The 56535-nt window shown below is 40.3% G+C and carries 69 protein-coding genes, 1 rRNA gene, 1 pseudogene and 2 other annotated features (1 of these 73 only partly in view); of the genes and pseudogenes, 3 read left to right on the forward strand and 68 right to left on the reverse strand.

All coding sequences use genetic code 11. The annotated features are described in order from the left end of the window. Positions 1-202: ribosomal RNA gene (locus LQ203_RS22860) — 16S ribosomal RNA — on the reverse strand; the annotation flags it as partial. Positions 203-480: 278 nt separating this feature from the next. Next, positions 481-717 (reverse strand): hypothetical protein, encoded by a 237-nt coding sequence (locus LQ203_RS22865; RefSeq protein ID WP_230161664.1) that lies wholly within the window; start codon positions 715-717, stop codon positions 481-483. 132 nt (positions 718-849) lie between these two features. Here LQ203_RS22865 and pdaB point away from each other — a divergent pair, with 132 nt between their 5' ends. Then, complete coding sequence (gene pdaB / locus LQ203_RS22870) at positions 850-1602, forward strand: polysaccharide deacetylase family sporulation protein PdaB (RefSeq protein WP_230161666.1); 753 nt, start codon at positions 850-852, stop codon at positions 1600-1602. Between the two features lie 117 nt (positions 1603-1719). Here the strand turns inward: pdaB and LQ203_RS22875 are convergent, their stop codons facing one another. After that, positions 1720-2403 carry a KinB-signaling pathway activation protein gene (locus LQ203_RS22875; protein ID WP_230161668.1) on the reverse strand — a complete coding sequence of 228 codons (684 nt, stop codon included), beginning with the start codon at positions 2401-2403 and terminating at the stop codon, positions 1720-1722. Between the two features lie 137 nt (positions 2404-2540). Here LQ203_RS22875 and gerD point away from each other — a divergent pair, with 137 nt between their 5' ends. Then, positions 2541-3119, forward strand: coding sequence for a spore germination lipoprotein GerD (gene gerD / locus LQ203_RS22880; protein ID WP_230161670.1), 579 nt, complete (start codon positions 2541-2543; stop codon positions 3117-3119). Positions 3120-3154: 35 nt separating this feature from the next. Here the strand turns inward: gerD and LQ203_RS22885 are convergent, their stop codons facing one another. The 3 genes from LQ203_RS22885 to LQ203_RS22895 all read right to left on the reverse strand — a co-directional run bounded on the left by LQ203_RS22885 (position 3155) and on the right by LQ203_RS22895 (position 5582). Then, positions 3155-4213 (reverse strand): Mrp/NBP35 family ATP-binding protein, encoded by a 1059-nt coding sequence (locus LQ203_RS22885; RefSeq protein ID WP_230161672.1) that lies wholly within the window; start codon positions 4211-4213, stop codon positions 3155-3157. Positions 4214-4356: 143 nt separating this feature from the next. After that, positions 4357-5073 carry an N-acetylmuramoyl-L-alanine amidase CwlD gene (cwlD, locus tag LQ203_RS22890; RefSeq protein ID WP_230161675.1) on the reverse strand — a complete coding sequence of 239 codons (717 nt, stop codon included), beginning with the start codon at positions 5071-5073 and terminating at the stop codon, positions 4357-4359. Positions 5074-5156: 83 nt separating this feature from the next. After that, on the reverse strand, positions 5157-5582 hold the full coding sequence (locus LQ203_RS22895; RefSeq protein WP_230161677.1) for a DUF2521 family protein: 426 nt from the start codon (positions 5580-5582) through the stop codon (positions 5157-5159). Between the two features lie 1141 nt (positions 5583-6723). On the opposite strand from LQ203_RS22895, the gene LQ203_RS22900 reads away from it, so the two are divergent. Further along, a complete protein-coding gene (locus LQ203_RS22900) occupies positions 6724-8259 on the forward strand; it encodes a glycosyltransferase family 2 protein (RefSeq protein ID WP_230161679.1) in 1536 nt (511 codons plus the stop codon). A gap of 609 nt (positions 8260-8868) precedes the next feature. On the opposite strand, the gene LQ203_RS22905 is transcribed toward LQ203_RS22900, so the two are convergent. The 62 genes and pseudogenes from LQ203_RS22905 to LQ203_RS23210 all read right to left on the reverse strand — a co-directional run. Next, positions 8869-10371 carry a malate:quinone oxidoreductase gene (locus tag LQ203_RS22905; protein WP_230161681.1) on the reverse strand — a complete coding sequence of 501 codons (1503 nt, stop codon included), beginning with the start codon at positions 10369-10371 and terminating at the stop codon, positions 8869-8871. An 874-nt stretch (positions 10372-11245) separates the two neighbouring features. Beyond that, positions 11246-11638, reverse strand: coding sequence for a 30S ribosomal protein S9 (gene rpsI, locus LQ203_RS22910; protein WP_034304957.1), 393 nt, complete (start codon positions 11636-11638; stop codon positions 11246-11248). A gap of 20 nt (positions 11639-11658) precedes the next feature. After that, the gene (gene rplM, locus LQ203_RS22915) at positions 11659-12096 is read right to left on the reverse strand and encodes a 50S ribosomal protein L13 (RefSeq protein WP_034304960.1); all 438 of its coding nucleotides are present in this window, start codon (positions 12094-12096) and stop codon (positions 11659-11661) included. Positions 12097-12362: 266 nt separating this feature from the next. Further along, positions 12363-13103, reverse strand: a complete 741-nt coding sequence (gene truA, locus LQ203_RS22920; protein WP_230161683.1) for a tRNA pseudouridine(38-40) synthase TruA — start codon at positions 13101-13103, stop codon at positions 12363-12365. A gap of 15 nt (positions 13104-13118) precedes the next feature. Continuing rightward, a complete protein-coding gene (locus LQ203_RS22925; RefSeq protein WP_230161685.1) occupies positions 13119-13916 on the reverse strand; it encodes an energy-coupling factor transporter transmembrane protein EcfT in 798 nt (265 codons plus the stop codon). Further along, positions 13916-14782 carry an energy-coupling factor ABC transporter ATP-binding protein gene (locus LQ203_RS22930; protein WP_230161688.1) on the reverse strand — a complete coding sequence of 289 codons (867 nt, stop codon included), beginning with the start codon at positions 14780-14782 and terminating at the stop codon, positions 13916-13918. Before LQ203_RS22930 ends, LQ203_RS22925 begins: the two co-directional genes overlap by 1 nt. After that, positions 14758-15597, reverse strand: coding sequence for an energy-coupling factor ABC transporter ATP-binding protein (locus tag LQ203_RS22935; RefSeq protein WP_230161690.1), 840 nt, complete (start codon positions 15595-15597; stop codon positions 14758-14760). The genes LQ203_RS22930 and LQ203_RS22935 overlap by 25 nt, the downstream gene beginning before the upstream one ends. A 375-nt stretch (positions 15598-15972) precedes the next feature. Next, complete coding sequence (gene rplQ, locus LQ203_RS22940; RefSeq protein WP_061440393.1) at positions 15973-16335, reverse strand: 50S ribosomal protein L17; 363 nt, start codon at positions 16333-16335, stop codon at positions 15973-15975. An 86-nt stretch (positions 16336-16421) separates the two neighbouring features. Next, positions 16422-17366 (reverse strand): DNA-directed RNA polymerase subunit alpha, encoded by a 945-nt coding sequence (locus LQ203_RS22945; protein ID WP_053349049.1) that lies wholly within the window; start codon positions 17364-17366, stop codon positions 16422-16424. Between the two features lie 176 nt (positions 17367-17542). Then, positions 17543-17932: a 30S ribosomal protein S11 gene (rpsK, locus tag LQ203_RS22950; RefSeq protein WP_028390438.1), complete on the reverse strand. Its 390-nt coding sequence runs from the start codon at positions 17930-17932 to the stop codon at positions 17543-17545. Positions 17933-17954: 22 nt separating this feature from the next. Next, positions 17955-18320 (reverse strand): 30S ribosomal protein S13, encoded by a 366-nt coding sequence (gene rpsM, locus LQ203_RS22955; protein ID WP_053349050.1) that lies wholly within the window; start codon positions 18318-18320, stop codon positions 17955-17957. A 22-nt stretch (positions 18321-18342) separates the two neighbouring features. Next, a complete protein-coding gene (gene rpmJ, locus LQ203_RS22960; RefSeq protein ID WP_003156543.1) occupies positions 18343-18456 on the reverse strand; it encodes a 50S ribosomal protein L36 in 114 nt (37 codons plus the stop codon). A 40-nt stretch (positions 18457-18496) separates the two neighbouring features. Then, a complete protein-coding gene (gene infA, locus LQ203_RS22965; protein WP_028390440.1) occupies positions 18497-18715 on the reverse strand; it encodes a translation initiation factor IF-1 in 219 nt (72 codons plus the stop codon). A 42-nt stretch (positions 18716-18757) separates the two neighbouring features. Further along, a pseudogene (locus LQ203_RS22970) lies at positions 18758-19208 on the reverse strand (M24 family metallopeptidase); the annotation flags it as partial. Between the two features lie 71 nt (positions 19209-19279). Next, positions 19280-19933 carry an adenylate kinase gene (locus tag LQ203_RS22975; RefSeq protein WP_230161692.1) on the reverse strand — a complete coding sequence of 218 codons (654 nt, stop codon included), beginning with the start codon at positions 19931-19933 and terminating at the stop codon, positions 19280-19282. A gap of 58 nt (positions 19934-19991) precedes the next feature. Further along, positions 19992-21287 (reverse strand): preprotein translocase subunit SecY, encoded by a 1296-nt coding sequence (gene secY / locus LQ203_RS22980; protein WP_230161694.1) that lies wholly within the window; start codon positions 21285-21287, stop codon positions 19992-19994. Beyond that, a complete protein-coding gene (gene rplO / locus LQ203_RS22985) occupies positions 21287-21727 on the reverse strand; it encodes a 50S ribosomal protein L15 (RefSeq protein ID WP_034304982.1) in 441 nt (146 codons plus the stop codon). Before rplO ends, secY begins: the two co-directional genes overlap by 1 nt. A 32-nt stretch (positions 21728-21759) precedes the next feature. After that, a complete protein-coding gene (gene rpmD / locus LQ203_RS22990) occupies positions 21760-21942 on the reverse strand; it encodes a 50S ribosomal protein L30 (protein WP_076372857.1) in 183 nt (60 codons plus the stop codon). A gap of 16 nt (positions 21943-21958) precedes the next feature. Next, positions 21959-22459, reverse strand: coding sequence for a 30S ribosomal protein S5 (rpsE, locus tag LQ203_RS22995; protein WP_034304987.1), 501 nt, complete (start codon positions 22457-22459; stop codon positions 21959-21961). A gap of 22 nt (positions 22460-22481) precedes the next feature. After that, positions 22482-22844, reverse strand: coding sequence for a 50S ribosomal protein L18 (gene rplR, locus LQ203_RS23000; RefSeq protein ID WP_053349055.1), 363 nt, complete (start codon positions 22842-22844; stop codon positions 22482-22484). A 32-nt stretch (positions 22845-22876) separates the two neighbouring features. Beyond that, the gene (rplF, locus tag LQ203_RS23005) at positions 22877-23413 is read right to left on the reverse strand and encodes a 50S ribosomal protein L6 (protein ID WP_230161696.1); all 537 of its coding nucleotides are present in this window, start codon (positions 23411-23413) and stop codon (positions 22877-22879) included. A gap of 30 nt (positions 23414-23443) precedes the next feature. Further along, positions 23444-23842, reverse strand: coding sequence for a 30S ribosomal protein S8 (gene rpsH, locus LQ203_RS23010; protein WP_061440388.1), 399 nt, complete (start codon positions 23840-23842; stop codon positions 23444-23446). A gap of 30 nt (positions 23843-23872) precedes the next feature. Further along, positions 23873-24058, reverse strand: a complete 186-nt coding sequence (locus LQ203_RS23015; protein WP_034304998.1) for a type Z 30S ribosomal protein S14 — start codon at positions 24056-24058, stop codon at positions 23873-23875. Positions 24059-24083: 25 nt separating this feature from the next. Beyond that, complete coding sequence (gene rplE, locus LQ203_RS23020) at positions 24084-24623, reverse strand: 50S ribosomal protein L5 (RefSeq protein ID WP_034305000.1); 540 nt, start codon at positions 24621-24623, stop codon at positions 24084-24086. Between the two features lie 29 nt (positions 24624-24652). After that, positions 24653-24964: a 50S ribosomal protein L24 gene (gene rplX, locus LQ203_RS23025; protein ID WP_230161698.1), complete on the reverse strand. Its 312-nt coding sequence runs from the start codon at positions 24962-24964 to the stop codon at positions 24653-24655. Positions 24965-25007: 43 nt separating this feature from the next. Next, on the reverse strand, positions 25008-25376 hold the full coding sequence (gene rplN, locus LQ203_RS23030) for a 50S ribosomal protein L14 (RefSeq protein WP_034305005.1): 369 nt from the start codon (positions 25374-25376) through the stop codon (positions 25008-25010). Between the two features lie 40 nt (positions 25377-25416). Further along, positions 25417-25680 carry a 30S ribosomal protein S17 gene (rpsQ, locus tag LQ203_RS23035; protein ID WP_230161700.1) on the reverse strand — a complete coding sequence of 88 codons (264 nt, stop codon included), beginning with the start codon at positions 25678-25680 and terminating at the stop codon, positions 25417-25419. Between the two features lie 18 nt (positions 25681-25698). Next, a complete protein-coding gene (gene rpmC, locus LQ203_RS23040; RefSeq protein ID WP_034305010.1) occupies positions 25699-25902 on the reverse strand; it encodes a 50S ribosomal protein L29 in 204 nt (67 codons plus the stop codon). After that, positions 25892-26326, reverse strand: coding sequence for a 50S ribosomal protein L16 (gene rplP / locus LQ203_RS23045; RefSeq protein WP_230161703.1), 435 nt, complete (start codon positions 26324-26326; stop codon positions 25892-25894). Before rplP ends, rpmC begins: the two co-directional genes overlap by 11 nt. A 1-nt stretch (position 26327) precedes the next feature. Continuing rightward, on the reverse strand, positions 26328-26984 hold the full coding sequence (rpsC, locus tag LQ203_RS23050) for a 30S ribosomal protein S3 (RefSeq protein WP_230161705.1): 657 nt from the start codon (positions 26982-26984) through the stop codon (positions 26328-26330). Positions 26985-26987: 3 nt separating this feature from the next. Further along, entirely contained in the window at positions 26988-27329 is a 342-nt protein-coding gene (rplV, locus tag LQ203_RS23055) for a 50S ribosomal protein L22 (RefSeq protein WP_061440384.1), read from the reverse strand. Positions 27330-27346: 17 nt separating this feature from the next. Further along, positions 27347-27625, reverse strand: coding sequence for a 30S ribosomal protein S19 (rpsS, locus tag LQ203_RS23060; protein ID WP_034305018.1), 279 nt, complete (start codon positions 27623-27625; stop codon positions 27347-27349). 60 nt (positions 27626-27685) lie between these two features. Further along, a complete protein-coding gene (rplB, locus tag LQ203_RS23065; protein ID WP_057915218.1) occupies positions 27686-28516 on the reverse strand; it encodes a 50S ribosomal protein L2 in 831 nt (276 codons plus the stop codon). A 26-nt stretch (positions 28517-28542) separates the two neighbouring features. Next, positions 28543-28827, reverse strand: a complete 285-nt coding sequence (rplW, locus tag LQ203_RS23070) for a 50S ribosomal protein L23 (protein WP_034305023.1) — start codon at positions 28825-28827, stop codon at positions 28543-28545. Continuing rightward, positions 28827-29450 (reverse strand): 50S ribosomal protein L4, encoded by a 624-nt coding sequence (rplD, locus tag LQ203_RS23075; RefSeq protein ID WP_230161708.1) that lies wholly within the window; start codon positions 29448-29450, stop codon positions 28827-28829. Before rplD ends, rplW begins: the two co-directional genes overlap by 1 nt. Before the next feature lie 25 nt (positions 29451-29475). After that, a complete protein-coding gene (rplC, locus tag LQ203_RS23080; protein WP_076372869.1) occupies positions 29476-30105 on the reverse strand; it encodes a 50S ribosomal protein L3 in 630 nt (209 codons plus the stop codon). A gap of 40 nt (positions 30106-30145) precedes the next feature. After that, positions 30146-30454 carry a 30S ribosomal protein S10 gene (gene rpsJ, locus LQ203_RS23085; RefSeq protein WP_019244375.1) on the reverse strand — a complete coding sequence of 103 codons (309 nt, stop codon included), beginning with the start codon at positions 30452-30454 and terminating at the stop codon, positions 30146-30148. Between the two features lie 424 nt (positions 30455-30878). Further along, positions 30879-32066 carry an elongation factor Tu gene (tuf, locus tag LQ203_RS23090; protein WP_230161710.1) on the reverse strand — a complete coding sequence of 396 codons (1188 nt, stop codon included), beginning with the start codon at positions 32064-32066 and terminating at the stop codon, positions 30879-30881. 121 nt (positions 32067-32187) lie between these two features. Further along, positions 32188-34266 (reverse strand): elongation factor G, encoded by a 2079-nt coding sequence (fusA, locus tag LQ203_RS23095; protein ID WP_230161712.1) that lies wholly within the window; start codon positions 34264-34266, stop codon positions 32188-32190. 44 nt (positions 34267-34310) lie between these two features. Continuing rightward, positions 34311-34781, reverse strand: a complete 471-nt coding sequence (gene rpsG / locus LQ203_RS23100) for a 30S ribosomal protein S7 (RefSeq protein WP_230161714.1) — start codon at positions 34779-34781, stop codon at positions 34311-34313. Between the two features lie 41 nt (positions 34782-34822). Next, the gene (gene rpsL / locus LQ203_RS23105) at positions 34823-35245 is read right to left on the reverse strand and encodes a 30S ribosomal protein S12 (protein ID WP_230161718.1); all 423 of its coding nucleotides are present in this window, start codon (positions 35243-35245) and stop codon (positions 34823-34825) included. A 104-nt stretch (positions 35246-35349) separates the two neighbouring features. After that, positions 35350-35598, reverse strand: a complete 249-nt coding sequence (locus tag LQ203_RS23110) for a 50S ribosomal protein L7ae-like protein (RefSeq protein WP_034305040.1) — start codon at positions 35596-35598, stop codon at positions 35350-35352. Positions 35599-35892: 294 nt separating this feature from the next. After that, positions 35893-39492, reverse strand: a complete 3600-nt coding sequence (gene rpoC / locus LQ203_RS23115; RefSeq protein ID WP_230161720.1) for a DNA-directed RNA polymerase subunit beta' — start codon at positions 39490-39492, stop codon at positions 35893-35895. 184 nt (positions 39493-39676) lie between these two features. Further along, positions 39677-43246 (reverse strand): DNA-directed RNA polymerase subunit beta, encoded by a 3570-nt coding sequence (gene rpoB, locus LQ203_RS23120; protein ID WP_230161722.1) that lies wholly within the window; start codon positions 43244-43246, stop codon positions 39677-39679. A gap of 237 nt (positions 43247-43483) precedes the next feature. Further along, positions 43484-44089: a class I SAM-dependent methyltransferase gene (locus tag LQ203_RS23125; protein ID WP_230161763.1), complete on the reverse strand. Its 606-nt coding sequence runs from the start codon at positions 44087-44089 to the stop codon at positions 43484-43486. Positions 44090-44278: 189 nt separating this feature from the next. Next, positions 44279-44638, reverse strand: a complete 360-nt coding sequence (gene rplL / locus LQ203_RS23130) for a 50S ribosomal protein L7/L12 (RefSeq protein ID WP_230161724.1) — start codon at positions 44636-44638, stop codon at positions 44279-44281. A 65-nt stretch (positions 44639-44703) separates the two neighbouring features. Beyond that, a complete protein-coding gene (rplJ, locus tag LQ203_RS23135) occupies positions 44704-45204 on the reverse strand; it encodes a 50S ribosomal protein L10 (RefSeq protein ID WP_230161726.1) in 501 nt (166 codons plus the stop codon). A 39-nt stretch (positions 45205-45243) separates the two neighbouring features. Further along, positions 45244-45394 (reverse strand) — a sequence feature (ribosomal protein L10 leader region). A 46-nt stretch (positions 45395-45440) separates the two neighbouring features. Further along, complete coding sequence (gene rplA / locus LQ203_RS23140) at positions 45441-46136, reverse strand: 50S ribosomal protein L1 (RefSeq protein ID WP_230161727.1); 696 nt, start codon at positions 46134-46136, stop codon at positions 45441-45443. Positions 46137-46243: 107 nt separating this feature from the next. Beyond that, positions 46244-46669, reverse strand: coding sequence for a 50S ribosomal protein L11 (gene rplK / locus LQ203_RS23145; protein ID WP_053349074.1), 426 nt, complete (start codon positions 46667-46669; stop codon positions 46244-46246). 174 nt (positions 46670-46843) lie between these two features. Continuing rightward, positions 46844-47377: a transcription termination/antitermination protein NusG gene (nusG, locus tag LQ203_RS23150; RefSeq protein WP_230161730.1), complete on the reverse strand. Its 534-nt coding sequence runs from the start codon at positions 47375-47377 to the stop codon at positions 46844-46846. Between the two features lie 258 nt (positions 47378-47635). After that, the gene (secE, locus tag LQ203_RS23155; RefSeq protein ID WP_214751063.1) at positions 47636-47818 is read right to left on the reverse strand and encodes a preprotein translocase subunit SecE; all 183 of its coding nucleotides are present in this window, start codon (positions 47816-47818) and stop codon (positions 47636-47638) included. 52 nt (positions 47819-47870) lie between these two features. Beyond that, positions 47871-48020: a 50S ribosomal protein L33 gene (gene rpmG / locus LQ203_RS23160; protein WP_230161732.1), complete on the reverse strand. Its 150-nt coding sequence runs from the start codon at positions 48018-48020 to the stop codon at positions 47871-47873. Between the two features lie 207 nt (positions 48021-48227). Then, the gene (sigH, locus tag LQ203_RS23165; protein ID WP_230161765.1) at positions 48228-48860 is read right to left on the reverse strand and encodes an RNA polymerase sporulation sigma factor SigH; all 633 of its coding nucleotides are present in this window, start codon (positions 48858-48860) and stop codon (positions 48228-48230) included. Between the two features lie 85 nt (positions 48861-48945). Next, a complete protein-coding gene (locus LQ203_RS23170; RefSeq protein WP_230161734.1) occupies positions 48946-49455 on the reverse strand; it encodes an NYN domain-containing protein in 510 nt (169 codons plus the stop codon). A gap of 4 nt (positions 49456-49459) precedes the next feature. Continuing rightward, complete coding sequence (gene rlmB / locus LQ203_RS23175) at positions 49460-50203, reverse strand: 23S rRNA (guanosine(2251)-2'-O)-methyltransferase RlmB (protein ID WP_230161736.1); 744 nt, start codon at positions 50201-50203, stop codon at positions 49460-49462. After that, a complete protein-coding gene (locus LQ203_RS23180; protein WP_230161738.1) occupies positions 50200-50622 on the reverse strand; it encodes a ribonuclease III domain-containing protein in 423 nt (140 codons plus the stop codon). Before LQ203_RS23180 ends, rlmB begins: the two co-directional genes overlap by 4 nt. Positions 50623-50625: 3 nt before the next feature. Next, positions 50626-52023 carry a cysteine--tRNA ligase gene (cysS, locus tag LQ203_RS23185; RefSeq protein WP_230161740.1) on the reverse strand — a complete coding sequence of 466 codons (1398 nt, stop codon included), beginning with the start codon at positions 52021-52023 and terminating at the stop codon, positions 50626-50628. Between the two features lies 1 nt (position 52024). After that, the gene (gene cysE, locus LQ203_RS23190) at positions 52025-52675 is read right to left on the reverse strand and encodes a serine O-acetyltransferase (protein ID WP_230161742.1); all 651 of its coding nucleotides are present in this window, start codon (positions 52673-52675) and stop codon (positions 52025-52027) included. Positions 52676-52758: 83 nt separating this feature from the next. Next, positions 52759-53006, reverse strand: a binding site (T-box leader). A 42-nt stretch (positions 53007-53048) separates the two neighbouring features. Continuing rightward, entirely contained in the window at positions 53049-54506 is a 1458-nt protein-coding gene (gene gltX / locus LQ203_RS23195) for a glutamate--tRNA ligase (protein WP_230161744.1), read from the reverse strand. 90 nt (positions 54507-54596) lie between these two features. Further along, positions 54597-55076, reverse strand: a complete 480-nt coding sequence (gene ispF, locus LQ203_RS23200) for a 2-C-methyl-D-erythritol 2,4-cyclodiphosphate synthase (protein WP_230161746.1) — start codon at positions 55074-55076, stop codon at positions 54597-54599. A 14-nt stretch (positions 55077-55090) separates the two neighbouring features. Continuing rightward, positions 55091-55777, reverse strand: coding sequence for a 2-C-methyl-D-erythritol 4-phosphate cytidylyltransferase (gene ispD, locus LQ203_RS23205; RefSeq protein ID WP_230161748.1), 687 nt, complete (start codon positions 55775-55777; stop codon positions 55091-55093). A 36-nt stretch (positions 55778-55813) separates the two neighbouring features. Beyond that, positions 55814-56535: the 3' portion of a PIN/TRAM domain-containing protein gene (locus tag LQ203_RS23210; RefSeq protein ID WP_230161750.1), read on the reverse strand. It continues 376 nt past the right edge of the window; only the last 722 of its 1098 coding nucleotides appear in the window; the start codon falls outside the window, past its right edge; the stop codon is at positions 55814-55816.

Below are 56535 nucleotides of genomic sequence, written 5' to 3' on the forward strand. Positions count from 1 at the left end.
CTTCTCTCATGCGAGAAAAGAACGTATCCGGTATTAGCTCCGGTTTCCCGAAGTTATCCCAGTCTTATAGGCAGGTTGCCCACGTGTTACTCACCCGTCCGCCGCTAATCTCAGGGAGCAAGCTCCCGTCGATTCGCTCGACTTGCATGTATTAGGCACGCCGCCAGCGTTCGTCCTGAGCCAGGATCAAACTCTCCGAAGAAATGTTTGACTTGCTCATTTTGCTTTTTTGATAGTGTGTGCTCACTTAAAATTTAACGTTGGCGCTTTGTTTTGTTCAGTTTTCAAAGAGCAATTACTCGCTATCTCTCTTAGCGACTTTAATATCTTAACACCTTATCGCTACTTCGTCAATAAGTTTTTTCAAAAAAGTTTTTTTCACTCTTTTTCGAAAGCCCTTATGTTGCAGCAACTTTTATAATATACCAGCGTATAAATTAATAGTCAATAGATTTTTTGATTATTATTCACATTTAAATATCATGACTGATTCCTTTTGGCTAAGTTTGTTTTCACCCTCATATACATCAGGCATTCCTCCTCAGTACTTACCCTTTTAAACAGCCTGAAAAGGATATTATATTTTTCACTTATTGCCCTTTTGACTAAGTGATCAATTCTTTCATCCTGCAAATCGAATAGTATTTCATCCATCTCTCTTTTTAACAAGTACTCCAATTCCATCTTTTCTTTATCATTAATCAATAAACCGAGCATGATTCACACCTCCACCAGACATCTTTCCCCATTCCCACCGATTTTATGAAGTTTCAATAGATTTTTTTGCATAACAAAAATCCTCGTGCATAAATTTGAAGACAAGAGTCTTTTGGACAAGGGGATGGATTTATGAAATTTTTCATGGTGCTTCAAGCAAAGAACATCAAATATTATTCGTTAATATTACTAACGGCATTGTTTACCGCTTGGTTCCTTTTTGTACAAAACATTCTTCATGCCCCTGTTTTTTCTACAGAGGATGGACCAAAAGCGGTTTATAAAGGGGAAAAGAATGTCGCGATTACGTTCAATATTGGCTGGGGTGACGAGAAAGCAGCTCCGATAATAGAAACATTAAAAAGGGAAAAAATTAAATCAGCCACTTTTTTCCTTTCCGGATCGTGGGCTGAGCGTCATCCAGAAATAGTAGCGGAAATCGGGAAAGAAGGATATGAAATCGGTATGCTTGGTTACGATTATAAAGATTACTCCGAAATGGAAGATCAAGAAATCATCCGGGATATATCTAAAGCACAGGAAGTATTTAAAAAACTGAATGTGAAGAATATAGAACTTTTACGGGCGCCCACCGGTCATTTTGATAAACGTCTTTTAAAGATCAGTGAGAATTTTGGGTATACTGTGGTTCACTGGAGCATCGATTCAAAGGATTGGACCAATCCAGGTGTGGATCGGATCGTCCAAAACATCAACAAGGCCCAAAAAGGGGATATCATCTTGTTACATGCATCTGACTCAGCAAAACAAACGAATAAGGCACTGCCAGAACTATTAGATGAACTTCGCTCCAAAAATTTAAACTTCGTTAACGTCTCAGAAATGATTTCCAATTCATCAGCAAGCAGTGAGGAAATTCACTAACACCCTTCAATGAATAATATTGCAAAAAACGGAAAACTGCGTACCAATGGTCCCCCTAACCATTAGTACGCAGTTTTTATGTTGACTTCCTTATGTATGGTCCAACTTACAAATAGCTTAGCTACCCTTACCTAATTCGCCCGCTTTCATTTTCTTTTCCTTCGTTCCAGTTGGCTTATGTGCTCTTTTACTAGCTAATTCTTTTTGAGAACGTTCGATCAATTTGCCTAAAATCAATAATTGATAAGCATTGCAGAACAGCAACGGAAACAGCATGAAGTAAAGCCAGCCTTCAACGTTGGTTTTCAGAACGGGCACCCACTCCAATACCGTGACCACGACCATGAAAAACAAGGCAGGCATAAAGGACTGGGCATTCGTCTGTTTCATTTTGAAATAAGCTGTAATCAGCCCTGCGGCCAATACGACCAATGCTAACACGATGTAGGAACTAATCCCCTCGCCTGAACCAAAGCTAAGATACCGCAGATAAACTAGATCAAATACAACAAAAAGGATAAGTACAAGTTGAACGGCATTCCATAAGGAAGCGCTTTTAAATATTCCCAGACCAAAACGATGGATCGTTAAATAAGCAAAAAAGCCAGCTTGGCTTATGACACTAAAAATTAAGCCAACACCGAATAACCAAATAAAAGTGGATAGGATGGCACTGACTTCAAAAGAAGAAAAATAAGGCTTGAACTCACTCCATCGAGCCAAGAACCCTACAACTCCGCCCGTTACACCACCGATAAGCAATGTTGTTAAAAACAATTTAACTAAATTACGGCTGTTCATTGTTTTCCTCCATACATTTCTATTTCATTTCCTTAATTGTACCAACCAAATTTGGAAAAATCCACTTATTCCACCATAGAATAATATCGCCGATTGGAACCATATTAACATTAAGAAGGATGAAAGGGGCCCTGCGTATGAGAGTGGGAGTTGCTTTGCTTTTCACGTCATTCTTACTCGTTTGTTCCGGTTGTGCTCAAAATGGAACAGGTGCAGATAAAATGGAGTATGAAGAGACAAAGAAAATGGTCGTCGATATCTTGAAAACAGATGATGGAAAAAAAGCCATCCAGGATATCATTTCCGATGATAAAACGAAGGCTGAACTTATTATGGATTCTGATGTCATAAAGAAGTCCATTGAAGATATGATCACTTCAGATAAAGGAAAGGAATTTTGGAAAAAGACATTTAAGGATCCTGAATTCGCTTCCGCTTATGCTAAAGCTCTAGAAGACGAACATAAAAAGCTATTGAAGGATTTAACCGCTGATCCGCAGTATCGCGGAATGATCATGGATATATTGAAAGAACCGGATATGGAAAAAGAAATGAATAAATTATTAAAAACCAAGGAAATGCGTTCCGTCTATAAAGAGCTGATCATCGAAACAATGGAGAGTCCTCTCGTTCAAGCAAAAATACAAGAGAGATTGGATAAAGCAGCTACTAAAGCCGTAGAGAAGGAAAATAAGGATAAAAAGGCGAAGGAATGAAATAAGGCTGATTCCCAATGGAATCAGCCTTCATTTTATTGTAGCTTTTCTATGACCTTTTTCGCGATATCCTCGTAAATCCTGCCTAACCTATGATCTGCTGCGTAAATGGATGGAGCAAAATCCTCTTCGTTCCAATCTGGCTGTTGCAGGGGCAGTTGACCTAAAACTTCTGTACGAAGCTCTTCTGCAAGCTTTTTGCCGCCGCCTTTTCCAAATACATATTCTTTTTCACCGGTCGTTTTACTTTCGAAGAACGACATATTCTCAATGACACCAATGACTTCGTGTTCTGTCTTGATGGCCATTGCACCCGCTCTTGCAGCAACGAAGGCTGCGGTTGGATGAGGTGTCGTAACGATGATTTCTTTACATGAAGGGAGCATCGTATGCACGTCCAATGCAACATCGCCCGTACCCGGTGGTAAGTCAAGGACTAAATAGTCCAACTCTCCCCATTCCACTTCATTAAAGAAACTGTTCAACATTTTACCCAGCATCGGTCCTCTCCAGATGATGGGCGCGTTATCTTCTACAAAAAAGCCCATTGAGATAACTTGAACGCCAAATCGTTCCACAGGTATGATTTTCTCCCCGCGAACAACCGGTCTTTTTGTTATCCCCATCATATCCGGTACGCTGAATCCATAAATATCGGCGTCAACCAGTCCAACCTTTTTACCTAAACGAGCAAGTGAAGTGGCGAAGTTCACTGAAATCGTTGATTTACCCACTCCGCCTTTACCACTGGCAATCGCAATAAATTGTGTTTTGCTGTTAGGTCCTAGTAAACCTTGGTCAACTTCATCCTGCGGCATATTCTCACGGTGTTTAGCCAACTCGTCTTCAGAAAGTTCCGTGAAGCGGATACCTACTGATTCAGCTCCGTTCGTTTTCAGTAAGTCCACCACTTCCGTTTGCATTTGCATTTGCTCGGCAGTCCCCGTTTTTGCAATCGCAAGTTTAACGCTTACATGATTCTTTTCAGGCTTTATTTTAATTTCTATAATTCCATTAGAATCTTCAAGGCTTTTATGTAGAAAAGGGTCTTTAAGATCCTTTAATAAATTCAGTACTTTCTCTTCTGTTAGCAAGTCGAGCACCCCTTTGAATTCGTTTTATTTTCCCATTTCAGTATACCATATTACCGAAAGAAAGCTTATAATCCTGCCCTGTATTCGTTTTCCTGAATTTTCCCCAAAAATAAAAAGGCCTTGTACCCTACAAGACCCAGAAATCACTTTTCATCCGATAGTTTCTCCTCTGTGAAGTAACGTAAAATCCCCATATAAATCGAACTGGCAATCTTATCTTGATACCCATCACTGATAAGGCGTTCCCTTTCTTCTGTATTGGAAAGGAAGCCTATTTCCACAAGCGCTCCCGGTTTCTTGGCATTATTCATCAAATACACATGATTTATCGTTTTTGCGTCACGCTTTGTATTTTCAAGATTTCTTATGATTTCGGTCTGTATGAATTTTGCCACCTGCTCATTTTCCTCAAACCTGTTCGTATAGAAGGTTTGTGCTCCCTTCGATGATGCTGAGGGAAAAGAATTCAAATGAATGCTTAAGAATAAGTCCGCTTCCGAATCATTGATCATTTCAACCCGATTTCGTAAGTCTTCCTGTTTTCGCTGACGTATTCCTTTCGTTTTACTATGCGCCAGATCCTCGTCCTTCTCACGCGTCATGATGACCAGGGCACCCTGTTCCTGTAAATAGTCCCGGACCTTTAATGAAACGGATAGGGCTATTTCCTTTTCCATTACCTCTTGTACATTTGCCCCGCCATCCATACCCCCATGTCCGGCGTCCAGAACGATTACCTTACCTGCCAAAGGAAGGTTCCAGGAGTCCCAAGAATCATCTTCCACAAATTTAAAAGTTATAATTAAAAAAAGGACAAACAATCCCATTGCGATTCCTGTATATTTCAGCTTTCTGCGCATGACCGTTCCCCTTCCATTATCCCTCTATTAAAAAGTATGGGACAAACCATGGAATTAGAACAAACAATGGAATTTTTGCCTTCTTAATGCAGTTTCATTTTATAACGTTTTTCACCAGTCTTAAAACCGTCCACCCACCACTCTCCTACAAATCCCTCACAACAATAAAACAAACCTTCATTGAAAGCGTTATTCGCTGTGACTTCCCGCCAATACAAAATGAAGTTAAAAAGAGTATCGATCAAAAACTTCTCTTCCTTCCGGCACCGGAACCTTACATCGTCCTCTGACTCACCATAATAACCAAACTTACTATAGTTAGCTCCTAATAAATATGCCTCGATGGCCACATCAAAGTAGCTTTCCTCCAAGACTTCCATGAAATCCTGTCCAAAGTAACGCTGAATCCTACTCTTCATATCAGCAATAGAAAGGTCCCTGAGTAGCCTACGTTCGAACTTCAATTGCCTTTCCCTTTGCATCTCCTGTAAACCTAATATCACAGTCATATTTCACCTCCGGGGCCAGACCCCATTTCCCAAATTATTTCCCGAGACATAATTTAGTTTTTGCGTTATACCATGAACCATTCATTGATTGTATTGGCAAAAAATAATGAGGATAAGTTCAGAATGTGTATTGAAGAAAAACATGAAGGATGCGATTTGTTAACAGATTTCTTCTTTTAAAGACAGACTGCACCATTTCGGGTTCTTCGTCGGGATACATGCAATGATTCTTCCCCATTGTCCTTCAACGGCTTACATCCCTGCAGCTATTTTAAAGGCACTCAGGAGCTTTCTTGTGGGGCTTATCCTTTATATGAATAAAAAACAGAACCTAGGCAGCTAAGACTAATCAAGAATATAAAGCTCAGGCTCATCCTTTAAGCTGTGCTATTTTTTGAAATACATCTTTAACTCCCTATAATTTGCTGCTCAGGGTGCTTCCCGAGGTTGTCCTTACCGACTCGGGTCGCTCACTGCCCGTGCCTCGCAGGTTATTCATCAGAACATCATTGCCTGCCCTTTATCAGCTACTCTATAGGCTATGCCCTGCAAGAGATACGTTCTCCAAAAACCGATAATACATCTGACTTTCTTTCTCTTCGACCCAAATGATGGAAAACTATTAATGCAAATACCAAGAGTTAGGATTATACTTGTAAGGAAATATTTTCAATTTAATGTGAGGAATGACAGTTTTTTATAAAAGACCTACTCGTTATAGATTTCCTTGATTGGCACATGAAGTTTACGCGATTAAATCCTCGGGAATATAGTTATGGTACAATTATCCTGGAAAACAATTAGAAAATGGGGAGTCTCTTTAAAAATGTGTTATGCTAATGTACCCACTGATTTCAGACTTAATACTTGCAAATGGACGTATTAAAAACTTAAGGTATGAGTATGAATGATGCAAAACTGAAAGTAAGTGGGGCAATAAAAAAAGTAAGGATATAGAGGAAGCTCTGTTATGTTCCTTCAGATGATACGAAGGATAAAGCAGCTTAGATGGACAGGTAAAAACTAAATGGAAACATACAGAATTGCCGATAGATAGTTGCATCCAAAATTCAAACGATCCACCATTTTAATCGTTCATTTTCCCTATCTTTTAACTTACAAAATAAATGGAGTGATATATATGTCTGATCAATTTGATTCAAAAAGAAAAGCTTTTGAAATTGAAAATAATATAACGTATAACGAAGAAGGATATTATATAAAAAATAAAAGCAGCTTTATCTTTAAAAAAAGTAAAATAACGGTTGTTTCCCCCGTATACAATGCAGAAAATTTTTTACGAAAAACCATCGATTCAGTCATTAATCAATCAATTGGTTTCAAAAATATAGAATACATTCTTGTTGACGATGGATCTACGGATTCATCACGTGAAATCTTGCTGGAATATGCCGATACATATAAAAATATCATGGTTGTTTTTTTAAAAAATAATACGGGTACACCCGCCCAGCCACGAAACCTTGGCATAAAGTTAGCAAAATCCGATTATATAACTTTTCTGGATGCGGATGATTGGTTGGATAAGGACGGTTTGAAATCGTTATATACGGTAATCAAGGGTAGCAATGATGATTATATAGTGGGAAAAACAATAGAAGTGGGGTCAAAGGGCAATAAAATAGTCGGTGAATATGAATCGTGCAAGGAAAGGAGAAATGTATCTCCATTCTCCATTCCGCATCTTTTTCATCACCTAGGACCAAGGGCAAGGATGATGAAGCTCAAATTGCTAAAAGATTACAATATTCAGTACCCTGAGATGAAATTTGCAGAGGATAAACAGTTTTTCATTGACGTACTTATACATTGTAAATCGATTTCGACAACGACCCAAGTCGTTTATTATTTGAATCGAATGGATGACAATGACGCATCCCTAACAAAACAGACTGATGTCATGGAAAAAATGGATACAAATATACGAGTGATCAACTATGTAAAGAGTAAACAGTTGGATATAGAGAAGGAAAAGATGATCTTAAACAGGCTTTATGAATTTGATTCCATTACAAGATTGTTCAATCGATATCATTTCTTAAAAAGTGAAGATACCGAAGAATACTTCAATAAATTCCAGGAAGTCATCGATACGACCAAAGATTTGAGCTATGATGTATCGGAATCTTTTTTCCATCCGATCAATAAGGTTGCCTACGACCTTTTCCTTGAGGGCCGTTATGATGATATCAAGAAATTATATAAATGGGACAAGAAAGAGAAGATAAAAAATTATGTGATTGAAAATAATTTACCATATATGAATGTCCCGCTTTCCAAGGAGAAAAACAAACAAATCCGTGTGCCAATGCTCGCCCTTTTCCATGGCGGTTCATTCTTTCAAGATCGTTATACTCTAACAGTCGATATATATGGTGATCATGTTCAAAAGGTACAGCATATCGTCCTTAGAGACCGTAAAAATGTGACTCAGGAATATAAATTTCCTTTGAACGTCAATGAAAATGGAAGGGCAACTGCTGAATTGGATTTAGAGACACTTAATCAGCTTAAGTCATCAAGCTATGAAGTATTCGTCCAGTATAACGATTATCAAAAACTGTACATTTCCAAAAAAGAACAAGTCGTGTTTAATAAAAGGACATTTAACTTTTACTCGACGATAAACTCCAATCTTGGCTTTAGAATCAATTAGGATAAAAAAGGACGTCCATCGTATAAACCATCCCTTTTGCTAAGGTTAAAAAAGAGGCTAGGCTATTTTAGACGGTGATCCCTGTATTGCACAGGGGTCATCTTTTTTATGGGTTGGAACTTTTATAAACCCAATATGTTTGTCATCCTAATGCACGTTATTACGCCTTTGCTACACCTCCCATAAAGACATGATATTAAATAGGAGAATCTCTAAATTAACCGATACCGAACAAAAAGAAAGAGCATGTTTTTTAAAAAACATGCCCTTATAATATTTTATTGGATTACTCGTTTATAAAAAGATTGACCATTTTTGTAGGCCCTGACTTCAAGGTGAGTGTTGGATTAAACACATAGATCACTTATGATGCAGTTCACCATTCACCCCTCTAACTGAAAATAATAAAAAAAAGAACCTTCAATCCAAAGATAGATCAAAAGTTCTGTGTTTTTTTTCAATGATATTTTATTATTTACTCATTTCTAAAGTAAATTTATATATTATCTCTGTTTTTCATTCACTGCCTTTTCAAACTCTTCATCGTGAAATCGATTGTCCATTGCTTAAACATTTTTCTTAAATACCTTTATTTCTACATCTAAAGAATTAATTATGGACTAACTCTTTATCGCTTAATCCAAGCGTCTCTGCTGTTGAAGTATGAATTTCATGCAGAAGCTCTGGATTTCCCATTAGTGACATGCCATAAGAAGGAATCATTTCTTTGAGTTTTGGTTCCCACTCTTTCATATGTTGCGGGAAGCATTTTTTAAATACCTCAAGCATTACGTGAACTGCAGTGGAAGCTCCCGGAGAAGCACCTAGTAATGCTGCAATCGAGCCATCAGCTGCACTAACAACTTCCGTACCGAATTGAAGCGTTCCTTTGCCGCCTTCAGCAGTATCTTTGATAACTTGCACACGTTGGCCAGCTACCACTAAATCCCAATCCTCAATCTTAGCGTTCGGGATAAACTCTCTTAACTCTTCCATGCGCTGTTCTTTCGATAACATAACTTGCTGGATCAGGTATTTTGTCAATGACATCTCTTTTGCGCCAGCTGCCAACATGGTTAAGACATTATTCGGTTTTACGGAAGTTACTAAATCGAACATTGAACCTGTTTTTAAGAACTTCGGTGAGAAGCCGGCAAATGGTCCAAATAGCAATGATTTTTTATTGTCGATATATCGTGTATCAAGATGCGGAACAGACATTGGTGGAGCACCAACTTTAGCTTTCCCGTATACTTTTCCATGATGTTGCTCAATAACTTCTGGATTATTACACACCATGAAAATACCGCTTACAGGGAATCCGCCAATGTGTTTCCCTTCAGGAATACCAGATTTTTGCAGTAAATGCAGACTTCCGCCACCGCCTCCGATAAAGACGAATTTTGCAGCATGGCGTTCGACACTGCCGTTATCGACATTACGCACTTTTAATTCCCATGAGTCATCGCTAGTACGTGTAATATTATCAACACTATGTTTATATTTGATATCGACGTTTTTAGTTTTTAAGTGGTCAAACAACATCCCTGTTAAAGCACCAAAGTTTACATCTGTTCCAGAGTCGATTTTTGTTGCCGCTATAGCTTCATTCGATGGACGGTCTTGCATAATAAGCGGAATCCATTCCATCAGTTTTGCTGGGTCTTCAGAAAATTCCATCCCTTGGAATAGAGGGTTATTTGATAGGGCTTCAAAACGTTTCTTTAAGAACGTTACATCATTATCCCCTTGTACCATACTAATATGAGGCAATGGCATGATAAAGTCCTGCGGATTTTTTATCAGCTTTCTGTTTACAAGGTAAGACCAGAACTGTGTTGAAAGTTGAAACTGTTCATTAATTTTAATAGCTTTGCTTATATCTATAGATCCGTCTGGTTTTTCAGTTGTGTAGTTAAGCTCACACAGTGCAGCATGCCCTGTTCCAGCATTATTCCACTCGTTAGAGCTTTCCTCACCTGCGTTTTCGAGCTTCTCAAACACTTTGATTTCCCATTCCGGTACTAATTCTTTCAGAAGTGTCCCCAATGTCGCACTCATGATTCCGGCGCCAATTAAGATGACGTCTGTTTTAGTTTCTCTGCTGCTCATTTTAACCTTCCTCACTCCCTATATTTTCAGAAAGGATGTAGGCGCTTTTGCTTAGGCGTCACAGCGTGACCTAGTCACATACCTTTTCTGCTTCAATTATAACCATATCATAGTGTATTACAATTATTAATAGATAAAATTACTACAAATGCTATTTTGTTCAAATAAAGTTTGTATGAAAAAATGAACTTAAACAAATCTGCCCCGTCAGTTGAAGAAGAAAAACCAGGCGCATCGTTTACCTGAGCCTTTCGATCAAGAACAAGATAAGATGCTGCATACTCTTTTTATAAAAAATAATTATTTAAACCCTGTACTGAGTCTTTCTGCCAACATTCCCATAACTTGAATGTTTTTTTGAAGTAATCGATACAAGCCGCTTTTCAATTATAATTCGTTCAGACTCATATGCAATCTTTTCTAAAAAAGTTTTCAAACCCCAGACGGTTTCACAGTATTCAATACCCACTTCTGACATTTTTTTAACCTAGTCAGCAAACTTAATCCATTATCCATTATATCATCCAGAACATTCGCCTGTTCCATATCCTTGAAATAGTCGTACAAGTTATAAAAGGCTGCCTTTCTTGAGAAAAACTCTTTATTCTCTCCAGATTGCTCCTGCGCCCTTTTTAAAGAGACCCAAGTGGAATGGGTCAACAATACAATTTACACGCCGGCAAGATGTCATTTTAGGCGTTTTTAGATGCTATTAACCTTTAGCAAGAGTCTTTTTAAAGGAAAAGATTTGTTTGTAAAATCAAACTGACCAATGCAACGCAAATATATCACCTTTAATGACCCAGAAAGTTACGTTCTTTTACACATGAAAAACCCTTCCTCTGAATCCGAGAAAGGGCTGACAACGTATAGATTAACGTTTTGAGAACTGAGGTGCACGACGCGCGCCTTTAAGACCGTATTTTTTACGCTCTTTCATACGTGGGTCACGAGTTAGTAAACCAGCAGTTTTAAGAGATGGACGGTATTCTGGATCAACTTGAAGTAATGCACGAGCGATACCGTGACGGATTGCTCCAGCTTGACCAGTGTATCCACCACCGCTAACGTTTACTAGAACGTCATAATTTCCAGTAGTTTCTGTTGCAACAAGTGGTTGGTTAACAACTTCACGTAATGCTGCGAAAGGAATATATTCATTAATGTCACGACCGTTAATAACGATGCGACCTTCGCCTGGTACTAAACGTACACGAGCTACTGAGCTCTTACGGCGACCAGTACCATAGTATTGAACTTGTGCCAAGATAGTAACCTCCTTAGTAATTATCCGCGTAATTCGTATACTTCTGGTTGTTGAGCAGCGTGTGGGTGCTCAGCTCCAGCGTATACGTGTAATTTTTTGTAGATTTGACGACCAAGAGAATTCTTTGGAAGCATACCTTTGATAGCAAGTTCAAGCATTCTCTCAGGGTAGTTTGTACGCATTTCAAGAGCAGTTCTAGTTTTAAGACCGCCTGGATGCATAGTGTGACGGTAATAAATTTTGTCAGTCAATTTTTTACCAGTCAAGTGGATTTTCTCAACATTGATTAAGATTACATGATCACCCGTGTCAATGTTAGGTGTAAAAGTTGGTTTATGTTTACCACGTAAGATGGATGCTACTTCAGTAGAAAGGCGACCTAAAGTTTTGCCTTCAGCGTCAATCACATACCATTTACGTTCTACTTCATTAGCTTTCGCCATAAATGTCGTACGCATGGTTAACCTCCTAAAAAACTTTTTAATTTTTTATATTTATTTTCAATCACAATAAACTTCCGGGGCTTATCGTGGGATTAAAATACATACCATATTATATTAACTGCTCCCAGATTCATTGTCAAGGGAATGTTACACTAGGATAAGTTGTCTATAAAACACTTTCTGCAACTCCACGAAACGGTCAGTATAGCGTCAAGCCGCTTCATTACTGATGTCATCGGATTTACCTGTTGTAAAAAAATTGGTATCACAGAAAAATAATTTTATTTGTAAAATACTTTCCATAAATACAAGCCTTGGGCTGGTGCTGTTTTCCCTGCAAAACTGCGGTCTTTTTTGTTCAATATCTCAATTATATCCCCGGGTGCCATCTTGCCGCTTCCGACTTCCAAAAGCGTTCCAACCAATATACGCACCATATTATACAAAAACCCTTCCCCATCGAATCGAAAAACCATGAATCGATCGCTCTCTTCAAAATCGATTGCTTGTATGGTCCGAACTTTATCGACCACTTCCGTTTTTGCCGAACAAAAACTTGTGAAGTCATGCGTTCCTACCAAATGGGAAATTGCTTCCCTCATCGCATTTACGTCTAATGGATAAGGATAATGATAGGCGTAATTCCGTTGAAACGGATCCCGAAGTTTAGAGCGGTCTATGATATAACGGTACTCTTTCCCAGTCGTATGGAACCTCGCATGAAAGTCGTCAGGCACGATATCCACTTCCAGAACGACGATATCGGTCGGAAGCAGGGCACTGAACGCCTTTACCCAATTTTCAGTAGGAAATGTAAGGGGTGATTCAAAGTGTATGACCTGCCCCTTTGCATGGACGCCTGAATCTGTCCTGCCTGAAGCAGTCATTTTTATAATCGTGCCTTTGTGCATTTGAGCCAAGACTGCTTCGAACTCACTTTGTATGGTACGCTTCTCCGGCTGTACCTGATAACCAGCGAATTCCGTGCCATCATAAGCAATTACACATTTATATTTTGGCATAGTTACTCTTCCTTATTATGAACGTAATAAAAATAACATGACCGTAAGAAGACCTAGAAAGACCATCAAAAGGCTATCAATTGTTTTCCAATCCAGTTGGCGGTATTTCGTTCGACCTTCCCCTCCACGGTATCCTCTTGACTCCATGGCGGTGGCCAATTCTTCCGCTCGTTTGAACGAACTCACAAATAAAGGAACGAGCAACGGTACAATCGATTTAACCCGTTCCTTTATTGGACCTGATGAAAAATCAACGCCCCTTGCCGTTTGGGCTTTCATGATTTTTTCCGTTTCCTCCATTAGCGTTGGTATGAATCGAAGGGCAATGGACATCATCAATGCTAGTTCATGAACTGGCATTTTCCACTTTTTCAAGGGTCCCAACAGCTCTTCCATTCCATCGGTAATGGAAATCGGGGTTGTCGTCAAAGTTAATAGTGACGTAACAAGAATTAGTAAAGTAAATCTTACGGATATGAACAAACCTTGAATTAAACCGCCCTCATAGATTTCAAGCCAACCGTATTCAAAAAGCAATTCCCCTTCTTTTGTAAACAGTATATGGAGAAGGAATGTAAATACGATTAAGAAAAAGATAGGTTTTAACCCATTATAAAGATAGCGAAGCGGTATCTTCGAAAGGCTGATTAAAAGGATCGTAAATACCGCAAGTAAACCATAAGAAACGGCATTATTCGCCAAAAACGTGACACAAACAAACAAAAAAACGAGGAGCAGCTTAGCCCTTGGATCCATCCTGTGTATCAGAGAGTCAGCAGGGACATAACGCCCGATAATCATTTTCTCCAGCATTATCGGTTCCCCCGTTTCATGGCTTTATCTATCTCTATCGCTAATTCACCGATATTAAGACATGGATGATCAAATCGGACGCCTAATTCCTTCTGGAGCTTAAGCTGAAAACGGACCGTATCAGGGACATCCAATCCAAGTTCAAGTAATTGCTCCGGCTCGGAGAAGATTTCCTGGGGAGTTCCTTTTTTGAACACCGTACCCTGATGCATGATAATGATGTCATCCGCGTACTTGGCTGCATCCTCCATACTATGTGTCACCAGAATTGTTGAAATGCCCCTTACTTTATGCAAATCATAAAACATGTCCATGATTTCTTTGCGTCCTCGTGGATCCAGTCCAGCGGTAGGCTCATCCAGCACCAATACTTCAGGCTCCATGGCCAGCACACCAGCAATGGCCACTCGTCGCATTTGACCACCGGATAAGTCAAATGGAGATTTTTCAAGGATCTCCTCACTCAGTCCAACTTGCGCGATGGCTTTCCTGGCCAGTTTCTTAGCATCGTCTTCAGAAACCCCAAAATTCATGGGTCCGAAACATATATCTTTTTCAACCGTTTCATCAAATAGCTGATGTTCCGGAAATTGAAAAACGATTCCGACCTTTTGTCTAATTGGCCTCAATGCCTTTTCTTTTCTTCCTGCCTCAATTGTCCGGTCCCCAATGAAGACCCGACCCTTCGTCGGCTTTAAAAGAGCATTTAAATGCTGCAGTAGCGTCGATTTACCGGAGCCTGTATGCCCGATGATTGCGGTATAGGTTCCCGGCTCCATTGAAATATTGACATCATGAAGGGCTAGATGTTCAAAAGGAGTATTCACCTGATAGCGGTATTCTACATCATCGAGTGTAATTCGCATAAATCCTTCACCAACTCTTCCTCTGTCAAATGCCCATCAACTACACGAACACCATTTTTTTGCAGCTCTTTGGTTAGTTTCACTGAAAAGGGAATATCCAGACCAAGAGCGATTAATTCTTCCTCTAATTCAAAAATATCCTGAGGCGGCCCTTCACGATATAACCGACCTTGGTTCATGACTATCATTCGGTCAGCTTTCGCAGCTTCCTCAAGATCATGGGTAATAGATATGACGGTAATCTCGTTTTCCTGTTTTAATTCCCTTACTGTTTCAAGCACTTCTTCACGGCCTCTTGGGTCAAGCATGGAGGTTGCTTCATCTAAGATGATTATGTCTGGCTGCAAGGCTATTACACCTGCAATGGCCACCCTTTGCTTTTGACCGCCGGATAGATGGTGCGGCTCTTGATTAAGAAAGGCATTCATTTTAACCTTATTTAACGCACCATGAACACGCTCCACCATAACCTGCTGAGAAACACCGGCGTTTTCTAAACCAAAAGCCACATCATCCTGAACTGTAGTGCCTACAAATTGATTATCTGGGTTTTGAAAAACCATGCCAATTTTCTGGCGTACATCCCAAACGGTTTCTTCTGTCAGAAGTTGATCATTAATTGTAATCGTACCTGAGTTAGCAAACTGAAGACCATTCAGTAACTTCGCTAATGTCGACTTGCCGGAACCATTGTGCCCGACAATCGCAAGCCACTCCCCCTGATGAATATCAAAAGAAACATCATCCAAGGCGTTACGAGACTGACCCTCATATTTATAAATAATATTATTTAAAGAAACCAGCTTCTTCCCCATGTGGCCCTCCTCATCCTCGACTGCACTCATCTAATCTAAACTCTGCTCAATCAACATAAACAGACAATGAACATAAGTAGTCATTTCTTCTGAAAATATAAAAAAACGCTGCACCCCTTCCACCGAAAGAATTTTCGGTAAATTAAGAGCAGCTTACAGCGGGCCTGTTACGAAAAACAGGTTATCTTATAATCGCTTATCAAAAGCGGGAAGGGATGCTTGAGCTAGACGTGAAGGCTCCCTGTATGAACAGGTTCCGCCAGCCATCGTAACACTCAATGCGAATTTCTAAAAAACAGAATTTCTATTAAAAAAGAAAAAGGGCAAAGAACAAGTGAGTATATTCATTTGTCCCGCCCTTTTTCATCGTTGTTATTAAACTAATTCAATAACCACGACTGGTGCACCGTCACCGCGGCGTGGACCAACTTTCATGATACGAGTGTATCCACCTTGACGTTCTTCATAACGTGGAGCCACGTCACTGAATAGTTTTTGAAGGGCATCTGTGCCTTTCTCAGCGTCAGCGATTTCGTTACGGATGAATGATGCAGCTTGACGGCGTGCATGCAAGTCACCACGTTTACCAAGAGTGATCATTTTATCTACTACAGAACGTAATTCTTTTGCACGTGCTTCAGTAGTTTCAATGCGCTCATGGATAATAAGATCCGTAGCTAAATCACGAAGTAATGCTTTACGTTGTGCGCTAGTGCGTCCTAACTTTCTGTAACCCATTAGAGATTCCCTCCTTTGTTGAAGTTCTATATTGTGTGTTTAAAACAAGGCTCACAACAACATAATGGATTGATTCCGCCATGTTATCAGTCGTCTTTACGAAGACCTAAGCCTAATTCTTCTAGTTTCGCTTTCACTTCTTCAAGTGATTTACGTCCTAGATTACGTACTTTCATCATATCTTCTTCCGTTTTATGAGCTAACTCTTGAACGGTATTGATTCCAGCACGCTTCAAGCAATTGTAAGAACGAACAGAAAGGTCTAATTCTTCGATCGTCATCTCAAGAACTTTTTCTTTTTGATCTTCTTCTTTTTCAACCATGATTTCAGCATTTTGAGCTTCATCGGTTAACCCAACAAAGATATTCAAATGCTCTGTCAAAATCTTAGCTCCAAGTGCTACCGCTTCTTGCGGACCCGTACTGCCATCAGTCCAAACATCGAACGTTAACTTGTCAAAGTTAGACAACTGTCCAACACGTGTATTTTCAACTTGGAAAGATACGCGTGAAACTGGAGTGTAAAGAGCATCGATTGGAATTACACCAATTGGCTGATCTTCTCTCTTGTTTTGAACAGCAGGAGTGTAGCCGCGGCCGCGACGTGCAGATAAACGCATACGCATATGACCGTTTTTACCAATTGTAGCAATATATAAATCCGGATTAAGAATTTCTACATCACTATCATGAGTGATATCAGCAGCCGTGATGACTCCGTCACCTTGAACGTCAATTTCCAGCGTCTTCTCTTCATCAGAGTAAATCTTAAGAGCTAGTTTCTTCACATTAAGAATGATAGATGTGACATCTTCCACGACGCCTTCAATTGTTGAGAACTCATGTAGCACTCCATCAATTTGTATAGCTGTGACAGCAGCACCTGGGAGTGAGGATAAAAGAATACGACGTAAGGAGTTACCCAATGTAGTACCATACCCACGCTCTAGTGGCTCTACGACGAATTTACCGAATTTGGTATCGTCGTTGATTTCAACCGTTTCGATTTTTGGTTTTTCTATTTCGATCATCAATAAACCCTCCTTCAAAACGTCAAAACCCCGGAAAGTAAACGAATTCACTTAACCGAAATTCCCCATGTATACGTTCCCGCTGTGCGCAACAACTGAAAATTAATCCTCTGTAAGAACGCAAACTCAGTATTATATCCCATTATTGACAGGAATACAAAATCTATACAGAAAAATTAAACACGGCGACGTTTTGGTGGACGGCATCCGTTATGTGGAACTGGAGTTACATCTTTAATTGCAGTTACTTCTAGGCCAGCAGCTTGAAGTGCACGAATAGCAGCTTCACGTCCAGCACCAGGTCCTTTAACTGTAACTTCAAGAGTTTTCATACCATGTTCAATTGATGTTTTAGCAGCTGTTTCAGCAGCCATTTGTGCAGCAAATGGAGTGGATTTACGAGATCCACGGAATCCTAGTGCTCCAGCACTTGACCAAGAAATAGCATTACCATGAGAGTCAGTGATCGTAACGATAGTGTTATTGAATGTTGAACGAATATGTGCAATACCAGTTTCTATATTCTTTTTCACACGACGTTTACGTGTATTAGTTTTACGTGCCATGAAAAGTAACCTCCTTTACTAATTATTTTTTCTTGTTAGCTACAGTACGACGAGGTCCTTTACGCGTACGAGCATTGTTTTTTGTATTTTGACCGCGAACAGGAAGACCACGACGGTGACGTAAACCACGGTAAGAACCGATTTCCATTAAACGTTTGATGTTTAGGGAGATTTCACGACGAAGGTCGCCTTCTACTTTAAGCTTGTCAATGATATCACGAATTTTATTCAATTCGTCTTCCGTTAAGTCACGAACGCGAGTTTCTTCAGAAACACCTGCTTCTGCAAGAACTTTGATCGCTGTTTGTTTTCCAATACCATATATATATGTTAATGAGATAACAATACGTTTGTCACGGGGAATATCTACTCCAGCAATACGTGCCATGCTTGAGTGCACCTCCTTCTATTTAGCCTTGTTTTTGTTTATGTTTAGGGTTTTCGCAAATAACCATAACTTTACCTTTTCTGCGGATAACTTTACACTTTTCGCAGATTGGTTTGACTGATGGTCTGACTTTCATTGCTATCTAACCTCCTTATACAGATCGGAGCGTAACCGGATTATTTGAACCGGTATGTGATTCTGCCGCGAGTTAGATCATACGGGGAAAGCTCAACCGTAACTTTATCTCCAGGCAAAATGCGAATAAAGTGCATACGAATTTTACCGGATACATGAGCTAAAACAGTATGACCATTTTCTAATTCTACCTTAAACATTGCATTTGGCAAAGTCTCTTGTACTGTGCCTTCTACTTCAATTACATCATCTTTCGCCATAAAAGTGATTCTCCCTTCTCTATGCGTGAACCTATTAAAGGTACACATCTTTCCGTCAACATTACTACAGTCCAATTATCCTCATAAGTCTTACAATTCTGCATCAAGTATTCACCATTTTGTAGAACCAGGCTTTAACTGAGGACCTTTATCAGTTGGACCGAAATGAGGATTTATGGGTCCTCATGTAAGTCTTGACCGATTCCGTGACCGACATACTCTCGAAATAGAGAAGCAATTAGTCTCGACATAGGTTTGAATAGCATGGGAGATGTTTGAAAGGCGCACGCCTGACATAGCTTCTTTCAACCCTCTATATCACGACTCTTTAGGAATCCCTATAGAGTCACTGCATTTCTTCATCAATTTTGCCGACCGGATATGTCCATGAAGATCACTTATAAAGTAATCGCCCAATTCAGGGAATACCAAGTACAAGAACCTGATTAATAAATGTGCGAATGCTCTCGCGAAATCCATTATACCCTTTGTATTAAAGGAATGCACCAAGTTTAACTGGTAAGGTGTAAAAATGGTATGAATTTCATAAATCAATACAGATGATTAATTTTGCAAAGCACCAAGTAACACATCAATATTTTCAAATACCTTGTTAATATCTTGCTGCCCGTTAATGTTGACCAAGTATCCTTTTTCTCCGTAGAAATCAAGAAGTGGCTTGGTTTGTTTCAAATTCACATCTAAGCGATTTTGAACCGTTTCTGCATTATCGTCAGCACGTTGATATAATTCTCCGCCGCAGCGGTCGCATACATCATCTTTAGCAGGAGGATTGAATACAAGGTGATATGTCGCACCACATGATTTGCAAATACGACGACCTGTCAATCTTTCCATTAAGATGCTTTTATCAACATCGATATTAATGACAAAATTTATTTTGCGATCTAAATCAGTAAGGATGCTTTCAAGTGCCTCTGCTTGTGCCACAGTACGTGGAAATCCATCAAGCAAAAATCCTTTTAGGCAGTCCTCCTTGCTTAAACGCTCACGGACGATGCCAATGGTAACTTCATCAGGTACCAATTCGCCTTTATCCATAAATGATTTAGCCTTTAGACCTAATTCTGTTCCATCTTTTATAGCTGTTCGGAACATATCTCCAGTAGAGATATGAGGGATATTATATTTTTCTACGATTTGTTCAGCTTGAGTGCCCTTACCAGCACCCGGCAGACCCATTAACACTAGATTCAATTTTCTTCCCCCTCAAACTCTATAATGGGTAAAGGGAACAAGCCGTTCCCAAAACTCATTACTTTATAAAGCCTTTATAGTGTCTCTTCACAAGTTGTGATTCCAGCTGTTTCATCGTATCTAGGGCAACCCCTACTATGATTAGCAAACTAGTGCCGCCAATCTGTGCAGATTGAGGCAGGTCAGCAAGCTTAATGAAAAATACCGGTAAAACGGCAATGATGGCTAAGAATATAGAGCCTACAAACGTTAAGCGGTATAAAACACGTGTTAAATATTCTTGTGTACTCTTACCTGGACGAATCCCGGGCACATAGCCACCTTGCTTTTTCAAATTCTCAGCCATTTGTTCAGGATTAACCTGAATGAATGCATAAAAATACGCAAAAGCAATAATAAGAGCAACATATATGATCATACCAATTGGCTTGGTATAATCAAGATTTGTTGAGATCCAACTAGTCACGCTGTTCTTTCCAAAGAAAGATGCGATTGTAGTGGGAGTGATGATAAATGCCATTGCAAAGATTACCGGAATAACCCCCGCAGCATTTACTTTCAATGGTAAATGTGTGGACTGGCCACCCATTTGTGTACGACCTACCGCAGCACGTTTGGCATACTGAATAGGAATTTTACGCAATGCCTGCTGAATGAAGATAACAGCAACCACGATTGCTAATACTGCTAATACAATGAGGATAATCGTTATGATTCGTAAGAATAATTGATCTCCTGCATTTTCAAATTGTTGGGCGTAAATCTGGTTTGCCGTATTTGGCAAACTAGCTACGATACCAGCAAAGATGATGATGGAAATCCCATTACCCACACCCTTAGCAGTGATCAGCTCCCCTAACCACAAAAGAAAAGCTGTTCCTGCCGTTAAGACAGTCGCAATAAGCAAGTATGTTGCAATTCCAGGATTTTCAATCAACTGGCCACCTGACATATTATTGAACCCATAGGACATACCCAAAGCTTGGATGAATCCTAGGATAATAGTGAAGTAACGAGTGAATTGAGCTAATTTACGGCGCCCTGCTTCTCCTTGTTTAGACCATTCAGTGAACTTAGGAACAACATCCATCTGTAATAGTTGAACGATGATAGATGCCGTAATGTATGGCATGATACCCATCGCTAAAATAGAAAAGTTTTGCAGTGCCCCGCCGCCAAAGGTATTTAAAAGACCTATGACGCTCAGCTGGTCCTGTTCAGCGAGAAAATCGGCATTCACATGCGGTACAGGTATAAATGTACCGATGCGATAGACGATTAACATTAGGAGGGTAAAAATAATCTTATTCCTTATTTCACCCACGCGCATAAAATTGGAGATCGTGCGAAACATTAGATCACCTCTGTGTTACCGCCAGCAGCTTCGATAGCTTCTTTAGCAGTAGACGAGAATTTGTGAGCTTTAACAGTAAGCTTTTTCTCAATGCTTCCTTTGGCAAGAATTTTAATTCCTGCTTTTTCTTTACTTACAACCCCAGTCTCAAGTAAAAGAGCTGGTGTTACTTCAGTACCGTCTTCGAAAAGATTTAACGTATCAAGATTCACGATAGCATAGTCTTTACGGTTAATGTTGGTAAATCCACGTTTAGGCAAACGTCTGAATAGAGGAGTTTGACCCCCTTCAAATCCAAGACGCACACCGCCGCCGGAGCGAGCGTTTTGTCCTTTATGTCCTTTACCTGCTGTTTTACCGTTACCAGATCCAATACCGCGACCTTTACGTTTACGTTCTTTACGAGAACCTTCTGCAGCTTTTAACTCATGAAGTTTCATGTTGGCACCTCCTTGTTAAGTTAAAAATTATTTTATTGTTCTTTTACAGTAACAAGATGAGCAACTTTGGTAATCATACCGCGAATTGCAGGGTTATCTTCTTGAATAACCGTTTGATGCATTTTGCGTAAACCCAAAGTGTTAACTGTAACACGTTGATCTTCAGGACGACCAATCAAGCTGCGAGTGAGGGTGATTTCTAATTTATTAGCCATAATTCGATTTCCCTCCTTATCCTAACAGTTCTTGTACTGATTTTCCACGTAACTTAGCTACGTCTTCAGCACGTTTCAATTGCTTCAATCCTTCGATTGTTGCGCGAACCATATTAATAGGTGTATTAGTACCAAGTGATTTAGACAAGATATCACTTACTCCACCTAATTCTAGTACCGCACGAACAGGACCACCAGCAATTACTCCTGTACCTTCAGAAGCTGGTTTCAATAGAATGTGACCTGCGCCATAGCGACCGTTCACAAGGTGAGGAATTGTAGTTCCAACCATTGGTACAGTAATTAGATTTTTCTTAGCATCCTCAATAGCTTTACGGATCGCATCCGGAACTTCTTGAGCTTTACCAGTACCAAATCCAACATGACCATTTTTATCACCAACAACAACTAGTGCAGTGAAACGGAAACGACGTCCGCCTTTTACAACTTTAGCTACACGATTTACTGTAACTACGCGTTCTTCAAGTTCTAATTTATTAGGATCAATGCTACGCATCTGTTATGTCCCTCCTTATCCGTTAAAATTCTAAGCCGTTTTCACGAGCAGCGTCAGCCAATGCTTTAACACGACCATGGAAGAGGTAACCACCGCGGTCAAATACCACAGCTTTGAAACCTTTTTCAACAGCACGCTTCGCAATAAGTTCGCCAACTTTTTGAGCTGCTTCAGCATTGCTACTAGCTTCGATACCGATCTCTTTATCAAGAGTTGAAGCACTTGCTAATGTTACGCCTTTTGCATCGTCAATTAATTGTGCGTAAATGTGTTTGTTTGAACGAAACACATTTAAACGAGGACGAGCTTCTGTTCCAGAAAGCTTAGCACGTACACGTGCATGTCTTTTCTGACGAGTAGCATTTTTATCAAGCTTCGTAATCATTTACGTCACTCCTTTCGTTTACTTATGCGGCATTACTTACCAGTTTTACCTTCTTTACGACGAACGAATTCGCCAACGTAACGAATACCTTTACCTTTATACGGCTCAGGTGGGCGAACATCACGGATATTAGCTGCTAGAGCTCCTACACGTTCTTTGTTTGCACCTTTGATAATTACTTTTGTATTAGAAGGAACTTCGACTTCAACACCAGTTTCTGGCTCTATTTCTACAGGGTGAGAATATCCTACGTTAAGGATAAGCTTAGTACCTTGCTTTTGTGCACGGTACCCAACCCCAATAAGTTCAAGTGATTTTTCAAATCCTTTTGATACACCTTCAACCATGTTAGAGATAAGTGCGCGAGTAGTACCGTGTAAAGAACGGTGAGTCTTCTCATCAGACGGACGTGTAACAGTTAACACGTTCTCTTCAACAACGATTGTAAGATCAGGACTGAATGATCTAGTTAATTCACCTTTAGGTCCTTTAACAGTTACTTCACTTCCGTTAATAGTAACTGTTACGCCTGCAGGGATTTCAATAGGTTTTTTACCTATACGAGACATATTGTGCACCTCCATTCTTGTGAAAATGTATTACCAAACGTATGCTAAAACTTCTCCGCCAGCTTGTTTAGAGCGAGCTTCCTTGTCTGTTAAAACTCCGTGAGAAGTAGAAACAATTGCAATACCTAAACCGTTTAGAACGCGTGGTACTTCACCAGTTTTTGCATATACACGCAAACCAGGTTTGCTGATACGTTTTAGACCAGTAATAACACGTTCGTTGTTTGCACCGTATTTTAAGAAGATACGGATGATACCTTGTTTGTTGTCTTCGATTAATTCAAAGTCACGTACGAAGCCTTCACGCTTTAAGATCTCAGCAATTTCTTTCTTGATCTTAGAAGCAGGAACTTCTAGTTTTTCGTGACGAACCATATTCGCATTACGGATGCGAGTAAGCATATCTGCAATAGGATCTGTCATGACCATTATATTTTACCTCCTTCCCAAACTCGGGTTTTACCAGCTAGCTTTTTTAACGCCAGGAATTTGTCCTTTATATGCAAGTTCGCGGAAACAAATACGACAAAGTTTAAATTTACGTAGTACTGAATGTGGACGTCCGCAACGTTCGCAACGTGTGTATTCTTGTACTTTAAACTTTTGTTCGCGTTTTTGCTTTACGATCATAGACTTTTTAGCCACGATTTCGCCTCCCTTTATTTAGAGATTACTTTTGGAACGGCATTCCAACTTGAGTAAGTAGTTCACGAGCTTCTTCGTCAGTGTTGGCAGTCGTTACGATAACGATATCCATACCACGAACTTTGCTCACTTTATCGTAATCAATCTCAGGGAAGATAAGTTGCTCTTTAACACCTAATGTATAGTTCCCACGTCCGTCAAAGGATTTCTTTGAAACGCCGCGGAAATCACGTACACGTGGTAAAGATACAGATACTAGCTTATCAAGGAATTGATACATACGTTCTCCACGTAATGTAACTTTCGCTCCGATAGGCATACCTTCACGCAAACGGAAGCCTGCGATTGATTTTTTAGCTTTTGTTATAACTGGTTTTTGACCAGTGATCAATGTAAGTTCTTCAACAGCTGTATCTAAAGCTTTCGAGTTAGATACTGCGTCACCCACACCCATGTTAATAACGATTTTCTCAATGTTTGGTACTTGCATTACTGATTGATAGTTGAATTTACCCATCAATGATGGTGTAATTTCACTTCTGAATTTTTCTTTAAGGCGGCTCATTGCTTAGTGTACCTCCCTTCATTTATGACTTATTTATCTAAAGTTTCACCTGATATTTTAGCTACGCGTACTTTTTTACCATTTTCAATCTTATATCCAACACGAGTCGGTTTACCTGATTTAGGATCAAGTGGCATTACATTGGATACGTGAATAGCAGCTTCTCTGCTGATAATTCCACCTTGTGGATTAAGTTGAGATGGCTTGGAATGCTTTTTCACGATGTTAATTCCTTCAACAAGCACACGATTTTGTTTCGGATATGCAGAAAGAATGATTCCTTGTTTGCCTTTGTCCTTACCAGAGATGACTACGACTTTGTCACCTTTTTTAACATGCATTAGCTTGGCACCTCCTTGAAAGGCTTTATACAAATTTTACATATTATAGAACTTCTGGAGCTAGAGAAACGATCTTCATGAAACTGTTGTCACGTAATTCACGAGCAACAGGTCCAAAAATACGAGTTCCACGTGGGCTCTTATCGTCACGGATAATTACACATGCGTTTTCATCAAAACGAATGTAAGAACCGTCAGGACGACGCATACCACGTTTTGTACGGACAACAACAGCCTTAACGACTTCACCTTTTTTAACAACGCCTCCTGGTGTTGCCTGTTTAACTGTACAAACGATGATATCACCGATGTTTGCAGTTTTACGGCCTGAACCACCTAGGACTTTAATTGTTAGCACTTCACGAGCACCTGAATTGTCAGCGACTTTTAAACGAGATTCTTGTTGAATCATGTACGGTACCTCCCTTCGGAATTAGCTAATCCGAACTATATTAAATGATTACTGCTTTTTCTACAACTTCTATAAGACGGAAGCGCTTTGTAGCTGAAAGTGGACGAGTTTCCATGATACGTACTACGTCGCCTGCTTTAGCTTCGTTTAGCTCGTCATGAGCTTTTAACTTTTTAGAGTATTTCACGCGTTTACCGTATAAAGAATGCGTTTTATAGGTTTCTACAACAACTGTTACGGTTTTATCCATTTTGTCGGATACTACGCGGCCAGTGTAGATTTTGCGTTGGTTGCGTTCGCTCATTCTGCAAACCTCCATTCATTATCGATTAGTGACACCGATCTCTCTTTGACGAACAACTGTTTTCATACGAGCAATCGATTTGCGAACTTCACGGATGCGAGCTGTATTTTCAAGTTGTCCAGTAGCTAACTGGAAACGAAGATTAAATAGTTCTTCTTTAAGAGATTTTAGTTTTTGTTCAATTTCAGCAGTGGTTAGATCTTTGATTTCATTAGCTTTCATTTGTTTCACCACCAATTTCCTCTCTTTTTACAAACTTACATTTGATTGGAAGTTTGTGTGCTGCAAGGCGCAATGCTTCTCTTGCCACCTCTTCAGATACACCAGAGATTTCAAACAATACTTTGCCCGGTTTAACTACTGCTACCCAACCTTCAGGAGCACCTTTACCGGAACCCATCCGTACTTCAAGCGGCTTAGCTGTGTAAGGTTTGTTTGGGAAAATTTTGATCCAAACTTTTCCTCCACGTTTCATATAACGAGTCATCGCAACACGAGCAGCTTCGATTTGACGGTTAGTGATCCAGGAAGCTTCTTGAGCTTGAAGTCCAAATTCTCCAAAATGAACTTCAGTGCCGCCCTTAGCCATCCCTCTCATCTTACCGCGGTGTTCACGACGGTATTTTACGCGTTTTGGCAATAACATATTATTTTCCTCCTTCCTCAGATTTCTTCTTAGTAGGAAGAACTTCTCCACGGTAGATCCAAACTTTCACGCCTAGCTTACCGTAAGTAGTATCTGCTTCAGCATGAGCATAATCTATGTCAGCACGAAGTGTGTGAAGTGGAACTGTTCCTTCGCTGTAATGTTCAGCACGAGCAATATCTGCACCGCCAAGACGACCAGAAACTTGAGTTTTGATTCCTTTTGCGCCTGAACGCATTGTGCGTTGGATAGCTTGTTTTTGAGCACGTCGGAATGAAACACGGTTTTCTAATTGACGAGCGATGTTTTCAGCAACCAATTTCGCGTCAAGATCTGCTCTTTTAATTTCGATGATATTGATATGAACTCTTTTGCCAGTTAACTGGTTCAAAGCTTTACGAAGTGCTTCAACTTCAGTACCGCCCTTACCGATAACCATTCCTGGTTTAGCAGTGTGAACAGATACATTGATACGGTTAGCTGCACGTTCGATTTCAACTTTAGATACAGAAGCATCATTTAGACGTTTCGCGATATATTCACGAACTTTAATGTCTTCATGCAAAAGAGTAGCGTAGTCTTTATCAGCGTACCATTTGGATTCCCAATCACGGATGATCCCGATACGCATACCGACTGGATTTACCTTTTGACCCACAGATTACCCCTCCTTCTTTTCTGATACAACGATTGTAATATGACTAGTACGTTTGTTAATTGCACTCGCACGACCTTGAGCGCGTGGACGGAAACGTTTTAATGTTGGTCCTTCGTTAACGTATGCCTCTGAAACGACTAGGTTATTAATATCCATTTCGTAGTTATGTTCTGCATTTGCGATAGCAGATTTCAGAATTTTTTCTACGACTGGAGAAGCAGATTTTGGTGTTAAGCGAAGAATCGCTACTGCTTCACCTACTTGTTTTCCTCGAATTAAATCTGCGACTAAACGCACTTTACGAGGAGCAATACGAACTGTTCTAGCGACAGCTTTTGCTTGCATGAGATGCCCTCCTCTCATTAACGTCTTGTTTTCTTGTCATCACTTGCGTGACCTTTATAAGTGCGTGTAGGCGCGAATTCGCCTAGTTTGTGACCTACCATATCTTCAGTTACATAAACCGGCACATGCTTACGACCGTCATAAACAGCGATTGTATGTCCGATGAATTGCGGGAAGATTGTTGAGCGACGAGACCAAGTTTTTACTACCTGTTTCTTGTCAGCTTCATTTAATTTTTCAACTTTTACCAATAAATGATCATCAACAAAAGGCCCTTTTTTTAAGCTACGACCCATGCGAGTACCTCCCTTCGTGACTGTTCTACGGTTCTATATATGAACCGTAGGTCAATCCCGTTATTTTTTACGACGACGTACGATAAATTTATCGGATTTATTTTTCTTCTTACGAGTTTTGAATCCAAGAGTTGGTTTACCCCATGGAGACATTGGTGATTTACGTCCGATTGGAGCTTTACCTTCACCACCACCGTGTGGGTGATCATTCGGGTTCATTACTGATCCACGAACTGTTGGGCGTTTACCTAACCAACGGTTACGACCAGCTTTACCAATGTTGATAAGTTCATGTTGTTCATTACCAACTTGACCGATTGAAGCACGGCAAGTAGCAAGAATCATACGAACCTCACCTGAGTTTAAACGTACAAGTACATAACGACCTTCTTTACCAAGTACTTGAGCAGAAGTTCCTGCTGAACGGACTAATTGTCCACCTTTTCCTGGTTTAAGTTCGATGTTATGAATTACTGTACCAACTGGGATGTTAATAAGAGGAAGAGCGTTACCCACTTTAATGTCAGCTTCTGGACCTGACATGATCTCCAAACCTACTTCTAGGTTTTTCGGAGCTAGGATATAACGTTTTTCTCCATCAACGTAATTAATTAATGCAATGTTTGCAGAACGATTTGGATCGTACTCAATAGTAGCAACGCGTCCTGGTATACCATCTTTATTCCGTTTGAAATCGATGATACGGTATTGACGCTTGTGGCCGCCACCTTGATGACGAACTGTTAACTTACCTTGGTTATTACGGCCGCCTTTGCTGTGTAAAGGAGCAAGTAATGATTTTTCCGGTTTGTCTGTAGTAATCTCAGCAAAATCGGAAGTTGTCATATTACGTCGACCGTTAGAGGTAGGTTTATACTTCTTAATCGCCATTTGTATTTCCCTCCTTCTCTAATGAATTAAGCCTCGAATAGCTCGATTTCTTTGCTGTCAGCAGTTAATTTAACAATAGCTTTACGGCGCTTGTTAGTATAGCCTGCATGTTTGCCCATACGTTTAAATTTACCTTTGTAGTTCATGATGTTTACTTTCTCAACTTTAACGCCGAAAATTTCTTGAACAGCATCTTTAACTTGAGTTTTGTTAGCTCTAACATCAACTTCAAAAGTATATTTTTTTTCAGCCATTATGTCTGAAGAGCGTTCAGTGATTACGGGGCGCTTAATGATATCGCGTGCATCCATTATGCAAGCACCTCCTCTACTTTTTCGACAGCTGATTTAGTCAAGATCAATTTGTTGTGTGAAACAACATCAAGAACGTTAAGACCAACAGCTTCAACTACAGTAACACCAGGGATGTTACGTGCAGAAAGAGCAACTTTCTCATCTAAACCGTCAGTAACAACTAACGTTTTAGTATCGACAGAAAGATTTTTAAGTACTGCTACAAATTCTTTTGTTTTTGGAGCTTCGAAAGACAAGCTTTCAAGTACCATAATGTTCTCTTCCAATGCCTTTGCAGACAATGCAGATTTAATAGCTAAACGACGCACCTTTTTAGGTAGCTTGTAAGCGTAAGATCTTGGAGTTGGTCCAAAAACAACGCCACCGCCACGCCATTGTGGAGAACGGATAGAACCTTGACGCGCACGTCCAGTTCCTTTTTGTTTCCAAGGTTTACGTCCACCGCCTGCTACTTCAGAACGGTTTTTAACTTTATGAGTTCCTTGACGTAAGGAAGCTCTTTGCATAATGATCGCTTCAAATAATACATGATTATTAGGTTCGATACCAAAGATGGATTCATTTAGTTCGATGTCGCCAACTTGTGAACCTGTTTGGTTGAACAATGTAACTTTTGGCATTCTATTGCTCCTCCTTTCTCAGAAATTACTTTGCTTTAACAGCAGATTTAACTTTGATCAATGCTTTTCTAGCACCAGGTACATTACCTTTGATCAATAGTAGGTTGCGTTCAACATCAACTTTAACGATAGCTAAGTTTTGAACAGTGATTTGCTCTCCACCCATGCGTCCTGGTAATAGTTTACCTTTGAATACGCGGTTTGGAGCTACAGGACCCATTGAACCTGGGCGACGGTGGTAACGAGAACCATGAGACATCGGTCCGCGGGATTGTCCATGACGCTTGATAGAGCCTTGGAATCCTTTACCTTTTGAAATTCCTGATACATCTACTAAATCGCCTTCAGCGAAAATACTAACATTGACTTCTTGACCGATCTCATATTCAGTAAGATCCGTTCCGCGGAATTCGCGAATGAAGCGCTTAGGAGTAGTATTTGCTTTTTCAACATGGCCCTTTTCAGGTTTGTTAGAAAGCTTTTCACGTTTGTTTTCAAAACCAACTTGAACTGCTTCATAGCCATCAGTTTCAACAGTTTTCTTTTGAAGTACCACGTTGTTAGCAGCTTCGATAACTGTTACCGGGATAAGTTCACCGTTTTCAGCAAAAACTTGAGTCATACCGATTTTTCTTCCTAAGATTCCTTTGGTCATAAGTCACACCTCCTAGAGTAATTGTTCATATTTATATGAATTATAATTTGATTTCAATGTCAACGCCTGATGGTAAATCTAAACGCATCAATGAATCAACTGTTTGTGGAGTTGGATTAACGATATCGATTAGACGTTTATGCGTACGCATTTCGAATTGTTCACGAGAATCTTTGTATTTATGAACCGCACGTAGGATCGTGTATACCGATCTTTCAGTAGGTAATGGAATTGGACCAGATACAGCCGCACCAGAACGTTTTGCAGTTTCAACAATTTTCTCAGCAGATTGATCAAGAATTCTGTGATCATATGCTTTTAAACGGATACGAATTTTTTGTTTTGCCATAATTTTCCCTCCTTTTCGCCTATTTTAGAATAGACCTTCTCAATGGAAATTTCCCACACACTCGCCATGGCAAAGCGGCCGGGTGTGTCAGCAACCTTCCACATCATCGCAGTCAAAGACCAACATTGTCTATTATACATAAAACACAAGTAGAATGCAAGTTAAACTTAAACATTTCTTGTGCAACACACTTTTATTATTATACATACTATCACAAGTATTTACAAGTACATTCTACATGGTCTTTCATTTCCATTTTCTTCATTTGAGTAATAATCATCAATCTCTTTGAAATACGATGATTATTCTTAATTTATATTATAGAAGGAAAAGCCAAAAATCCTTTTAAAATAGAAAAAAAGCAGATGGCGTCCCATCTGCTTTTCCCGGAAGGCGTCCCTTCCAATATTCATTAAAGAATCAATTACGCTGTGATTGTAGCAACGACACCAGCGCCTACAGTACGTCCACCCTCACGGATAGAGAATTTAGTACCTTCTTCGATAGCGATTGGAGCGATAAGTTCTACAGTCATTTCAATGTTGTCTCCAGGCATAACCATTTCTACGCCTTCAGGAAGGTTACAAATACCAGTTACGTCAGTTGTACGGAAGTAGAACTGAGGACGGTAGTTTGTAAAGAATGGAGTGTGACGTCCACCTTCTTCTTTAGAAAGAACATAAACTTCAGCTTTGAAACTTGTGTGCGGAGTAATTGTACCTGGCTTAGCAAGTACTTGTCCACGTTGGATATCTTCACGGGATACACCACGAAGTAGTGCACCGATGTTGTCTCCAGCTTCTGCGTAGTCAAGAAGCTTACGGAACATTTCAACACCTGTTACAGTTGTTGGTTTAGACTCTTCGTTGAAACCGATGATGTCAACAACGTCACCAACTTTAACTTGTCCACGCTCAACACGACCTGTAGCAACTGTACCACGACCAGTAATAGAGAATACATCCTCAACTGGCATCATGAATGGTTTGTCAGTGTCACGAGTTGGTTCTGGGATATACTCGTCAACAGCTGTCATTAATTCATGAATTTTTTCTTCCCAAGCAGCTTCTCCTTGAAGAGCTTTTAGTGCAGATCCTTTGATAACTGGAATGTCATCGCCAGGGAAATCGTATTCAGATAGAAGATCACGGATTTCCATTTCTACTAATTCAAGAAGTTCTTCGTCATCAACCATGTCGCATTTGTTCATGAATACTACTAGGAATGGTACACCTACTTGACGAGAAAGAAGGATGTGCTCACGAGTTTGTGGCATTGGGCCATCAGCAGCAGATACTACTAAGATTCCGCCGTCCATTTGTGCAGCACCAGTGATCATGTTTTTAACATAGTCAGCATGTCCTGGGCAGTCAACGTGTGCATAGTGACGAGTAGCTGTTTCGTACTCAACATGTGCTGTAGAGATTGTGATACCACGTTCTCTTTCTTCTGGAGCACCATCAATTTGGTCATAAGCGCGAGCTTCTGCTCCACCTGTTTTAGCAAGTACTGTTGTGATTGCAGCAGTTAGAGTTGTTTTACCATGGTCAACGTGACCAATTGTTCCAACGTTAACGTGCGGTTTTGAACGATCAAATTTAGCTTTTCCCATTAGGAATTCCTCCTTAAAATTATAAATAATAGATTAAGTATATAAGGGCTGTGAAGGAAGACTAATTCTTACATCACAGCTTACATAAGATAGTTATACTTTAATAAGAGATGAAAATCAATTATTCACCTTTATTTTTTTTGATGATTTCTTCAGAAATGCTCTTAGGTACTTCTTCATAATGATCGAAGTGCATAGAGAATGTTCCGCGTCCTTGTGTGTTAGAACGTAGAGATGTAGCATATCCGAACATTTCAGATAGTGGAACCATGGATTTAACCATTTGCGTGTTACCGCGAGCTTCCATACCTTCTACACGACCACGACGAGATGTGATATCTCCCATGATGTCGCCTAGATAATCTTCAGGGATTACAACTTCCACTTTCATGATTGGTTCAAGGATAACCGGTTTACATTTAGAAGCAGCATTTTTAAGTGCCATTGATGCAGCAATTTTAAATGCCATTTCATTGGAGTCAACGTCATGGTAAGAACCGTCAAATAATTTTGCTTTAATGTCGACTAGTGGGTAACCAGCAAGTACACCACGGTCAAGTGAATCAACTAATCCAGCTTGTACAGCAGGGATATATTCACGTGGTACTACACCACCGACGATAGCATTTTCAAATTCGAATCCTTTACCCTCTTCGTTTGGACCAAATTCAATCCATACGTGTCCGAATTGTCCACGACCACCAGATTGGCGAACGAATTTACCTTCAACTTTAGCTGAACCACGGAAAGTTTCACGGTATGCTACTTGAGGAGCACCAACGTTTGCTTCCACTTTGAATTCGCGACGCATACGGTCAACAAGGATGTCCAAGTGAAGCTCACCCATACCAGCGATGATCGTTTGACCAGTTTCTTGGTCAGTATGCGCACGGAATGTTGGATCTTCATCTTGTAGCTTTTGTAAAGCTTGACCCATTTTGTCTTGGTCTGCTTTTGATTTCGGTTCAACAGAAAGTGAGATAACTGGCTCTGGGAATACCATGGATTCAAGAATTACTTGGTTCTTGTCGTCACATAGAGTATCACCAGTTGTAGTATCTTTCAAACCAACAGCAGCTGCGATATCCCCTGCGTATACAGTAGATATTTCTTCACGGCTGTTTGCATGCATTTGAAGGATACGTCCAATACGTTCACGCTTTCCTTTAGTCGAGTTAATTACATATGATCCTGATTCTAATGTACCTGAGTACACGCGGAAGAATGTAAGTTTACCAACGTAAGGGTCAGTCATAACTTTAAACGCTAAAGCTGAGAACGGTTCAGAATCATCTGAATGGCGTTCTACTTCATCTTCTGTATCCGGTAGAGTACCTTTAATAGCCGGCACGTCTAATGGAGATGGAAGGAAGTCGATAACGTTATCAAGCATTAATTGAACACCTTTGTTTTTGAAAGCTGATCCACAGATAACTGGGAAGAATTCAACGTTAACAGTCGCTGTACGAATAGCTGCTCTTAATTCAGCAATGCTGATTTCTTCGCCGCCAAGGTATTTTTCCATTAAGTCTTCATTAACTTCTGCTACTGCTTCGATTAACTTTTCACGGTACTCTTCAGCTAGCTCGCGATGCTCGTCAGGAATTTCACCAACAGTGATATCAGTTCCTAGATCATTGGCATAGAAATGAGCTTTCATTTCAATAAGGTCAATGATTGCAGAGAATTGATCCTCAGCGCCGATTGGCAACTGAACTGGGTGAGCATTAGCTTGCAGGCGGTCGTGGATTGTTCCTACTGAGTAAAGGAAATCCGCACCGATTTTGTCCATTTTATTAACGAATACGACACGCGGTACACCGTAAGTTGTAGCTTGGCGCCAAACTGTTTCAGTTTGGGGCTCAACACCTGATTGGGCATCAAGTACAGCTACAGCTCCATCAAGTACACGCAATGAACGTTCAACTTCAACTGTGAAGTCTACGTGTCCTGGTGTATCGATGATGTTTACACGGTGACCTTTCCACTGTGCAGTTGTTGCAGCGGATGTGATCGTGATTCCGCGTTCTTGTTCCTGTTCCATCCAGTCCATTTGTGAAGCACCTTCGTGTGTTTCACCAATTTTATGGATTTTACCAGTGTAATATAGAACACGTTCTGTTGTTGTCGTTTTACCAGCATCGATGTGAGCCATGATACCGATATTACGAGTGTTTGCTAAGGAGAACTCTCTTGCCATTTGTCTTTCTCCTTCCTTTTATAAGGATTTTATAGTGATATATTTTACCAGCGATAATGAGCGAATGCTTTATTAGCTTCAGCCATTTTGTGTGTATCTTCACGTTTCTTAACTGCTGCTCCAGTATTGTTAGCAGCGTCCATGATTTCATAAGCTAAACGCTCTTCCATCGTTTTTTCTCCACGAAGACGAGAGTATTTCACTAACCAACGAAGTCCTAAAGTCGATTTGCGGTCTGGACGCACCTCAACTGGTACTTGGTAGTTAGCTCCACCTACACGGCGTGCTTTTACTTCTAATACAGGCATGATGTTTTTAAGTGCTTGATCGAAAACTTCGATTGATTCATTGCCAGTACGTTCTTTGATTAACTCAAATGCAGAGTAAAGAATTTTTTGTGATTTACCTCTTTGTCCATCAACCATTAATTTGTTGATTAAGCGAGTCACAAGTTTAGAATTATAAATCGGATCTGGTAATACGTCTCTTTTCGTTACAGGTCCTTTACGAGGCATTATATTTCCTCCTTTCAAGAAAGTTTAATTTTTGTTTGATATTATTTTTTTGCTGCTTTCGGACGCTTAGTACCGTATTTAGAACGGCTTTGCATACGATTGTTAACTCCAGCAGTATCAAGAGCACCACGTACGATATGATAACGTACCCCTGGTAAATCCTTTACACGACCGCCACGGATAAGAACCACGCTGTGTTCTTGTAGGTTGTGACCGATACCTGGGATATAAGCTGTTACCTCGATACCGTTTGTTAAACGTACACGCGCATATTTACGTAACGCGGAGTTTGGTTTTTTCGGTGTCATAGTACCCACACGAGTGCAAACACCACGTTTTTGCGGAGATGATACGTTAGTTTGTGCTTTTTTAAAGCTGTTGTAGCCTTTGTTAAGTGCTGGAGATTTTGATTTAACCTCTTTAGACTCGCGTCCTTTACGCACTAATTGATTAATAGTAGGCATTACATTTTTCCTCCCTTCACGTTTTCATTTCTAGTACCACACATCCAGGTGGTTCATAAATGGGTAAAAACAAAGTCTTTGCAAATTATATTGCAAAAACATTTTTACTTTTTAATGGCAACAGTTGCTGCTCCGACATCAATACCACATGCTTTGCCAAGCATTCTCATCGAATCAACATATGTGATAGGAACATCCAATTCTTTAGCGGTCTCAACGACACGCCCAGTCAAGTATATATCTGCATCATCAGCGATGATAACTTCTTGAATTAAATTGTTTTTAAGAGCTCTAACTGCTTGTTTCGTCCCTATAATCACTGACTTTGCCTGTATTACTTTTTCATAAGACATGGTCCATATCCTCCAAAGTTACAGGGTAACATAGGAGCACCTTTGCTATAGTATCATTATTAGTCGGATACTGTCAACTTCTTTCAAAAAATTTATTTTAGCAAAAGGTTTTCCTTACACAATTCTATTAAGATTTACATCTTACCTTCAGGAAATAATAACCGTTCCTCAATCGGAATTAGTCATTTGTAAATAATAAGAAGAGAGACCAACTCAATAAATCCTGATCCATCACTGCACTGGAATATAGGAGTGATGATTTCAGTTTCAATTATTGAGCTGGTCCTTTTTCCCTTAGTCCACTGTTACTGTATCGGCAGTTTCGTCACCAACAACAACAGGGTTTGCTTTTCTGTATCGAAGCATTCCTGTTCCTGCAGGGACAAGTTTACCGATGATGACATTTTCTTTAAGTCCAAGCAACTCATCACGTTTTCCTTTTATTGCTGCATCAGTCAAGACTCTAGTTGTTTCTTGGAATGACGCGGCAGACAAGAACGAATCCGTTTCTAGAGATGCTTTTGTAATACCGAGTAATACAGGGCGTCCTGTAGCTGGTAATTTGCTAGTCAGCAATGCATCTGTGTTTGCAGTGGTGAACTGGTTAACATCCAATAATGTACCTGGAAGCACTTCCGTTTCACCCGCATCAAGTACACGGACTTTACGCATCATTTGTCTAACCATTACCTCGATGTGTTTATCGCCGATTTCAACCCCTTGCATCCGGTATACTTTTTGCACTTCATGTAACAGGTATTCCTGAACAGTAAGTACATCTGTAACTTTCAACAATTCTTTCGGGTCGATGGAACCCTCTGTTAACTCTTCACCACGACGGACAGGAGTATCAACAGTAACTCTTAAGCGCGCTGTGTACGGTGCAGTATATGTGCGTGACTCAACTGCTCCTTGAACAACGATTTCCTGTTGTTTATCACGAATTTCATTAATCGATACAACCGTACCTTCGATTTCTGAAATGACAGCTTGACCTTTAGGGTTCCTTGCTTCAAATATTTCTTGGATACGAGGAAGACCTTGAGTGATATCGTCCCCAGCAACCCCACCAGTATGGAATGTACGCATCGTTAACTGTGTACCAGGTTCTCCGATTGATTGAGCGGCAATAATACCAACTGCTTCGCCCACTTCAACTTCTTGACCTGTAGCCAAGTTACGTCCATAACATTTTTTACATACACCATGGCTGGTGTTACATGTAAAGGCAGAACGAATCCATGCTGTTTCAATTCCAAGTGATTCAATATAATTAGCAAGATCTTCAGTAATAAGATCATTTTCAGCCACAATTACTTCATTTGTTTCTGGATGTTTGATCGCTTTTCTTGCATAACGGCCTACTAGGCGTTCTTCAAGATGCTCGATTATTTCAGTACCCTCTCTCAAGGCTGAAATTTTCAAGCCGCGGTCCGTTCCACAATCGTCATCACGGATGATGACATCTTGGGCAACGTCAACAAGTCGACGAGTAAGGTAACCGGAATCGGCTGTTTTAAGTGCTGTATCGGCAAGACCTTTACGCGCACCATGTGTGGAGATAAAGTACTCCAACACTGTTAAACCTTCACGGAAACTTGATTTGATCGGTAATTCAATGATCCGTCCAGCCGGGTTGGCCATCAATCCACGCATACCCGCAAGCTGCGTAAAGTTAGATGCATTACCACGGGCACCGGAGTCACTCATCATGAATATTGGGTTGCGTCTGTCCAGTGAGTCCATAAGTTTAGATTGAATGGTATCCTTGGCAGCACTCCAAATTGAAATAACACGATCATAACGCTCATCCTCTGTAATTAGACCACGTCTGAATTGTTTTAAGACGTTATCCACTTTAGTTTGAGCCTCAGAAATGATTCCTTGTTTTTCTTTTAAAACGACAATATCAGCCACACCAACGGTAATACCAGCTTTTGTCGAATATTTGAATCCAAGATCTTTCATCCGGTCAAGCATTTTGGACGTTTCAGTAATTTTAAAACGTTTAAAGACTTCCGCAATGATATTTCCAAGAATTTGTTTCTTGAATGGATCAATAGCTGGTTGAGCTTTAATCAATTCAGGGATATTAGCGCCCTTTTCCACAAAATATTTCTCCGGAGTTTTTGTTTCCAAGTTATATCGTGTCGGTTCGTTAATATACGGGAATGATTTAGGTAAAATTTCATTGAAAATCAATTTACCAACAGTCGTAATAAGAAGTTGGCCGTTTTGTTCTTCAGTGAATGTTTCATTATTTAGTGACGATGCATGTACGGCACAACGGGAATGTAAGTGTACATATCCGTTTTGGTATGCAAGTAATGCTTCACTAGTATCTTTAAAGATCATACCCTCACCGATAGCGCCTTCTCTTTCCAACGTTAAGTAATAGTTACCTAATACCATATCTTGAGAAGGTGTAACGACAGGTTTACCATCTTTCGGATTCAAAATGTTCTGTGCTGCAAGCATAAGCATGCGTGCTTCGGCTTGAGCTTCAGAAGATAGAGGAACATGGACCGCCATTTGGTCACCATCAAAGTCAGCGTTATACGCTGTACATACGAGTGGGTGCAAACGAATTGCGCGACCTTCAACCAAAGTTGGTTCAAATGCTTGGATACCAAGTCTATGAAGAGTCGGTGCACGGTTCAATAGTACTGGATGTTCTCTAATCACTTCTTCCAGGACATCCCATATTTCAGGAGATAAACGTTCAATTTTACGCTTAGCAGATTTGATGTTATGCGCTAGACCTCTTTGAACGAGTTCCTTCATAACGAATGGTTTGAATAATTCAATCGCCATTTCTTTCGGAAGACCACATTGGTACATCTTTAAGTTTGGTCCAACTACGATAACGGAACGGCCAGAATAATCAACACGTTTACCAAGAAGGTTTTGACGGAAACGACCTTGTTTACCTTTTAACATATGAGATAAAGATTTTAACGGACGGTTACCTGGTCCAGTTACAGGACGGCCACGACGGCCATTATCGATAAGAGCATCGACAGCTTCCTGAAGCATACGTTTCTCATTTTGAACGATAATGCTTGGTGCTCCAAGGTCCAGTAATCTTTTCAACCGATTATTACGGTTAATAACACGGCGATATAAATCATTTAAATCAGATGTGGCAAAACGGCCGCCATCAAGTTGTACCATTGGACGAAGTTCCGGTGGAATGACCGGAAGCACGTCAAGGATCATCCATGAAGGCTCATTACCTGAGTTACGGAATGCTTCAAGAACTTCCAAGCGTTTGATTGCACGGGTCCTGCGTTGTCCTTGAGCTGTTTTAAGCTCCTCTTTCAACGACTCTACTTCTTTTTCCGTATCAATATCTTGTAAAAGTTTTTTAATAGCTTCCGCACCCATCGCAGCTTGGAACTTCTTACCGTATTTTTCACGGTATGTACGATATTCCTTTTCGGAAAGAAGTTGTTTCTTTTCTAAAGTTGTATCGCCCGTTTCAGTTACTACGTAAGATGCAAAGTAAATAACTTCTTCCAATGCACGTGGAGACATATCAAGAACAAGTCCCATACGGCTAGGGATTCCTTTGAAATACCATATGTGTGAAACTGGGGCTGCCAGCTCAATATGACCCATACGTTCACGACGTACCTTAGCCCGAGTGACTTCAACGCCACAACGGTCACATACTACGCCTTTATAACGAACACGTTTATATTTTCCACAATGACATTCCCAGTCCTTTTGAGGTCCAAAAATTCTCTCACAGAATAAACCGTCTTTTTCTGGCTTTAGCGTACGATAGTTGATTGTTTCTGGTTTTTTAACTTCTCCATGTGACCAAGAACGAATCTTGTCTGGTGAAGCAAGACCAATTTTCATATACTCAAAATTATTAACGTCTAACAAGGGGCCTACCTCCCTTTTAATCTCCAGGTTTAACCCTTGATTGCCGTCTTAGTATCAGGCAATCTACACCGGATGATGGTTGATTGAATCAATAAGGCTCTAACAAGGCAGCAGGATATTCAAAGAAACATCTTGCTGCCAGTCAGAGCGGAAAATTTATATCTCGATATGTTTATATTTAGTTTTATTCTTTGACAGGTGCCCCTACTTCGGAAGCAACCATATCTTTTGTATCTGCATCAAGGCTTAATTTGTCATTTTGGTTGCCTTCTTCTTCATCTTCCAAATCACGCATTTCGATTTCACGATCTTCGGCATTAAGAATTTTAACATCCAACCCTAAGCTTTGAAGTTCCTTAATCAATACTTTGAAGGACTCAGGAACACCAGGTTCAGGAACATTTTCACCTTTGACAATCGCTTCGTACGTTTTAACACGACCCACGACATCATCTGATTTAACGGTTAAGATTTCTTGTAATGTATAAGCAGCACCATAAGCTTCAAGTGCCCATACTTCCATCTCACCGAAACGCTGTCCGCCAAATTGCGCTTTACCACCAAGTGGTTGTTGCGTAACAAGGGAGTAAGGTCCAGTTGAACGTGCATGAAGTTTATCATCGACCATATGTGCCAGTTTGATCATATACATGACACCAACGGATACACGATTATCGAATGCTTCACCTGAACGGCCATCGTAAAGAACAGTTTTTGCATCACGGGACATCCCGGCTTCTTCAATCGTACCCCAAACGTCTTCCTCAGTAGCACCATCAAATACAGGAGATGCTACATGAATGCCAAGTGCGCGTGCAGCCATACCTAAGTGAAGCTCCAACACCTGACCGATGTTCATACGTGAAGGTACACCCAACGGGTTTAACATGATGTCGACTGGAGTGCCATCTGGTAAATAAGGCATATCTTCCTCAGGAAGGAGCCTGGAGATTACCCCTTTGTTACCATGTCGTCCAGCCATTTTATCGCCTTCGTGGATTTTACGTTTTTGTACAATATATACACGTGCAAGTTGGTTTACACCAGGAGGAAGTTCATCGCCATCTTCTCTGTTAAATACTTTAACATCAAGAACGATTCCACCGCCGCCGTGAGGTACACGAAGTGATGTATCTCTTACTTCACGTGCTTTTTCACCGAAGATTGCATGTAATAAACGTTCCTCAGCAGTCAATTCCGTTACACCTTTAGGCGTGACTTTACCAACTAGAAGGTCTCCGTCTTTTACTTCTGCACCAACACGGATAATTCCGCGCTCATCAAGATTACGAAGCGCATCTTCCCCTACATTAGGGATATCACGAGTGATTTCTTCAGGCCCTAATTTTGTATCGCGTGATTCAGATTCATATTCTTCAATATGAATAGAAGTGTACACATCATCTTTAACCAATCGTTCGCTCATGATGATGGCATCCTCATAGTTATATCCATCCCATGTCATGAAGGCAACTAATACGTTACGTCCAAGTGCCAACTCACCTTTTTCCATTGAAGGACCATCAGCAAGAATCTCACCTTTGACAACGTTGTCGCCAACACTGACGATAGGGCGTTGATTATAGCACGTTCCTTGGTTAGAACGAATGAATTTTAATAGACGGTATTTATCAAGATTTCCCTTTACTTGCTGTCCGTCAACTTCACTTACCCTGCGTACCCATACTTCACGTGATTCCACGTGTTCTACAATACCTGGGTGTTTACAGATGACAGCAGCACCGGAGTCTTTCGCTGAAACATATTCCATGCCCGTTCCGACACGAGGAGCTTCCGGTTGTAGCAAAGGCACTGCTTGACGTTGCATGTTCGCTCCCATAAGTGCACGGTTGGAGTCATCATTTTCCAAGAAAGGAATACATGCTGTCGCAGCAGATACAACTTGTTTAGGGGATACATCCATGTAGTCTACGCGGTCACGCGGAACAACGGTATTTTCACCGCGGAAACGTGCAACAACATCATTGTCAAGGAATGATCCGTCATCTGATAGACGTACATTCGCTTGGGCAACTACATAGTTATCTTCCTCATCAGCTGTTAAGTAATCGATTTGGCTTGTAATTCGACCAGTTTCAGGGTCCACACGACGATACGGTGTTTCAATGAAGCCATATGGGTTCACCTTTGCAAAACTGGATAATGAGTTAATCAAACCAATATTCGGTCCCTCTGGCGTTTCAATCGGACACATACGGCCATAGTGGGAATAATGAACGTCACGCACTTCAAATCCAGCACGCTCACGCGTCAAACCACCAGGTCCCAATGCAGATAGACGACGTTTATGCGTCAATTCAGCCAACGGGTTCGTTTGATCCATGAATTGAGAAAGCTGTGAGCTTCCAAAGAACTCTTTAATGGATGCAATGACTGGGCGAATGTTAATTAGTTGCTGCGGAGTGATTGTATTCGTATCCTGAATTGACATTCTTTCACGAACGACACGCTCCATACGAGATAAACCAATTCTAAATTGGTTTTGCAGCAATTCACCAACAGAACGCAGACGACGGTTACCTAAATGGTCAATGTCATCCGTGATTCCCACACCATGCAATAAATTAAAGAAATAACTAATAGAAGAAATGATATCAGCCGGTGTAATGTTTTTGACCTGGTCGGTCACATAGGCATTACCGATGATATTGATCACTTTTTCGCCTTCAGCATCGTTTGGTGCAAACACTTTAATAGGCTGAAGAAGAGTTTCCTCTTCCACTACACCACCGGATGGATGGAATGTCTTGAATCCGATTCCAGCTTCAATATGAGGCAGGATCCTATCAAGAGTACGACGGTCAAGCATTGTACCTTTTTCTACGATGATTTCCCCTGTTTCCGGATCAATCAAAGTCTCTGCAATACGTTGTCCAAATAAACGGTTCTTGATATGCAGTTTTTTGTTTATTTTATAACGTCCTACGTTAGCTAAATCATAACGTTTTGGATCAAAAAAGCGGGATACTAAAAGACTTTTCGCGTTATCGACAGTAGGTGGTTCACCCGGACGCAGACGCTCATAGATTTCTAGCAAAGCTTTTTCTACACTCTCTGTGTTATCCTTTTCAAGAGTGTTGCGAAGGTATTCGTTGTCACCGATCAAATCAATGATTTCTTGATCCGTTCCGAATCCAAGGGCACGCATCAATACCGTAATCGGTAATTTCCGTGTGCGATCGATTCGAACATACACAACATCCTTGGCGTCAGTTTCATATTCGAGCCATGCGCCACGGTTAGGAATAACCGTCGCAGAGAACCCAAGTTTACCGTTTTTATCCATTTTCCCATTGTAGTAAACGCTCGGTGAGCGCACTAATTGGGATACGATTACCCGTTCAGCACCATTGATGACAAATGTACCTGTTTCAGTCATCAGCGGGAAGTCGCCCATAAATACATCCTGGTCTTTAACTTCCCCTGTTTCCTTGTTAACAAGGCGCACTTTCACACGAAGCGGTGCAGAATAAGTAACGTCGCGTTCTTTTGTTTCTTCCACAGAATACTTCGGCTCAGCTAAGCTGTAATCGATGAATTCTAACGATAAATTACCTGTAAAATCCTCAATAGGCGAAATATCCTGGAACATTTCCTTTAAACCTACATCTAGAAACCATTGATAAGAAGCTGTTTGAATTTCAATCAGATTTGGAAGATCCAAAACCTCACTGATTCTTGCATAACTTCTACGTTGGCGGTGTCGTCCATACTGAACAAGTTGACCTGTCAACTGATTCACCCCTTAAATCAAGCGTTATAAGGATCCATTTGCCTTGGAAAAGAAATCATTTCCTAGACAAAAAGAAAATGGTTTTTATTTTAAAAACCACTATTTCTCATAAAACGAACTATTATTTATATATTTTTCCCATATTATCCATTGGTTATACACCAATGGTATAAAAATTGCATAGTTACGGAATTATATATATGCATTTTATAATACTAACATAGCGAAAATTTAGAGTCAAACCTTTTTGGATAATAGTATATAGTAGCCTTTCTTCTTAACAGGCACTTCAATATTTCCAAATAATTGCTCCATTTTATCCATGGCGGAAGGAGCCCCTTGTTTTTTTTGAATGACAACCCATAATTCTCCACCAGCTACCAAACTGCGATAGCTTTCTTCTAAAATTTCGTGGACTACACTTTTGCCTGCGCGAATGGGAGGGTTCGTAAGTATTGCAGCGAATTGATTGGAACCAACTTTGTCAAAACGATCACTTTCGAAAATCTTTACATTTGTGATCGCATTAGAAGCGGCATTTTCTTTGGACAATTCAACTGCCCGGCTATTTATATCAATCATTTCTATCGTTCTATCGGGAAAAGCTGCCGCAATTGATATTCCAATCGGTCCATAACCGCAACCAACATCGAGAATATCACCTTCCACAGCTTCATTAAGGTTAAAACTTTCAACCAAAAGACGTGACCCGAAATCAACTTCTTTTTTCGAGAAAACACCATTATCACTTTTAAAGCGAAAGGTACGTCCTTTTAATGTAAAATCCCAAAATTTCGGATTGCTTACGACATCCGGTTTATGTGAGTAGTAATGCTCTGTCAGAGTCATCTCCCCCTATCAGAAAGGAATATTGAAGATTTAACGAGAGAAGAGATTTGAAGAATGGATTCTTGCATGCCGGAAAGTTTGAATAATGACTTAACCAAACTATTATCAGCAAATTTCCGTCATTTCTTAAAAATGAAGAGAAAAAAGCCCGCCAGTGATAGCGAGCTTTTTGTTTATGCAAGATTACTTAACTTCAACGCCAGCTCCAACTTCTTCAAGCTTAGCTTTAACTTCTTCAGCTTCTTCTTTAGAAGCGCCTTCTTTGATTGCTTTTGGAGTGTTGTCAACAAGTTCTTTTGCTTCTTTAAGTCCAAGACCTGTAACTTCACGTACAGCTTTGATAACTTTGATTTTTTGATCTCCAGCAGATGTAAGGATAACATCAAACTCAGTTTGTTCTTCAGCAGCAGCGCCACCAGCAGCAGCTACAGCTACAGGTGCAGCAGCAGTTACGCCAAATTCTTCTTCGATTGCTTTTACAAGGTCGTTTAATTCTAAAACAGTCATGTTTTTAACTGCTTCAATGATTTGATCTTTAGTCATTGTTATTTCCTCCTCGAAATGGTTGGTTTTTTTTTTTGAATCAATAGGCTATATAAGCGGTTAGCTTACGCGCCTTGTTCTTCTTTTTGTTCTGCCACAGCTTTTGTAGCAAGAGCAAGTCCGCGCATAGGTGCTTGTAGCACGCTGAGTAGCATTGAAAGTAGGCCTTCGCGTGAAGGTAGTTCTGCAAGAGCTTTAATTTCTTCAGCAGTTGCAACATTTCCTTCGATAACTCCAGCTTTGATTTCTAACGCTTCATGTTTTTTCGCAAAATCGTTAAGGATTTTTGCTGGCGCAATAACATCTTCATTTGAGAATGCAATTGCGTTTGGTCCTGTTAATGATTCGTTCAAAGTGCTAAGTTCAGCACTTTCAGCAGCACGGCGAGTCAAAGAGTTTTTGTAAACTTTAAACTCAACGCCAGCTTCACGAAGTTGCTTACGAAGTTCTGTTAATTCAGCAACAGTCAATCCACGGTAGTCAACAACAACAGTTGATTGGCTTGCAGTTAATTTCTCAGAAATCTCAGCAACGATTTTTGACTTTTGTTCAATAATTGCGTTCATCCTTACACCTCCTGTAGATTTGCTTGAAAACATTTATACCGTTTCAAAGAAAAAGCCTTCATCTCTATTGCAGACATGAAGGCAGTAATTTCAAAGGTCATAGTCACCGACTATTATTATCGAATTACCTCGGCAGGAAATTAAGCTCGAATCGAGCACCTACTGTCTACGGTACAAATGATATTCATTTATTCACAACAAAACTTATTATAACAATAATAGTTTTGGAATGTCAATTATTTATTGAAAGTAGAAGGATCAACTTTCACGCCAGGGCCCATTGTAGTTGTTACAGAAACGTTTTTCATGTAAGTTCCTTTAGCAGCCGCAGGTTTAACTTTCATTAATGTATCATAGATAGTAGTGAAGTTTTCCACTAGTTTAGCATCTTCGAAAGATACTTTACCGATTGGAGCATGGATGTTACCAGCTTTATCTACGCGGTATTCAACTTTACCAGCTTTGATTTCATTAACAGCTTTTGTTACGTCGAATGTTACTGTACCAGTTTTAGGGTTAGGCATTAAACCTTTAGGTCCTAATACACGGCCAAGTTTACCAACTTCACCCATCATGTCTGGAGTCGCAACGATTACATCGAAATCGAACCATCCTTGTTGGATTTTGTTGATGAAGTCAGATTCACCAACGTAGTCAGCACCAGCAGCTTCTGCTTCTTTTGCTTTTTCGCCTTTAGCGAATACTAATACGCGTTGAGTTTTACCAGTACCATTCGGTAGAACTACTGCTCCACGAATTTGTTGGTCAGCTTTCTTAGGGTCTACACCTAAACGGAAAGCCACTTCAACAGTCGCATCGAATTTTGCGAAGTTTGCTTTTTTAGCAACTTCAATTGCTTCAGTTACAGCATAAGCCTTAGAAACTTCTACAAGCTTAGCTGCTTCAAGATACTTTTTACCTTTTTTAGCCATGATATAAATCCTCCTAAATTGTGGTTTTAACGGAATGACCTCCCACGAATAAAGGTTGCGAGTATCAATCGCAACCCCGTAGAAACAAATAACAACAATTACATGGATTAGTCTTCGATGACAATACCCATGCTGCGAGCAGTACCTTCAACCATACGCATTGCAGCTTCAACGTTTGCAGCGTTTAGGTCAGGCATTTTAGTTTCAGCAATCTCGCGCACTTGATCACGCTTGACTGTAGCAACTTTTTTACGGTTAGGTTCACCAGAACCAGACTCGATACCAGCTACTTTCTTAAGCAATACTGCAGCCGGTGGAGTTTTTGTAATGAATGTAAATGAACGGTCTTCAAATACCGTGATTTCAACAGGAATAATTAGACCAGCTTGATCTGCTGTACGAGCGTTGAACTCCTTACAGAATCCCATGATGTTTACACCAGCTTGACCTAATGCAGGACCGACTGGCGGTGCCGGATTCGCTTTACCAGCAGGAATTTGCAATTTAACCATTTTAATTACTTTTTTAGCCACGAGACACACCTCCTTATAAGTCCGTGATGTGGTAATAGGGATATACCCTCCCACTCATCTTGAATTCTTTATATATTAATAAAGAATGCTTGTATCGTTGAGGCCTAAAAATTGAAACATACTGACCTTTGAAATTTTACCACTTTCAAATGGCAATTTCAAGTTTTTTTCCGTTTATAATTTTTCCACTTGATTAAAATCAAGTTCTACCGGTGTATCACGACCGAACATATTGACTAGGACCCTTACTTTACCTTTATCTTTATCAAGTTCTTCAATCGGTCCTGCAAAGGTTGCAAACGGCCCTTCTTTAACCTGAACAGTATCTCCGATTTCAAAATCAACTTCGATTTTGCTTTCATCGACACCCATTCGTTTAAGAACGACTTCAATTTCTTCCGGTAGCAATGCAGTCGGTTTAGACCCAGCTCCAGATGAACCTACGAAACCTGTTACGCCAGGTGTATTCCGGACAACATACCAAGAATCATCCGTCATGATGATCTCAACCAATACATAACCCGGAAACACTTTCTTTTTGGTTACTTTCTTTTTGCCGTCTTTCATTTCTGTTTCTTCTTCTTCTGGAACTACGACTCGAAAGATCTTGTCTTCCATCCCCATTGTTTCAACACGTTTTTCCAAGTTAGCCTTAACCTTGTTCTCATAACCTGAATAGGTGTGAACTACATACCAATTCTTTTCCATGTGTTAGGACTTTAACGTCCTTCCCTCCCCGCAATCAATCAGTTTCTTTATTAATCTTTATCTTTGAACGTTTTAGCCAAAAAACCAATTCCGCGTCATCTCGACTTAACTAGAATATATAGTGATGATTCATATTACAGCAGTGGCACGATTTTGAACTTCTTCACTTCTTAAAAAAGACAAATTAAAAAACCCGTTTCCGGGCTTTTCTGCTGACACATATTATTCTATCACTATTATACCTTATTTTCGAATCTCTTATTCAATAACTAAGCGAATTAATTCGGAAATGCCCAAATCGACCACTGTAAAGAATAAAGCCATAAACAATACAGTCGTTACTACCACGATTGTATATTTGGTAAGCTCCTTGCGTTTTGGCCAGCTTACTTTTTGCATTTCGCGAGCGACTCCGCTGAAAAATTCGGTAAAACGTTTCATGAATGTATCCTCCAAGCATTAGACAGCTTCTGTCAATCTATTTATAAAACGGTTATTTCGTTTCTTTATGGATCGCGTGTGCGTTGCAAGTACTGCAAAACTTCTTGATTTCCAGGCGTTCGCCGCTTGTTGATTGTTTGCTTTCGTAACTATAATTTCTTGAACCGCAATCTATGCAGGCAAGAACGATTTTTTTTCGCATTAGATACACCTATCCTATCTACTATATCCATAAAACCTTATCACGGCTGTCTTTTATTGTCAATATCAAAGCAGGCTTTGCCCCTTTATGGATATTGGAAATAAGAAATTCCGGTTTCTTAACATCCATTTAAAAAATCTTAGTGAATAATAATAAACTTCCAAGTGGAGAAGGGACAGATGAAATTAAGCGGAAAAAGCGGAGGGATTATAAACTGATTTCCCTTACTTCCAGATAGCGCTCGAGTTTTCTTTTCACCCGCTGAAGGGCGTTATCGATTGACTTAACATGCCGGTTCAACTCTTCCGAAATTTCTTGGTAGGTTTGGCCATCCAAGTAAAGAGCTAACACTTTTCTCTCAAGATCACTCAGGAGCTCGGCCATTTTTAATTCGATATCGTCAAACTCTTCTTTGTTGATAATCAGCTCTTCCGGGTCCAAAACTTTCGTACCCGATATAATATCCATAAGAGTTCGGTCCGATTCCTCATCATAAATGGGCTTGTCCAGGGAAACATAGGAATTGAGCGGAATATGCTTTTGACGTGTAGCCGTTTTAATAGCTGTAATGATCTGCCTCGTAATGCATAGTTCTGCAAATGCTTTAAAAGAAGATAACTTATCTCCTTTAAAATCACGGACGGCTTTATATAAACCAATCATACCTTCTTGCACGATGTCTTCTTTATCTGCACCAATTAAGAAATAAGTCCTTGCCTTTGCCCTAACAAAATTACGATACTTTTGGATCAGAAAATCCAGCGCTTCGCTGTCTCCGGTGTGTACCAACCCTATCAATTCATCATCATCAAACTGCAGATATTTTTCGTTCAGTTTCATTCCGAATTTGAGACCCACATTAAATCCCCCTGACCTGACTCAGATAGAAATATTATACAGCAGGTAAAATTTACCCGTCAATGGTTCAAATCTTCCCCCGACGCCATTTTTCGAAAATTTCTGCCACTTCTTCACTTAGCGGAATTTTTGCTGCAGGTTTTATCGTCGTTGTTTTTCTTACATCTTTCTTGATTTCCCCTTGAATTTCTACCATTTCTATAAGCAGTTCGCGAGCAGATTTCCTTAGAGCCCCTTGACCAAAGATCACCCACTGTTCCGTGAAGTCAGAGGTTGCCACTTGAATCTGTGTTTTGACGTTATTCAGTTCAATGGCCATCTTTTCTATTCTCTCATCCGCCGTTTCATTTTCTTTTGTAAAAATTACATCAACGTTGTGATTTTTGAATATACGGGCAATTCCCTGAACATATTGAGCGTCAAATACGACAATTACGCGGTATCCGGTAAATGCTTGATATTCCGCCATCATTTCAATCAACCGATCTCTTGCAGCAGCAAGGTCCCGTTCTTTTAATTCTCTCAGTTCCGGCCAGGCTCCAATAATGTTATAACCGTCCACCAACAGAATATTCATCCCATCATTGTCCTAAAGGATTTCTTTTTCTATAAACCTCATACATCAATAAACTGGCTGCTACCGATGCATTTAACGAAGTGACTTGTCCTGCCATAGGGAGACGGATGAGAAAATCGCATTTTTCCTTCATTAACCGGGCCATACCTTTTCCTTCACTACCGATAACAAGTCCAATCGGCATCTTACCGTCCATGTTACGGTAATCATCACTGCCTTTTGCATCTGTTCCGACTATCCATACTCCGCGCTCTTTCAGCTCTTCCACCGCTCTTGCCAAGTTTGTAACGCGAGCAACCGGAATATACTCTATTGCACCTGTTGAAGCTTTAGCCACAGTTGCCGTTAAGCCCACCGCTCTTCTTTTCGGGATGATGATCCCATGGGCCCCTACAGCATCCGCCGTTCTCATGATCGAACCTAAATTATGCGGATCTTCAATTTCATCAAGGATCATGAAAAAAGGTGCTTCATCTCGTTCCGCAGCTTTTGCAAATAAATCATCCAATTCGACATATTCATAAGCAGCCACTTGTGCAACAACGCCTTGATGGATACCTTCTGCCATTTGGTCAATTTTTTTCTTCGGTACGATCTGCACGAATACCTTCTTTTCCTTCGCCAGACCGATTAGTGGTTGCATCGAGCCTTTTTGAGAGCCCTCCGCTATCCAAATTTTATTAACTTCCCGTTCGGAGCGAAGAGCTTCCAATACGGGGTTTCTGCCAATGATATATTCTTCGCTCATGGGTTACTCCCCTTTTCTTCTTCAATGTATTCAATAGATTTTTTAATGAGTTCTTCCATTCTTTCTATTCGACCGGATAAATACAAAAAGCCCATAAGTGCCTCGAAGGCTGTACTATAGCGATACGTTTGCACATCTGTATTCTTCGGTACCGAACCGGATTTCGCATTTCTGCCCCGCCGAACGACAGCGGTTTCCTCTTCCGATAACCATTCTGATTCGAGAAAAAAATGGATGACTTTATTTTGTGCTTTAGCCGCTACAAATGATGTAGCTTTTTTGTGAAGAAGATTGGGCTTGACCGCTCCTTTTTGAATGAGGTGATGCCGGATATACGTTTCGTATACGGCATCCCCTATATAAGCTAAAGCAAGACTGTTCAGCATTTTTGCATCTATCTTACTATCGTAATGAAGCATTAATTACCCTCTTTTCCATCTTGTACCTTGAGGGGTATCCTCTAATATGATATTCATGTTTTTCAAGCGATCACGAATTTCATCAGATAACCCAAAATTGCGGTCTTTCCGCGCTTGAATTCTCTGCTGGATCAAGCCTTCAATTTCTTCATCCAATAGCCCCTCTTCTTCCAGGGACAAACCGAGGACAGTAAATAAGGTATTGAATTTCTCAAGGAAAGCTTCGATGACTTCCTTGTCTGTATTTTTCTCCATTAAGTAATAATTTGCTTGCTTGGACAGTTCAAAGAGTATGGATATCGCATTAGCTGTGTTGAAATCATCATCCATTTCCTGAATGAACTGTTCATGTAAATCATTAACCTTCGAAAGCCAAACATCATTATTTTCAGTCAAACCATCGCTTAATTGAAGGCGATGCTTTAAGTTTTGATAAGATGTCTTTAACCGCTCAAGTGCCGCTTTTATATTTTCAAGCACTTCTTCACTATAATTGATGGGATGACGGTAATGTACGGATAACATAAAGAAGCGTAACACTTGCGGATCATGCTTCTGTATGATGTCATGCACAAGAACGAAATTCCCTAACGACTTAGACATTTTTTCATTGTCAATATTTATATACCCATTATGCATCCAATAATTCGCAAAGGACTTACCTGTCAATGCTTCAGATTGTGCAATTTCATTTTCATGATGCGGGAAAGCTAGATCTTGACCTCCTGCATGAATATCGATAGTATCACCCAAATACTTTTTGACCATTGCGGAGCATTCAATATGCCAACCAGGACGTCCCTTACCCCATGGGCTCTCCCATGATATTTCATCATCCTTAGCCGCTTTCCAAAGAGCAAAATCAAGGGCATCTTGTTTCTTCTCCCCAATTTCAATCCTAGCCCCGACTCTCAACTCATCGATGGACTGATGTGACAGTTTGCCATACCCCTCAAATTTACGAGTACGGTAGTACACATCCCCTTCAGATTCATAAGCGAATCCTTTTTCAATTAATGCCGAGATGAATTCAATGATAGCATCCATGTTCTCCATTACGGTTGGGTGAGCATCAGCTTTTTTGCAGCCCAAGGCAGACACGTCTTCAAAATAAGCCTTGATGAAACGTTCTGATATTGTCGGGACATCTTCCCCCAATTCTTTTGCCGCACGAATCAGTTTATCATCTACATCTGTAAAATTCGAAACGAATTGAACTTCATACCCACGGTAATCCAGATACCTGCGAACGGTATCAAATACGATTGCCGGTCTGGCATTACCAATATGAATGTAATTATAGACAGTGGGACCACATACGTACATCTTCACCTTTCCCTCTTCCATCGGGACAAAGGTTTCCTTTTTTCTTGTTGCTGTGTTATATATTTTAATTGCCATATTATAAACTCCTTTCTTCCTGCTTCTGCTCAGCCAACCTCGTTTTTAAGGCCCTGATTTCACTATCCATTTCCTTTAAACGATCAGCGATTGGATCAGGAAGATCTGAATGATTTAGGTCTTTTTTGATTTTGATACCATCTTGAATGACCACTTTTCCTGGAATGCCCACCACTGTGGAATTAGGTGGCACTTCCTTTAAAACGACCGAGCCTGCACCGATTTTTGAGTTCTCACCAACGGTAATGGAACCCAGAACTTTCGCTCCTGTTGCAATCAACACATTATCCTTTATCGTAGGATGGCGTTTTCCCTTTTCCTTTCCTGTCCCTCCAAGGGTTACACCTTGAAAGACAGAGACATTATCACCAATCTCGCACGTTTCGCCAATGACGATCCCCATTCCATGATCAATGAAGAAACGGCGGCCAATCGTAGCTCCTGGATGTATTTCAATCCCGGTAAAAAAACGACTGACTTGAGATATACTTCTCGCTAAGAAAAAAAACTTCTTCTTAAATAGTGCGTGAGCCATCCTATGACTCCAAATCGCATGTAATCCCGCATACGTCAAAATGACTTCCAAATAACTGCGCGCTGCAGGGTCTTGATCAAAAACCACTTCGATATCCTCTTTAAACATCTTTAACAAGATGATTCCCCCCTATGCTCTGTCTTTTTCTAACACCCCTTTTAAAGCTTTAAAGCATATAAAAAAGCGTCTCTGTCCATATAGACAGAGACGCTTTAAGCGCGGTTCCACTCTGTTTGGGATGTATGAAGCAGGTAAAGCTTTCCCTGTTTTTCCATCCCCAACTTTAATCCCTGTAACGGAGGACATTCCGCCTATGCCTACTATCGGTTAGTTCAGCAAAGGACTCAAGGGTGCATTTCAGAAAACGAGAGGCTTGAACCACTTTCAGCAGGTTATGGTTCTCTCTAAAAAGCTTCGTTTACTTACTTCTCCCCATCTACGCGTTCTTTTCTAAGATTATTAAATACTATATTACATTTTCGACAAATTGTTAATATAAAATACTCTGAATACGCTGTTTAATTTTTTCCTTGCCCAGTAATGAGATCGCCTTAGGCAAATCAGGACCATGTGTTTGACCCGTGACGGCTGCCCGAATCGGCATGAATAATTTTTTCCCTTTATGGCCTGTGCTTTTTTGTACCGCTTTAATCGACTTCTTGATTTCATCTGCTTTAAATTCTTCAAGCCCTTCGATTTCCTGAAGGAAAGCTTTCATGACTTCCGGCACTTGTTCCTCAGCCAGGACTTCCTTCGCTTCTGGTTCGAATTGGACCTCATCCTTGAAAAACAGTTCAGACAGCTCAACAATTTCCGCTCCATAGCTCATCTGCTCTTGATAAAGGGAAACAAGGCCATGTACCCACTCTGCTTCTTCAGCAGTTAGTGTCTCAGAAACCTTTCCAGCCTTAATTAAGTGAGGCATTGACAATTCGACTGCGCGATCCACGTCCAATTGCTTCAGGTATTGGTTATTCATCCATGTAAGCTTTTGCTTATCGAAAAGTGCAGGCGATTTAGACAATCGATCAGCATCGAAAAGATTAATGAACTCTTCTTTTGTGAAAATCTCTTCCTCTCCGACCGGAGACCAACCTAGTAATGTAATGAAATTGAATAAAGCTTCAGGTAAATAACCAAGCTCTTCATATTGCTCAATGAATTGAATGATTGATTCATCACGTTTACTCAGTTTCTTCCTGCTTTCGTTTACGATCAGCGTCATATGACCGAAAACCGGCGGCTCCCAGCCGAATGCTTCATAAATCATCATTTGCTTTGGAGTATTGGAAATATGGTCGTCCCCACGAAGGACATGGGAAATCTTCATCAGGTGGTCATCGACAGCAACTGCAAAGTTATAAGTTGGGATGCCATCTTTTTTCACGATAACAAAATCACCAAAGCCATCTGTATCAAACGAAACGTCATCCTTAACCATATCTTTGAAAGTAAGGACTTTCCCAGCTGGAACAGCAAAACGAATGCTAGGCTTTCTTCCTTCAGCCACTAGTTTCGCTTGCTCCTCTTCAGTTAAATGCTTGCACTTCCCTGAATATTTTGGTGTTTCATTACGCTCGACCTGTCCTTCACGTTCAGCTTCAAGCTCTTCTTCCGTACAATAGCATTTATAAGCCAAGCCCTTATCTAAAAGCTCTTGATGCAAACCCTGATATAGGTCGTTTCTTTCAGACTGACGATATGGCCCATATTCACCGCCTACATCGACACCTTCATCCCAATCCATACCAAGCCATTTTAAATATTTCAGCTGACTTTCTTCGCCGCCTTCAATATTTCTCTTTTGGTCGGTATCTTCAATACGGATGATGAATTTACCGCCTTTGTTTCGTGCGTATAAGTAATTAAATAAAGCCGTCCGTGCATTTCCTATATGTAAATGTCCAGTCGGACTCGGTGCATAGCGAACTCGAATATCGCTGCTCATGATATATATAGACCTCCCAGTCGTTCTTTTCTATTGTTCATTTTATCATTTATATACATTGGATTAAAGGCATCCACTCTAAAAACGAATTTAGTTTGATTTAACCAATAAGACTACAGCCTGTGCCGCGATTCCTTCGCTTCGTCCTGTAAATCCAAGTTTCTCCGTAGTGGTCGCCTTTACATTGATCCTATCTACCGAGGCATCTAAAAGTTCTGCAATCCTGACTCGCATGTCCTCAATATACGGTGCCATTTTCGGGCTTTGTGCAATGATTGTACAATCTGCATTGCCTAGGGTATATCCCTCTTTTTTTACAATCGCCCAAATATACTGAAGCAGTTTTGCCGAATCGGCATCTTTAAATTCCGGATCCGTATCCGGAAAATGTTTACCGATATCCCCTGCACCAATTGCCCCCAAACAAGCATCGGCAACAGTATGTAAAAGCACATCCGCATCCGAATGACCTAGCAAACCTTTCTCATACGGAATTGTAATTCCGCCAATGATCAATGGTCTTCCCTCTACAAGCTGATGAACGTCATATCCTTGTCCAATTCGAAACATATCATTCTCCCCAATCATCGTTTTCCATGTTGCTTATGTAAAATCGCTTCTGCAAAATAAAGATCTTCCTGAGTCGTAATTTTAATATTATCATAATTGCCCTCAATAATAACTACCTGTTCATTGATCCGTTCTAGCAAACTTGCATCATCCGTCCCCAAAAATGCTTCTGCCTCAGCCATTTCATACGCCCTTTTTAATATGGATAGACGAAAAGCTTGTGGAGTTTGTATCGCCCACAAGCTTGATCGTTCCACCGTTTCCAATACCTTTTTGTCGGTCGCTTTTTTAATCGTATCCTTAACTGGCACTGCGATGACGGCTCCTCCATGTATGGAAGCAGCAGCAGTCAATTCACTGATTTGCCCTTGATTGATAAAAGGGCGAGCTCCGTCGTGGACCAGGATGATTTTTTCTCTTGCACATTGCAAGCCATTATAAACGCTTTGTTGACGCTCCTTGCCACCCATAACGAGTTCCTTGACCTTCTTAAACTCATACATTGCTATCAATTGTTCGAAATAATCCTTTTCTGCCGGGTTAATCGAAAGGATAATCCCCCGACAGTCAGGATCTTCTTCAAAGACACGAAGTGTATAAACAATAATCGGGATGCCCGAAAGTTCAATAAAAAGTTTATTCTTGCCTGCCTTCATTCTTTTCCCTTGTCCAGCTGCAGGTATCACGACTTCATAAAACATAACGGTTTCTCCTACTCTTTATAATGCTTTTTCTATTTATAATGCTTTCTCTAATAGTTTCGGTTTAGCGAATATCATTCTGCCTGCAGAAGTTTGCAGTACACTTGTGACAAGTACATCGATGCGTTTTCCAATATGGTCACGGCCACCCTCGACAACGATCATTGTACCATCGTCTAAATAAGCGATGCCTTGGTTCTGCTCTTTCCCGTCCTTAATGACTTGAACATTCATCTCTTCCCCAGGAAGTACAACAGGTTTAACGGCATTGGCAAGATCATTGATATTAAGCACCGCCACATTTTGAAACTCGCATACTTTGTTTAAATTGAAATCATTTGTAACGACCATTCCGCCCGATATTTTGGCCAGCTTCACTAGTTTACTGTCCACTTCCTGAATGTCGTCAAAATCTCCCTCGTACATCTCCACTTTAATCGGCAGGTCTTTTTGAATTCGATTCAAGATATCCAAACCGCGTCTTCCACGATTCCTTTTTAAAGCATCTGAAGAATCGGCAATGTGCTGAAGTTCGTTTAAAACGAATTGAGGGATAACTATGGTGCCTTCTAGAAAGCCTGTCTGACAAATATCCGCGATTCTTCCGTCAATGATGACGCTTGTATCGAGAATCTTCAGCCGCTTGTCATAACCTTCTTCATCCTCTTCACTTGCTTCACCATCGGAATTTTTTTTCTTATTATTTTTCGTAAATAAATTCAATAGCTCATCACGTTTTTTAAAGCCAACCTGGAAAC

It is taken from the genome of Peribacillus sp. Bi96 (genome assembly GCF_918698115.1).
In the GTDB taxonomy this organism is placed as follows: Bacteria; Bacillota; Bacilli; order Bacillales; family DSM-1321; genus Peribacillus.

What these genes read in the sequence shown, in the direction of transcription:
- LQ203_RS22865 (WP_230161664.1), bottom strand. Translation starts at nt 717, where the DNA reads ATGCTCGGTTTATTGATTAATGATAAAGAAAAGATGGAATTGGAGTAC.
- pdaB (WP_230161666.1), top strand. Translation starts at nt 850, where the DNA reads ATGAAATTTTTCATGGTGCTTCAAGCAAAGAACATCAAATATTATTCG.
- LQ203_RS22875 (WP_230161668.1), bottom strand. Translation starts at nt 2,403, where the DNA reads ATGAACAGCCGTAATTTAGTTAAATTGTTTTTAACAACATTGCTTATC.
- gerD (WP_230161670.1), top strand. Translation starts at nt 2,541, where the DNA reads ATGAGAGTGGGAGTTGCTTTGCTTTTCACGTCATTCTTACTCGTTTGT.
- cwlD (WP_230161675.1), bottom strand. Translation starts at nt 5,073, where the DNA reads ATGCGCAGAAAGCTGAAATATACAGGAATCGCAATGGGATTGTTTGTC.
- LQ203_RS22895 (WP_230161677.1), bottom strand. Translation starts at nt 5,582, where the DNA reads ATGACTGTGATATTAGGTTTACAGGAGATGCAAAGGGAAAGGCAATTG.
- LQ203_RS22900 (WP_230161679.1), top strand. Translation starts at nt 6,724, where the DNA reads ATGTCTGATCAATTTGATTCAAAAAGAAAAGCTTTTGAAATTGAAAAT.
- LQ203_RS22905 (WP_230161681.1), bottom strand. Translation starts at nt 10,371, where the DNA reads ATGAGCAGCAGAGAAACTAAAACAGACGTCATCTTAATTGGCGCCGGA.
- rplM (WP_034304960.1), bottom strand. Translation starts at nt 12,096, where the DNA reads ATGCGTACGACATTTATGGCGAAAGCTAATGAAGTAGAACGTAAATGG.
- truA (WP_230161683.1), bottom strand. Translation starts at nt 13,103, where the DNA reads ATGCCAAAATATAAATGTGTAATTGCTTATGATGGCACGGAATTCGCT.
- LQ203_RS22925 (WP_230161685.1), bottom strand. Translation starts at nt 13,916, where the DNA reads ATGCTGGAGAAAATGATTATCGGGCGTTATGTCCCTGCTGACTCTCTG.
- LQ203_RS22930 (WP_230161688.1), bottom strand. Translation starts at nt 14,782, where the DNA reads ATGCGAATTACACTCGATGATGTAGAATACCGCTATCAGGTGAATACT.
- LQ203_RS22935 (WP_230161690.1), bottom strand. Translation starts at nt 15,597, where the DNA reads ATGGGGAAGAAGCTGGTTTCTTTAAATAATATTATTTATAAATATGAG.
- rplQ (WP_061440393.1), bottom strand. Translation starts at nt 16,335, where the DNA reads ATGGGTTACAGAAAGTTAGGACGCACTAGCGCACAACGTAAAGCATTA.
- LQ203_RS22945 (WP_053349049.1), bottom strand. Translation starts at nt 17,366, where the DNA reads ATGATCGAAATAGAAAAACCAAAAATCGAAACGGTTGAAATCAACGAC.
- rpsK (WP_028390438.1), bottom strand. Translation starts at nt 17,932, where the DNA reads ATGGCACGTAAAACTAATACACGTAAACGTCGTGTGAAAAAGAATATA.
- rpsM (WP_053349050.1), bottom strand. Translation starts at nt 18,320, where the DNA reads ATGGCACGTATTGCTGGAGTAGATATTCCCCGTGACAAACGTATTGTT.
- rpmJ (WP_003156543.1), bottom strand. Translation starts at nt 18,456, where the DNA reads ATGAAAGTCAGACCATCAGTCAAACCAATCTGCGAAAAGTGTAAAGTT.
- infA (WP_028390440.1), bottom strand. Translation starts at nt 18,715, where the DNA reads ATGGCGAAAGATGATGTAATTGAAGTAGAAGGCACAGTACAAGAGACT.
- secY (WP_230161694.1), bottom strand. Translation starts at nt 21,287, where the DNA reads ATGTTTCGCACGATCTCCAATTTTATGCGCGTGGGTGAAATAAGGAAT.
- rplO (WP_034304982.1), bottom strand. Translation starts at nt 21,727, where the DNA reads ATGAAACTTCATGAGTTAAAAGCTGCAGAAGGTTCTCGTAAAGAACGT.
- rpmD (WP_076372857.1), bottom strand. Translation starts at nt 21,942, where the DNA reads ATGGCTAATAAATTAGAAATCACCCTCACTCGCAGCTTGATTGGTCGT.
- rpsE (WP_034304987.1), bottom strand. Translation starts at nt 22,459, where the DNA reads ATGCGTAGCATTGATCCTAATAAATTAGAACTTGAAGAACGCGTAGTT.
- rplR (WP_053349055.1), bottom strand. Translation starts at nt 22,844, where the DNA reads ATGATTACGAAGCTTGATAAAAATGCTACTCGTCAGAAAAGACATGCA.
- rplF (WP_230161696.1), bottom strand. Translation starts at nt 23,413, where the DNA reads ATGTCTCGTATAGGTAAAAAACCTATTGAAATCCCTGCAGGCGTAACA.
- rpsH (WP_061440388.1), bottom strand. Translation starts at nt 23,842, where the DNA reads ATGGTCATGACAGATCCTATTGCAGATATGCTTACTCGCATCCGTAAT.
- rplE (WP_034305000.1), bottom strand. Translation starts at nt 24,623, where the DNA reads ATGAGCCGCCTTAAAGAAAAATTCAGAAGTGAAATTACACCATCATTG.
- rplX (WP_230161698.1), bottom strand. Translation starts at nt 24,964, where the DNA reads ATGCATGTTAAAAAAGGTGACAAAGTCGTAGTCATCTCTGGTAAGGAC.
- rplN (WP_034305005.1), bottom strand. Translation starts at nt 25,376, where the DNA reads ATGATTCAACAAGAATCTCGTTTAAAAGTCGCTGACAATTCAGGTGCT.
- rpsQ (WP_230161700.1), bottom strand. Translation starts at nt 25,680, where the DNA reads ATGAGCGAACGCAACCAACGCAAAATCTACACTGGCCGCGTAGTATCC.
- rpmC (WP_034305010.1), bottom strand. Translation starts at nt 25,902, where the DNA reads ATGAAAGCTAATGAAATCAAAGATCTAACCACTGCTGAAATTGAACAA.
- rplP (WP_230161703.1), bottom strand. Translation starts at nt 26,326, where the DNA reads ATGTTATTGCCAAAACGCGTAAAATACCGTCGTGAACACCGCGGTAAG.
- rplV (WP_061440384.1), bottom strand. Translation starts at nt 27,329, where the DNA reads ATGCAAGCAAAAGCTGTCGCTAGAACAGTTCGTATTGCTCCTCGTAAA.
- rpsS (WP_034305018.1), bottom strand. Translation starts at nt 27,625, where the DNA reads ATGGGTCGTAGCTTAAAAAAAGGGCCTTTTGTTGATGATCATTTATTG.
- rplB (WP_057915218.1), bottom strand. Translation starts at nt 28,516, where the DNA reads ATGGCGATTAAGAAGTATAAACCTACCTCTAACGGTCGACGTAATATG.
- rplW (WP_034305023.1), bottom strand. Translation starts at nt 28,827, where the DNA reads ATGGATGCACGCGATATCATTAAGCGCCCCGTAATCACTGAACGCTCT.
- rplD (WP_230161708.1), bottom strand. Translation starts at nt 29,450, where the DNA reads ATGCCAAAAGTTACATTGTTCAACCAAACAGGTTCACAAGTTGGCGAC.
- rplC (WP_076372869.1), bottom strand. Translation starts at nt 30,105, where the DNA reads ATGACCAAAGGAATCTTAGGAAGAAAAATCGGTATGACTCAAGTTTTT.
- rpsJ (WP_019244375.1), bottom strand. Translation starts at nt 30,454, where the DNA reads ATGGCAAAACAAAAAATTCGTATCCGTTTAAAAGCATATGATCACAGA.
- tuf (WP_230161710.1), bottom strand. Translation starts at nt 32,066, where the DNA reads ATGGGAAAAGCTAAATTTGATCGTTCAAAACCGCACGTTAACGTTGGA.
- fusA (WP_230161712.1), bottom strand. Translation starts at nt 34,266, where the DNA reads ATGGCAAGAGAGTTCTCCTTAGCAAACACTCGTAATATCGGTATCATG.
- rpsG (WP_230161714.1), bottom strand. Translation starts at nt 34,781, where the DNA reads ATGCCTCGTAAAGGACCTGTAACGAAAAGAGACGTATTACCAGATCCG.
- rpsL (WP_230161718.1), bottom strand. Translation starts at nt 35,245, where the DNA reads ATGCCTACTATTAATCAATTAGTGCGTAAAGGACGCGAGTCTAAAGAG.
- LQ203_RS23110 (WP_034305040.1), bottom strand. Translation starts at nt 35,598, where the DNA reads ATGTCTTATGAAAAAGTAATACAGGCAAAGTCAGTGATTATAGGGACG.
- rplL (WP_230161724.1), bottom strand. Translation starts at nt 44,638, where the DNA reads ATGACTAAAGATCAAATCATTGAAGCAGTTAAAAACATGACTGTTTTA.
- rplJ (WP_230161726.1), bottom strand. Translation starts at nt 45,204, where the DNA reads ATGAACGCAATTATTGAACAAAAGTCAAAAATCGTTGCTGAGATTTCT.
- rplA (WP_230161727.1), bottom strand. Translation starts at nt 46,136, where the DNA reads ATGGCTAAAAAAGGTAAAAAGTATCTTGAAGCAGCTAAGCTTGTAGAA.
- nusG (WP_230161730.1), bottom strand. Translation starts at nt 47,377, where the DNA reads ATGGAAAAGAATTGGTATGTAGTTCACACCTATTCAGGTTATGAGAAC.
- secE (WP_214751063.1), bottom strand. Translation starts at nt 47,818, where the DNA reads ATGAAACGTTTTACCGAATTTTTCAGCGGAGTCGCTCGCGAAATGCAA.
- rpmG (WP_230161732.1), bottom strand. Translation starts at nt 48,020, where the DNA reads ATGCGAAAAAAAATCGTTCTTGCCTGCATAGATTGCGGTTCAAGAAAT.
- sigH (WP_230161765.1), bottom strand. Translation starts at nt 48,860, where the DNA reads ATGAAACTGAACGAAAAATATCTGCAGTTTGATGATGATGAATTGATA.
- LQ203_RS23170 (WP_230161734.1), bottom strand. Translation starts at nt 49,455, where the DNA reads ATGAATATTCTGTTGGTGGACGGTTATAACATTATTGGAGCCTGGCCG.
- rlmB (WP_230161736.1), bottom strand. Translation starts at nt 50,203, where the DNA reads ATGAGCGAAGAATATATCATTGGCAGAAACCCCGTATTGGAAGCTCTT.
- LQ203_RS23180 (WP_230161738.1), bottom strand. Translation starts at nt 50,622, where the DNA reads ATGCTTCATTACGATAGTAAGATAGATGCAAAAATGCTGAACAGTCTT.
- cysS (WP_230161740.1), bottom strand. Translation starts at nt 52,023, where the DNA reads ATGGCAATTAAAATATATAACACAGCAACAAGAAAAAAGGAAACCTTT.
- gltX (WP_230161744.1), bottom strand. Translation starts at nt 54,506, where the DNA reads ATGAGCAGCGATATTCGAGTTCGCTATGCACCGAGTCCGACTGGACAT.
- ispF (WP_230161746.1), bottom strand. Translation starts at nt 55,076, where the DNA reads ATGTTTCGAATTGGACAAGGATATGACGTTCATCAGCTTGTAGAGGGA.
- ispD (WP_230161748.1), bottom strand. Translation starts at nt 55,777, where the DNA reads ATGTTTTATGAAGTCGTGATACCTGCAGCTGGACAAGGGAAAAGAATG.